The 55,694-nt window shown below is 72.7% G+C and carries 59 protein-coding genes, 1 other RNA gene and 1 pseudogene (2 of these 61 cut by a window edge); 42 read left to right on the forward strand and 19 right to left on the reverse strand.

The genetic code is table 11. The features are described from left to right. The 11 genes from RM425_RS09845 to RM425_RS09895 form a co-directional block, all read left to right on the forward strand. A protein-coding gene (locus tag RM425_RS09845) for a substrate-binding domain-containing protein (protein ID WP_311345014.1) crosses the window boundary here: on the forward strand, positions 1-293 show its end. The gene continues 901 nt to the left of window position 1, outside the view; 293 of the gene's 1,194 nt are visible here — the last part of the coding sequence; the start codon falls outside the window, past its left edge; it ends in the stop codon at positions 291-293. Continuing rightward, positions 290-1,081, forward strand: a complete 792-nt coding sequence (locus RM425_RS09850) for an ABC transporter ATP-binding protein (RefSeq protein ID WP_311345015.1) — start codon at positions 290-292, stop codon at positions 1,079-1,081. The genes RM425_RS09845 and RM425_RS09850 overlap by 4 nt, the downstream gene beginning before the upstream one ends. Further along, on the forward strand, positions 1,078-1,824 hold the full coding sequence (locus tag RM425_RS09855; protein ID WP_311345016.1) for an ABC transporter ATP-binding protein: 747 nt from the start codon (positions 1,078-1,080) through the stop codon (positions 1,822-1,824). The genes RM425_RS09850 and RM425_RS09855 overlap by 4 nt, the downstream gene beginning before the upstream one ends. Beyond that, entirely contained in the window at positions 1,821-2,708 is an 888-nt protein-coding gene (locus RM425_RS09860; protein ID WP_311345017.1) for a branched-chain amino acid ABC transporter permease, read from the forward strand. The genes RM425_RS09855 and RM425_RS09860 overlap by 4 nt, the downstream gene beginning before the upstream one ends. Continuing rightward, positions 2,705-3,868 (forward strand): branched-chain amino acid ABC transporter permease, encoded by a 1,164-nt coding sequence (locus RM425_RS09865; protein ID WP_311345018.1) that lies wholly within the window; start codon positions 2,705-2,707, stop codon positions 3,866-3,868. Before RM425_RS09860 ends, RM425_RS09865 begins: the two co-directional genes overlap by 4 nt. After that, positions 3,837-4,739 carry a 3-hydroxybutyrate dehydrogenase gene (locus RM425_RS09870; protein WP_311345019.1) on the forward strand — a complete coding sequence of 301 codons (903 nt, stop codon included), beginning with the start codon at positions 3,837-3,839 and terminating at the stop codon, positions 4,737-4,739. Before RM425_RS09865 ends, RM425_RS09870 begins: the two co-directional genes overlap by 32 nt. A 99-nt stretch (positions 4,740-4,838) precedes the next feature. Further along, positions 4,839-5,555, forward strand: coding sequence for a PIG-L deacetylase family protein (locus RM425_RS09875; protein WP_311345020.1), 717 nt, complete (start codon positions 4,839-4,841; stop codon positions 5,553-5,555). A 325-nt stretch (positions 5,556-5,880) separates the two neighbouring features. After that, positions 5,881-6,654 (forward strand): hypothetical protein, encoded by a 774-nt coding sequence (locus RM425_RS09880; RefSeq protein ID WP_311345021.1) that lies wholly within the window; start codon positions 5,881-5,883, stop codon positions 6,652-6,654. A gap of 781 nt (positions 6,655-7,435) precedes the next feature. Then, positions 7,436-7,839, forward strand: an RNA gene (rnpB, locus tag RM425_RS09885) — RNase P RNA component class A. Positions 7,840-8,015: 176 nt separating this feature from the next. Then, positions 8,016-8,933, forward strand: a complete 918-nt coding sequence (locus tag RM425_RS09890) for a hypothetical protein (protein WP_311345022.1) — start codon at positions 8,016-8,018, stop codon at positions 8,931-8,933. After that, on the forward strand, positions 8,920-9,684 hold the full coding sequence (locus tag RM425_RS09895; RefSeq protein WP_311345023.1) for a hypothetical protein: 765 nt from the start codon (positions 8,920-8,922) through the stop codon (positions 9,682-9,684). Before RM425_RS09890 ends, RM425_RS09895 begins: the two co-directional genes overlap by 14 nt. On the opposite strand, the gene RM425_RS09900 is transcribed toward RM425_RS09895, so the two are convergent. The 8 genes and pseudogenes from RM425_RS09900 to RM425_RS09935 form a co-directional block, all read right to left on the reverse strand. Next, positions 9,670-10,797, reverse strand: coding sequence for a tyrosine-type recombinase/integrase (locus tag RM425_RS09900; protein WP_311345024.1), 1,128 nt, complete (start codon positions 10,795-10,797; stop codon positions 9,670-9,672). The genes RM425_RS09895 and RM425_RS09900 overlap by 15 nt on opposite strands. Positions 10,798-10,815: 18 nt before the next feature. Continuing rightward, positions 10,816-11,139 (reverse strand): hypothetical protein, encoded by a 324-nt coding sequence (locus RM425_RS09905; protein ID WP_311345025.1) that lies wholly within the window; start codon positions 11,137-11,139, stop codon positions 10,816-10,818. Between the two features lie 5 nt (positions 11,140-11,144). Continuing rightward, entirely contained in the window at positions 11,145-11,405 is a 261-nt protein-coding gene (locus RM425_RS09910) for a hypothetical protein (protein WP_311345026.1), read from the reverse strand. A gap of 11 nt (positions 11,406-11,416) precedes the next feature. Next, complete coding sequence (locus RM425_RS09915) at positions 11,417-11,632, reverse strand: helix-turn-helix transcriptional regulator (RefSeq protein WP_311345027.1); 216 nt, start codon at positions 11,630-11,632, stop codon at positions 11,417-11,419. A 270-nt stretch (positions 11,633-11,902) separates the two neighbouring features. Then, positions 11,903-14,584 (reverse strand): annotated as a pseudogene (gene mobF, locus RM425_RS09920) (MobF family relaxase); the annotation flags it as partial. 443 nt (positions 14,585-15,027) lie between these two features. Beyond that, complete coding sequence (locus tag RM425_RS09925) at positions 15,028-15,339, reverse strand: ANTAR domain-containing protein (protein ID WP_311345028.1); 312 nt, start codon at positions 15,337-15,339, stop codon at positions 15,028-15,030. A gap of 273 nt (positions 15,340-15,612) precedes the next feature. Then, positions 15,613-16,644 carry a cation diffusion facilitator family transporter gene (locus RM425_RS09930; RefSeq protein ID WP_311345029.1) on the reverse strand — a complete coding sequence of 344 codons (1,032 nt, stop codon included), beginning with the start codon at positions 16,642-16,644 and terminating at the stop codon, positions 15,613-15,615. 1 nt (position 16,645) lies between these two features. Continuing rightward, positions 16,646-16,960 (reverse strand): ArsR/SmtB family transcription factor, encoded by a 315-nt coding sequence (locus RM425_RS09935; protein ID WP_311345030.1) that lies wholly within the window; start codon positions 16,958-16,960, stop codon positions 16,646-16,648. Here RM425_RS09935 and RM425_RS09940 point away from each other — a divergent pair. Continuing rightward, a complete protein-coding gene (locus RM425_RS09940) occupies positions 16,847-17,806 on the forward strand; it encodes a DUF1775 domain-containing protein (protein WP_311345031.1) in 960 nt (319 codons plus the stop codon). The genes RM425_RS09935 and RM425_RS09940 overlap by 114 nt on opposite strands. 603 nt (positions 17,807-18,409) lie before the next feature. Here the strand turns inward: RM425_RS09940 and RM425_RS09945 are convergent. Together RM425_RS09945 and RM425_RS09950 are read right to left on the reverse strand one after the other, a co-directional pair. After that, positions 18,410-19,027 (reverse strand): GyrI-like domain-containing protein, encoded by a 618-nt coding sequence (locus RM425_RS09945; RefSeq protein WP_311345032.1) that lies wholly within the window; start codon positions 19,025-19,027, stop codon positions 18,410-18,412. A gap of 49 nt (positions 19,028-19,076) precedes the next feature. Continuing rightward, positions 19,077-20,321, reverse strand: a complete 1,245-nt coding sequence (locus tag RM425_RS09950) for an APC family permease (RefSeq protein WP_311345033.1) — start codon at positions 20,319-20,321, stop codon at positions 19,077-19,079. Positions 20,322-20,562: 241 nt separating this feature from the next. Between RM425_RS09950 and RM425_RS09955 the strand changes: the two genes are divergently transcribed. The 9 genes from RM425_RS09955 (at position 20,563) to RM425_RS09995 (ending at position 28,356) form a co-directional block, all read left to right on the forward strand. Then, on the forward strand, positions 20,563-21,237 hold the full coding sequence (locus RM425_RS09955; RefSeq protein WP_311345034.1) for an A24 family peptidase: 675 nt from the start codon (positions 20,563-20,565) through the stop codon (positions 21,235-21,237). A gap of 188 nt (positions 21,238-21,425) precedes the next feature. Further along, positions 21,426-21,653, forward strand: a complete 228-nt coding sequence (locus tag RM425_RS09960; protein WP_311345035.1) for a Flp family type IVb pilin — start codon at positions 21,426-21,428, stop codon at positions 21,651-21,653. A gap of 90 nt (positions 21,654-21,743) precedes the next feature. After that, positions 21,744-22,154 carry a TadE/TadG family type IV pilus assembly protein gene (locus RM425_RS09965; RefSeq protein WP_311345036.1) on the forward strand — a complete coding sequence of 137 codons (411 nt, stop codon included), beginning with the start codon at positions 21,744-21,746 and terminating at the stop codon, positions 22,152-22,154. Beyond that, positions 22,142-23,113: a TadE/TadG family type IV pilus assembly protein gene (locus RM425_RS09970; RefSeq protein ID WP_311345037.1), complete on the forward strand. Its 972-nt coding sequence runs from the start codon at positions 22,142-22,144 to the stop codon at positions 23,111-23,113. The genes RM425_RS09965 and RM425_RS09970 overlap by 13 nt, the downstream gene beginning before the upstream one ends. Before the next feature lie 12 nt (positions 23,114-23,125). Then, a complete protein-coding gene (cpaB, locus tag RM425_RS09975) occupies positions 23,126-23,866 on the forward strand; it encodes a Flp pilus assembly protein CpaB (protein WP_311345038.1) in 741 nt (246 codons plus the stop codon). Then, positions 23,863-25,056, forward strand: a complete 1,194-nt coding sequence (locus tag RM425_RS09980; RefSeq protein WP_311345039.1) for an AAA family ATPase — start codon at positions 23,863-23,865, stop codon at positions 25,054-25,056. The genes cpaB and RM425_RS09980 overlap by 4 nt, the downstream gene beginning before the upstream one ends. Beyond that, positions 25,053-26,513, forward strand: coding sequence for a CpaF family protein (locus RM425_RS09985; RefSeq protein ID WP_311345040.1), 1,461 nt, complete (start codon positions 25,053-25,055; stop codon positions 26,511-26,513). Before RM425_RS09980 ends, RM425_RS09985 begins: the two co-directional genes overlap by 4 nt. Before the next feature lie 2 nt (positions 26,514-26,515). Next, positions 26,516-27,457 carry a type II secretion system F family protein gene (locus RM425_RS09990; RefSeq protein ID WP_311345041.1) on the forward strand — a complete coding sequence of 314 codons (942 nt, stop codon included), beginning with the start codon at positions 26,516-26,518 and terminating at the stop codon, positions 27,455-27,457. Then, a complete protein-coding gene (locus RM425_RS09995; RefSeq protein ID WP_311345042.1) occupies positions 27,457-28,356 on the forward strand; it encodes a type II secretion system F family protein in 900 nt (299 codons plus the stop codon). The genes RM425_RS09990 and RM425_RS09995 overlap by 1 nt, the downstream gene beginning before the upstream one ends. 139 nt (positions 28,357-28,495) lie before the next feature. On the opposite strand, the gene RM425_RS10000 is transcribed toward RM425_RS09995, so the two are convergent. Continuing rightward, positions 28,496-28,840 (reverse strand): hypothetical protein, encoded by a 345-nt coding sequence (locus RM425_RS10000; RefSeq protein ID WP_311345043.1) that lies wholly within the window; start codon positions 28,838-28,840, stop codon positions 28,496-28,498. A gap of 141 nt (positions 28,841-28,981) precedes the next feature. Between RM425_RS10000 and RM425_RS10005 the strand changes: the two genes are divergently transcribed. The 5 genes from RM425_RS10005 to RM425_RS10025 all read left to right on the forward strand — a co-directional run bounded on the left by RM425_RS10005 (position 28,982) and on the right by RM425_RS10025 (position 32,052). Further along, positions 28,982-30,109, forward strand: coding sequence for a baeRF2 domain-containing protein (locus tag RM425_RS10005; protein WP_311345044.1), 1,128 nt, complete (start codon positions 28,982-28,984; stop codon positions 30,107-30,109). Between the two features lie 31 nt (positions 30,110-30,140). Next, a complete protein-coding gene (locus RM425_RS10010; protein ID WP_311345045.1) occupies positions 30,141-30,398 on the forward strand; it encodes a DUF2795 domain-containing protein in 258 nt (85 codons plus the stop codon). 1 nt (position 30,399) lies between these two features. Further along, a complete protein-coding gene (locus tag RM425_RS10015; RefSeq protein WP_311345046.1) occupies positions 30,400-30,630 on the forward strand; it encodes a hypothetical protein in 231 nt (76 codons plus the stop codon). A 107-nt stretch (positions 30,631-30,737) separates the two neighbouring features. Then, positions 30,738-31,532 (forward strand): alpha/beta fold hydrolase, encoded by a 795-nt coding sequence (locus tag RM425_RS10020; protein ID WP_311345047.1) that lies wholly within the window; start codon positions 30,738-30,740, stop codon positions 31,530-31,532. 79 nt (positions 31,533-31,611) lie between these two features. Further along, positions 31,612-32,052 (forward strand): ChaB family protein, encoded by a 441-nt coding sequence (locus RM425_RS10025; protein ID WP_311345048.1) that lies wholly within the window; start codon positions 31,612-31,614, stop codon positions 32,050-32,052. Between the two features lie 30 nt (positions 32,053-32,082). On the opposite strand, the gene RM425_RS10030 is transcribed toward RM425_RS10025, so the two are convergent. Then, positions 32,083-33,378, reverse strand: a complete 1,296-nt coding sequence (locus RM425_RS10030) for a M24 family metallopeptidase (protein WP_311345049.1) — start codon at positions 33,376-33,378, stop codon at positions 32,083-32,085. Positions 33,379-33,390: 12 nt separating this feature from the next. Continuing rightward, entirely contained in the window at positions 33,391-34,587 is a 1,197-nt protein-coding gene (locus RM425_RS10035) for a GGDEF domain-containing protein (RefSeq protein ID WP_311345050.1), read from the reverse strand. Positions 34,588-34,704: 117 nt separating this feature from the next. Between RM425_RS10035 and RM425_RS10040 the strand changes: the two genes are divergently transcribed. The 3 genes from RM425_RS10040 (at position 34,705) to RM425_RS10050 (ending at position 35,936) form a co-directional block, all read left to right on the forward strand. Beyond that, the gene (locus RM425_RS10040) at positions 34,705-34,887 is read left to right on the forward strand and encodes a hypothetical protein (protein WP_311345051.1); all 183 of its coding nucleotides are present in this window, start codon (positions 34,705-34,707) and stop codon (positions 34,885-34,887) included. Between the two features lie 70 nt (positions 34,888-34,957). Then, positions 34,958-35,653 (forward strand): NADPH-dependent F420 reductase, encoded by a 696-nt coding sequence (gene npdG, locus RM425_RS10045; protein WP_311345052.1) that lies wholly within the window; start codon positions 34,958-34,960, stop codon positions 35,651-35,653. After that, on the forward strand, positions 35,646-35,936 hold the full coding sequence (locus RM425_RS10050; RefSeq protein ID WP_311345053.1) for a DivIVA domain-containing protein: 291 nt from the start codon (positions 35,646-35,648) through the stop codon (positions 35,934-35,936). Before npdG ends, RM425_RS10050 begins: the two co-directional genes overlap by 8 nt. A 36-nt stretch (positions 35,937-35,972) precedes the next feature. Here RM425_RS10050 and RM425_RS10055 read toward each other — a convergent pair whose 3' ends face one another. After that, entirely contained in the window at positions 35,973-36,614 is a 642-nt protein-coding gene (locus tag RM425_RS10055; protein WP_311345054.1) for a hypothetical protein, read from the reverse strand. Positions 36,615-36,760: 146 nt separating this feature from the next. Here RM425_RS10055 and RM425_RS10060 point away from each other — a divergent pair, with 146 nt between their 5' ends. Further along, a complete protein-coding gene (locus RM425_RS10060) occupies positions 36,761-37,219 on the forward strand; it encodes a DUF2784 domain-containing protein (protein ID WP_311345055.1) in 459 nt (152 codons plus the stop codon). Here the strand turns inward: RM425_RS10060 and RM425_RS10065 are convergent. Genes RM425_RS10065 through RM425_RS10075 form a run of 3 tightly spaced genes read right to left on the reverse strand, consistent with a single transcriptional unit; the run spans position 37,144 to position 40,325 of the window. Continuing rightward, positions 37,144-37,623: an SRPBCC family protein gene (locus RM425_RS10065; protein ID WP_311345056.1), complete on the reverse strand. Its 480-nt coding sequence runs from the start codon at positions 37,621-37,623 to the stop codon at positions 37,144-37,146. The two genes, RM425_RS10060 and RM425_RS10065, sit on opposite strands and share 76 nt — an antisense overlap. A gap of 7 nt (positions 37,624-37,630) precedes the next feature. Beyond that, a complete protein-coding gene (panB, locus tag RM425_RS10070) occupies positions 37,631-38,461 on the reverse strand; it encodes a 3-methyl-2-oxobutanoate hydroxymethyltransferase (protein WP_311345057.1) in 831 nt (276 codons plus the stop codon). 31 nt (positions 38,462-38,492) lie between these two features. Next, on the reverse strand, positions 38,493-40,325 hold the full coding sequence (locus RM425_RS10075; protein WP_311345058.1) for an NAD+ synthase: 1,833 nt from the start codon (positions 40,323-40,325) through the stop codon (positions 38,493-38,495). 214 nt (positions 40,326-40,539) lie between these two features. Here RM425_RS10075 and RM425_RS10080 point away from each other — a divergent pair, with 214 nt between their 5' ends. Further along, the gene (locus RM425_RS10080; protein ID WP_311345059.1) at positions 40,540-41,880 is read left to right on the forward strand and encodes a glutamine synthetase family protein; all 1,341 of its coding nucleotides are present in this window, start codon (positions 40,540-40,542) and stop codon (positions 41,878-41,880) included. Positions 41,881-41,898: 18 nt separating this feature from the next. Here RM425_RS10080 and RM425_RS10085 read toward each other — a convergent pair whose 3' ends face one another. Further along, positions 41,899-43,752 carry a hypothetical protein gene (locus tag RM425_RS10085; protein ID WP_311345060.1) on the reverse strand — a complete coding sequence of 618 codons (1,854 nt, stop codon included), beginning with the start codon at positions 43,750-43,752 and terminating at the stop codon, positions 41,899-41,901. 127 nt (positions 43,753-43,879) lie between these two features. Between RM425_RS10085 and RM425_RS10090 the strand changes: the two genes are divergently transcribed. From RM425_RS10090 to RM425_RS10105, 4 genes are all read left to right on the forward strand, one after another. After that, the gene (locus tag RM425_RS10090; RefSeq protein WP_311345061.1) at positions 43,880-44,611 is read left to right on the forward strand and encodes a type 1 glutamine amidotransferase; all 732 of its coding nucleotides are present in this window, start codon (positions 43,880-43,882) and stop codon (positions 44,609-44,611) included. Between the two features lie 3 nt (positions 44,612-44,614). Then, entirely contained in the window at positions 44,615-47,707 is a 3,093-nt protein-coding gene (locus RM425_RS10095; RefSeq protein ID WP_311345062.1) for a bifunctional [glutamine synthetase] adenylyltransferase/[glutamine synthetase]-adenylyl-L-tyrosine phosphorylase, read from the forward strand. 147 nt (positions 47,708-47,854) lie between these two features. After that, the gene (locus RM425_RS10100; RefSeq protein WP_311345063.1) at positions 47,855-48,967 is read left to right on the forward strand and encodes an AMIN-like domain-containing (lipo)protein; all 1,113 of its coding nucleotides are present in this window, start codon (positions 47,855-47,857) and stop codon (positions 48,965-48,967) included. Positions 48,968-49,051: 84 nt separating this feature from the next. Further along, entirely contained in the window at positions 49,052-49,342 is a 291-nt protein-coding gene (locus tag RM425_RS10105; RefSeq protein WP_311345064.1) for a CDGSH iron-sulfur domain-containing protein, read from the forward strand. 43 nt (positions 49,343-49,385) lie between these two features. Here the strand turns inward: RM425_RS10105 and RM425_RS10110 are convergent, their stop codons facing one another. Beyond that, complete coding sequence (locus RM425_RS10110; protein ID WP_311345065.1) at positions 49,386-50,399, reverse strand: iron-containing redox enzyme family protein; 1,014 nt, start codon at positions 50,397-50,399, stop codon at positions 49,386-49,388. A gap of 74 nt (positions 50,400-50,473) precedes the next feature. Between RM425_RS10110 and RM425_RS10115 the strand changes: the two genes are divergently transcribed. From RM425_RS10115 to RM425_RS10145, 7 genes are all read left to right on the forward strand, one after another. Continuing rightward, positions 50,474-51,319: an SDR family oxidoreductase gene (locus RM425_RS10115; RefSeq protein ID WP_311345066.1), complete on the forward strand. Its 846-nt coding sequence runs from the start codon at positions 50,474-50,476 to the stop codon at positions 51,317-51,319. A gap of 115 nt (positions 51,320-51,434) precedes the next feature. Next, the gene (locus RM425_RS10120) at positions 51,435-52,007 is read left to right on the forward strand and encodes a hypothetical protein (RefSeq protein ID WP_311345067.1); all 573 of its coding nucleotides are present in this window, start codon (positions 51,435-51,437) and stop codon (positions 52,005-52,007) included. 32 nt (positions 52,008-52,039) lie between these two features. Then, a complete protein-coding gene (locus RM425_RS10125; RefSeq protein ID WP_311345068.1) occupies positions 52,040-52,768 on the forward strand; it encodes a glutamine amidotransferase in 729 nt (242 codons plus the stop codon). A 153-nt stretch (positions 52,769-52,921) separates the two neighbouring features. Beyond that, positions 52,922-53,857: a phosphate/phosphite/phosphonate ABC transporter substrate-binding protein gene (gene phnD, locus RM425_RS10130; protein ID WP_311345069.1), complete on the forward strand. Its 936-nt coding sequence runs from the start codon at positions 52,922-52,924 to the stop codon at positions 53,855-53,857. Further along, the gene (phnC, locus tag RM425_RS10135; RefSeq protein WP_311345070.1) at positions 53,854-54,714 is read left to right on the forward strand and encodes a phosphonate ABC transporter ATP-binding protein; all 861 of its coding nucleotides are present in this window, start codon (positions 53,854-53,856) and stop codon (positions 54,712-54,714) included. The genes phnD and phnC overlap by 4 nt, the downstream gene beginning before the upstream one ends. After that, positions 54,714-55,589, forward strand: coding sequence for a phosphonate ABC transporter, permease protein PhnE (phnE, locus tag RM425_RS10140; protein ID WP_311345071.1), 876 nt, complete (start codon positions 54,714-54,716; stop codon positions 55,587-55,589). Before phnC ends, phnE begins: the two co-directional genes overlap by 1 nt. Then, positions 55,586-55,694, forward strand: the 5' portion of a protein-coding gene (locus tag RM425_RS10145; protein WP_311345072.1) for a tyrosine-protein phosphatase. The gene runs 665 nt beyond the window's last position; 109 of the gene's 774 nt are visible here — the first part of the coding sequence; the start codon lies at positions 55,586-55,588; its stop codon lies off the right edge, out of view. Before phnE ends, RM425_RS10145 begins: the two co-directional genes overlap by 4 nt.

A 55,694-nucleotide genomic window follows, 5' to 3' on the forward strand; every position in this document is an offset into this window, starting at 1 on the left:
TGGAGGAGGCGATCGCCGAGCCCGACCTGTTCACACCGGACGGTTTCGTGACCGCACAGATGGTCGTGCGTGCCGTCTGCGAGGGTGATCCCGCCGACACCGCCTCGATGATCGAGGCGCTGGAGGGCTGGGAATTCCAGGCGCCCAAGGGCATGCAGACCATCCGGGCCAGTGACCACGCGATGATCCAGCCGATGTTCACCGCCCAGCTGACCGGTCCGGTCGGCGAGCGCGTGGGCGAGGTCCTGAGCACCGTGCCGGCCGACGAGGTGGCCCCGCCGGAGGGGTCGTGACCCCAGGGGCGCCCGATCGGGCACCGACCGGTGGTGCGCGGGACGTCGTCCTGCGCACCACCGGCCTGACCTGGCGGGTGGGCGGCTTCACGATCGTCGAGGACATCGACCTCGAGGTCCGGGAGGGCGAGTTCCTGTCCGTCATCGGCCCCAACGGTGCCGGCAAGAGCACCCTGATCAATCTGCTCAGCGGGGTCGCGGTGCCGGTCGCTGGACGTATCGAGCTGCTGGGGAAGGACGTGACCCGCGCCGCGCCGTCGACCCGGGTACGCCGGGGGCTGGGCCGCACCTTCCAGACCTCCAGCCTGTTCCCGGGACTTACGGTGCTGGAGAACGCGAGGCTCGCGGCGGCGGGTGCGCGCGGGAGCCTGGCGCTGTGGCGCCGCCCCTCGCCCACGGACGCCGCCACCCGCAAGGCCCGAAACATCCTCGAAGAGGTCGGCCTCGGGCACCGGGCGCACGATCGGGCGGCCGACCTCGGGCACGGCGACAAACGCAAGCTCGAGATCGGCGTCGTCCTGTGCGGGGATCCGCGTGTCCTGCTGCTCGACGAACCGACCGCCGGCGTCAGCGCGGAGGAAGTCGAGCCCCTGGTCGACGTCGTTCGCGCCGTCCACGCCCGCGGGCGGACGGTGGTCATGGTCGAGCACCACATGGAACTGGTCACCGGCGTGTCCGACCGCATCGCCGTGATGCACCAGGGGCGGCTGCTGATGGTCGACGTCCCGAGCGTGGTCATGGCCGACGCGACCGTGGGCGAGGCCTACCTGGGAGGAGGGTTCGAATGAGCGCACCACTGCTCGAGGTCAAGGACCTGCACGTGTACCGCGGCGAGGCGCACGTGCTGCAGGGGGTCGACCTGGCCGTGCGACCGAACCGCGTCACCGCGCTGCTCGGCCGCAACGGCGCCGGCAAGACCACCACCCTGCTGGCCGTGCTCGGGTTGCTGCCCGGACGCGGCACGGTGCGGTTCGACGGCGAGGATCTGCTGGCCGAGCGGACTCCGGCGCGGGTGCGCCGCGGCATCGGCTACGTCCCGGAGGACCGTGAGGTGTTCACCGCGCTCACGGTGGAGGAGAACCTGCGCCTGGCCGCCCGAACCCCCGAGGCGGCCGACCGGCTGGACATGGTGCACGAGCTGTTCCCCGACCTCGCGGCTCGCCGCAAGCAGCGCGCCGGCAGTCTGTCCGGCGGCCAGCAGCAGATGGTGGCCATCGCACGCGCGCTGCTCAACCCCAACCGGCTCCTGCTGGTCGACGAGCCGACCAAGGGCCTCGCCCCGGTCGTCGTCCGCGACGTCGTGGCAGCGCTGGAGAAGGTGGCCGAGCAGACGACCGTGCTGCTCGTCGAGCAGAACCTGCGGGTCGCCGAGCGGCTGGCGACCGACGTCGTCGTCCTGGACCACGGGACCGTCGTCCACCGCGGCGACATGGCCGAGCTGTTCGCCGATACCGACCGCGCCTCGGCGCTGCTGGGCGTGTCCGCCGCGACGGGACCGGCCCGGGGCCCATCGGCGGGTGGCCGGTCGTGAGCACCTTCGTCCTCATCGTGGTGACCTCGCTCGGGCTGGCCGGGCTCTACTTCCTGCTCGCTGCCGGCCTGTCGCTCATCTTCGGACTGATGAACGTCCTCAATCTCGCGCACGGCGCCTTCTTCGGCATCGGCGGTTACGCCGCGTGGCTGACGATGGACAGGCTCGAGGTGGTGTCCAGCCTCGGCCTGCGATTCCTCGTGGCCGTGCTCGTGGCCGCCGTGGTCGGGCTGGTCGTCGGGGCGTTGGTGGAGCGGCTGCTGATCGCCCGCTCCTACGACAACCACCTGGGACAGATCCTGCTGACGATCGGGCTGGGCTTCGCCCTCGTCGCGCTGCTGGGCGGGGTGTTCAGCTACGACGCCCAGCCGCTGGTCCAGCCGGCGTGGTTCGGGCAGACCACCGAGCTCCTGGGGGCGCGCATCCCCAACAGCCGGTTGCTCATCCTGGCCGTCGCGGTGGTCCTGCTCGCCGCCCTGCTGCTCTTCCTAGCCAAGACTCGCCACGGCCTGGTGATTCGCGCCGGTGTGGAGAACCGGAGCATGGTCGAGGCGCTGGGGATCGACGTGAGCCGCAGCTTCACCCTCGTGTTCGCCCTCGGTGGTCTGCTGGCCGCGGTCGGCGGGGCGTTGGGAGCCGTCTACTTCAACGGCATCAGCCCCGCGCTGGGCACCACTCAGCTGATCTTCGCCTTCATCGTCGTCGTGATCGGGGGACTGGGATCGGTGACCGGGACCGCGTTGTCGGCCGTCGTGGTCGCGCTCACCCAGCAATTGATCAACTTCTACGGCGCACCGGGCCTCGGCGACATCGCCGTCGTGGGACTGCTCGCCGCGGTCCTGCTGCTCCGACCGCAGGGACTGCTCGGGGCGGTGGCCCGATGACGGCCGGGCCCGGAACCGGATCGGGCACCTCGGCTCCGGCCACCCCGTCCGGGCACGGCACGGTCCCCACCGAGCCGCAGCACGCCGGCCGCGACATCCCGCTGCCCTCGCCCGAGCACCGTGCCCGCGGTCTCGGCACGGTGCTCGGGATCGCGGTGGCCGTGATATTCGCCCTGCTGCCGTTCGTTGATGTCGACGTCCCGGTCATCCTGCCGGGGCTGCTGTCCAGCCCCGGAGCGTTGCAGGTCCTCGCCATCGGACTGGTCTTCGCCGGGGTTGCGATGTCCTACGACGTCGTCTTCGGCTACACCGGTCTGCTGTCGTTCGGACACGCGCTGTTCTTCGGCGTCGCGGTCTATGGCACCAACCTGCTGATGGTGCACGCCGGATGGGGCTTCGGCGTCTCGGCGCTGGCAGCGGTGCTGCTCAGCGCGACCACGGCCGCCCTCGTCGGCGCAGTGGCGCTGCGCGCCCGCGGCATCGCGTTCGCCATGGTCACCCTCGCCTTCGTCGAGGCCTTCGCGATCTTCCTGATCACCGACCCGCTCGGCATCACCGGTGGAGAGGACGGGCTGGCGCTGGCCCGCGACGGTGTGCCTGATCTGTTCCGGGGCGTGCTCAACACCCGGAACCTGTACTGGCTCGCCCTCGCCTTCGCCGTGGTGACCTACCTCGTCGTGCGTCAGTGCACGGCCTCCTCCGGCGGGCGGGTGTGGCAGGCGGTCCGCGAGAACGAGGACCGCGTGGAACTGCTCGGCATCCGGCCCTACCCGGTCAAGCTGCTCGCCTTCGTCGTCGGCGGCACGCTCGCCGGAGTGGGGGGCTGCGTGTACCTGCTCGTGGTGCGTGGCGCGAACCCCGACGTCGCCGGTGCGGACTTCGCTCTGGCACTGCTCATCATGGTCGTGCTCGGCGGGTCCGGACGGCTGTGGGGCGCCGCGCTCGGTGGCCTAATCTACGGCCTGCTCACCCTGCGGCTACCTGCGCTGTCCACGTCGGGAGTGCTCGACGGGCTGCCCGAGTGGCTGGAGAACGTGGTCGCCGAACCGCTGTTCGTCCTCGGCACGCTGTTCGTGCTGCTCGTGCTCTTCGTCCCTCAGGGCATCGCCGGATCCGTCGAGCGGGTGCGTGCCGCGCTCGTTCGGCGGTCGTCCCCATGACTCAGCCGGCGAGGTCGCCCAGGAGCACAGCATCGTCGGTGACGACGCCGACGACCGCCGCCGGGGAGAGTCAGTGACCTCGCTGCTGCCGGGCCCGGCGACGACACCGCTGGATCTCTCCGGACGGCGGGTCGTCGTCACCGGTGGGGGCAGCGGGATCGGCGCCGCGTGCGCCACCCGGCTGTCCTCCGCCGGCGCCAAGGTCGTCGTGCTCGATGTGTCGGCGGACGCCGCCGAACGAGTGGCGGCGGAAATCGGCGGCGCCCCGCTGGTGGCCGACCTGACCGACCACGACGCGGTCGAAGGGCTGTGCGCCCCGGACGGCGCCGTGGCGCAGGCGGACGTGGTGGTGAACAACGCCGGTCTGCAGCATGTCGCGCCGCTCGAGACGTTCCCGCCGGACCGCTTCGCGCTCATCCTGCGGCTCATGGTGGAGACGCCGTTCCGGCTGGTGCGGGCGTCGCTGCCGCACATGTATGCGCAGGGATGGGGGCGGATCGTGAACATCTCCTCGGTGCATGGTCTGCGCGCATCCCCGCACAAGTCTGCGTACGTCGCGGCCAAGCACGGACTCGAGGGCCTGTCCAAGGTCATCGCGCTGGAGGGCGGAGCCCGTGGGGTGACGTCGAACACCATCTGTCCGGGATACGTGCACACCCCGCTCGTCGAGGGGCAGATCGCCGCGCAGGCGCGGATGCACGGGATCGGCGAGGACGAGGTGGTGAGCACGGTGCTGCTGAGGCAGTCAGCCATCAAGCGGCTCATCGAGCCGGCCGAGGTCGCCGAACTCGCCGCTTACCTGTGCTCGCCCGCCGGGTCCTTCGCCAACGGGTCGTCGTTCGTCCTGGACGGCGGCTGGACGGCGCGCTGAAGCGAGAGGTATCCGCACTCGCGGCAGTAGTCCGCGCCGCCGACGGCGCACCCGGTCGCGCACCTGGCCGTTCGCACCAGTGCGGGCCACACTGCCTGCATGCCGACCCCGATGCCCGACGACTGGCAGCGCGCGCTGGTGGTCGCCGCCCACCCCGACGACATCGAGTACGGCCTGGCCGCGGCCGTGGCGGTGTGGACGGCGGCCGGCAAGGAGGTGCACTACCTGCTGGCGACCCGGGGCGAGGCTGGGATGGAGGGGGTGCAGCCCGCAGAGGCGGGACCGCTGCGCGAGGAGGAGGAGCGTCGCTCGGCGGCGGTCGTGGGGGTCGGCGAGGTGGAGTTCCTCGACCACCGGGACGGGACCCTCGTGGCCGGCCCCGAACTGCGCCGGGATCTCGCCGCCGCGATCCGGCGGCACCGCCCGGAGCTCGTCCTCACCGGCTACTTCGGGCCGACGTGGACCCCGCCGGGTGTCTCGCCGGCGTACGTCAACTCCGCCGACCACCGGGCGCTGGGCCAGTCGGTGATCGACGCGGTCGCCGACGCCGCGAACGAGTGGATCTTCCCGGACCTGCCGGAGGAGCGCTGGAGCGGCGTGCAGTACATCGCGGTCGGTGAGCTGACCGACCCACCGCACGAGGTGGACGTCAGCGGGACGGTGGAGCTGGCGGTCGCGTCGCTCACCGAGCACCGGCGCTACCTGGAACTGCTCTCCGACGAGCCCGTGGAGCAGCAGGCGCGGCAGGTCGTCGACATGTCGACGCTCCGGGAGGACGGCGGGCGCCGGGTCGGATTCCGGCTCTTCTGGGGCTGAGCGCCGTCTGTTCGAGGGCTGGCCCCGTGCCGCGAACCTCCCGGTACGGAGGGTTGCGTCACGGAAACGTCATGTACCTGATCGGGTTGTGCACGTTCATTCTGGATCACTGCGGGCATGAGAAGCGCAGGCCTTCCGGGAGGGCCTGCCACCAGCAGGGCGCGCGGCCAGCCAGGCCGTGTCGCGGTTCCTCCGGATTCTTCCCCGTTCCAGGCCCAATGACGGCGCACCGACGCGTCGTCCGTTCGACCGGGAGCAGGTTTCGAACCGCCCCGTGCGCCTTCTGGAACCACCGGAGGCGCGCCCTCAGACCTAAGGAGTCTTCATGCGCAAGGCATTCGCAGTCCCGGCCGTCACCCTCGCCGCCGCGGCGTTCCCCCTGCTCACGATGGGCACTGCCCTCGCAGACCACGACGGGAGCTACCAGACGTCCCTCGGCGCGCTCAATGACTCCGGTGTCTCCGGTAGCGGCATGGTGACGCTCAACGGCGACCAGGCGACCGTCACCGTCAAGGCGAACGGCGTCGTCGCCGGTGCCCCGCACGCCCAGCACTTCCACATCGGCGCCCAGGGCGTCTGCCCGCCCCCGAGCGCGGACAGCAACGGTGACGGAATCATCACCACGGCCGACGGCATCCCCTTCTACGGGATGATCGGCGCCTCGTTGACCACCGAGGGCGACACCGGCGCGGACAGCGGCCTGGCCGTCGACCGCTTCCCGACCCCCGACGGGAACAGCTACACCTACGAGCGCACCTTCACGATCGACGAGGCCACGCAGAAGGCCTTCGCCGCGGGTAACGCGGTGCTCGTCGTCCACGGCATCGACGTGAACAACAACGGTGAGTATGACGCCGAGGCGGGTCAGAGCTCGCTCGACCCGTCGCTGCCGCTGGAGGCCACCGCGCCCGCCGCCTGTGGCGTGCTGAACGCCTCGCAGATGGGCCAGATGCCCATGGGCGGTGCCGAGACCGGTGCCGGCGCGACCAGCGGCATCGAGAACCAGGCCGCGATCGGTGTCGGCGCTCTCGCCGCCGTCGGTGCGGCCACGGCCGGTGCCGTCGCGTACCGCCGTCGTCAGGTCGCCGACCAGGCCTGATCCCAGCAGGACACGCCGCGCCGGGCAGGCATCCGTCTGCCCGGCGCGGCACTGCTCTGCCCGGCCCGGCCCGTGACCCCGGCCGCCGCGGACGCAGCAGGAACCCCGTGACCGAGCGATCGAGCCACGGCCCCGGTGCATGGGGCTCGGCCTCCAGCCCGGCGGGACCGTGGAGGTCCCGCCGCCGGCCGCCGTCGACCGGGCCGGCTGGTACCGCCGGTCACCGGCGCCCGGGGCGATCGGCCCGGCGGTCGTGCTGGGTCACGTCGACTCCGCCGAGCACGGCCCCGGCGTCTTCTTCGAGCTCGGCGCCCTGACCCTGACGGTCTACGGCAACACCCCGGACCCGCACCTGTGGCGGCGAGTTCGATCCGGCAGCCCGCAGCTACGCGGACGACGTCCCCGCCTACGCGACCCTCGTGGCCACCCGCCCGGCCTGACCGGCGACCCGGGCCGCGGCTCCCCGTGCACGCGAAGCGGGTGGCAGACCATGCGGTCTGCCACCCGTTTCGCGCGCGGTGCCTTGCTGGATCAGCGGCGGCGGCTGAAGCGGTTGAACAGCCGCTTGAGCAGGTTGGCCTTGACAAGTCCGGACAGGAGTCCCATGACTGATCTCCTCGATCTCTCGGCGGCAGATGCCGTCGGCTCCTACCCCGTCCGGCCCGTGATCATGTGCGGTTTCCGGCACCGTCCGGTCGACGGCGGGTGCCCGCCGGGCCGGACGGGCAGGTCGGATCCGCGGCGCCGCGCCTTCCCGTCCTAGACTGGCCGGCACGACGGACGAGTCGGCTGGGCGGTCGCGTCGGCGGGGGAGACCCCGTCGCCGAGGAACGTCCGGGCTCCACAGGGCAGGGTGGTCGTTAACAGCGACCCGGGGTGACCCGCGGGACAGTGCCACAGAGAACAGACCGCCAGCGGTTCGCCGCTGGTAAGGGTGAAACGGCGGTGTAAGAGACCACCGCACACCGGGTGACCGGTGTGGCTCGGTAAACCCCACCCGGAGCAAGGTCAAGAAGGGACGTCGGTTCGCCATCGTCCTGCGCAGGCGTTCGAGGGCGGCCCGCCCGATGCCTGCGGGTAGACCGCTGGAGCCTGCCGGCAACGGCAGGCCTAGATGGATGACCGCCCATCGGGAGGCCGTGAGGCGCCCGTGGACAGAACCCGGCGTACAGGCCGACTCGTCCGTCGCCCGCCTCTGAGCAGCGCTTATGCCGTCAGAGGCTGGCGTCAGTCCGCACAGAGTCCGCAACTCGTCGGAGGACTGTCGCGCGCAGGGGTCTCGCTGGCCGCGCTTTCCCCCGCACGTGACCTTGGGTCGCCGCCTGAGCGGAAGCGTCATCACTGGTCGCTACGGTGCGGGGGTGTCCGCGGGGGAGAGCCTTGATGTCACCGCCTGGACTGTCGAGCAACCGGAGGCTGGCGGTGGAGGCCAGAACAGATGGTTGCGTGACCCTGAGGATCGACGCTGGCTGTATAAGGCGACACGGATCAACCGTCACAACGGGCAGCCTCAGGGGGAGGACTGGGCTGAGAAGGCAGTCGAGGGGCTGGCTTCACTGATTGGCGTGCCGACGGCGCATGTCGAGGTAGCTCACGTGGTCCGGAGCGATGGCGTTGAGCTGGGCGTTATCTCCCGTGACCTCGCTGTGGACATGGATCTTCAAGGCGGGTTCATGCTGCTCGCCGATGTCCCTGGCTACCGATTCCGAGACGAGCGGGGCCGGCCGCCCAGGGACCACGTCGGTCACACTGTGGCCAACGTTCGCCGCGCACTCCAGGAGCAACGCGTGCGACCGCCGGTCGGCTTCGCGCCGGGCTCCTTCACGGCGTTCGACGTCTTCGCAGGCTTCCTCTTGCTAGACGCCTGGGTGGGGAACCAGGACCGCCACGAGGAGAACTGGGCAGTTCTCCGCTCGCCCGACGCGGAGCTGAGCCTTGCCCCGTCGTTCGACCATGGAGCCAGCTTGGGCTTCCTCCTGTCGGAGGAGCAGAGAGCCCTGAAGACATCTGACGGAGATGCGATGCGCACCTTCGCTCAAGGTGGGAAGGCAACCAAGTTTGAAGGACGTCGCCTTGAGCTCGTAGAGGTGGCCGCCGATGCTCTGAGGCAAGCTGGTCCCGAGGCTCAGAGCTACTGGTACGGCCAGCTGGAGCGCGTCGACACCGAGACCTGTGCCACAGTCCTCGCCTCGGTCCCAAGACTGTCGGAGGGTTCTCGTAACTTCTGTCTACAGCTGCTTGACATCAACCGGAGGAGGCTGCTCGATGTCTGTCGGTGAGGCGCACGTCGGTCCTCTTCCGCAGTGGGATGGCCAGGTCACCAGGCTGTTGGTGACGGAGAAAGATGAGTTGGGTCTTTATCGACCTGTCGGTTTCTTGGACGCCGTCGATTGTGGCGAAGAAGTTGCGTACCGATTTGCGTATCTGGAGGCTGCTACTCGCCGCCCCTCGTTCCGCCCACTCCTGGGATTTCGTGACGCGACCCGTCCCTACGAGTCCGCGGGGCTGTTCCCGTTGTTCGCTGAGCGCATCATGGATCCTCGCCGGCCCGACCGGCCGATGTATCTCGCAGCGCTTGATCTCGAGGATGAGGCCACGCCGCTGGAGGTCCTCGCTCGCTCCGGTGGTCAGCGGGCGGGTGACGGCATCCTCCTGACGCCAGTGCCGCATGTGGACGGCAACGGGCGAACCTCCTGCGTCTTTCTGGTTCATGGCATCCGGCATCTCCTGGGGGCAACTGAGCGAGTCGATTCGCTGCGCCCGGGTGACAGGCTGCGAATTACCCCCGAGCCCGCCAACCCCGTAAACCCACGTGCACTTCTCGTGACTGAAGACGGCAATCGACCACTGGGGTGGGTGCCCGACGCCCTTCTCGACTACGTGCACGAGGTGCAGGACGGAACTCTCACCGTGGTCCGGGTGAACCCTCGTGAGGTAGGCACTCGGCTTCGGCTACTCGTGCGTTTGGAGGGGGTTGCGTCCCCCGACTGGCAGCCCTTCACCGGCCCAAACTGGTCAACCGTCGGCTGACCTCCCGCTAGGTCGATTGGTGGCGTGACGAGCGACGCTCGGTTCTGCTCTAAGCGATCCCAATGCGCCGTCAACCGCCTCGCGGGTCCGGTCGTCAGAGTCGGGCCAGAGATGGCTGTAGGTGTCGAGCGTCTCGGCGGCGCTGGCGTGCCCGAGCCGGGCCTGGACGGTCTTCACCGACTCCCCGTGCCGGATGAGCAGGCTGGCGTAGAAGTGCCGTAGCGAGTGCATGGTGACGCCGCTGAGGCCGGCCCGCTTCAGCGCCGGGCGCCAGATCCGCTCGGAGAACGCCGTGCGGCGGATCGGGTCGCCGAGCTCGGTGGTGAAGAGGAACTCGTCGGCCGGCCAGGTGCCGAGGTGGAGCGCAAGGGCGTCGACGACGACTTGGGGGAGGGGGACCACCCGGACAGACGCCTGGGTCTTGGGCGGCGCGAGAAAGGGCGCACGGTCCGGCATGGTGATCAGCTGTCGGTCGACGGTGAGCTGCCGGCGGAGGAAGTCGATGCGGTCGACGGTCAGACCGAGCATCTCGCCCTGCCGGAGCCCTGTGCCCGCCGCGAGAGTGACCAACGCCCGGTACCTCTCCGGCATCGCCTCGGTCAGGGCCTCGACCGCTTCCAGCGTCATCGGTTCGATGCGTTGCCGGTGCACCTTCGGCAGCTTGGTGCCCTCGCATGGCGAGGCGACGATCCGGCGGTCTCGGACGGCTGCCTTGAAGATGCCCGCGAGGATCCGGTGGACCACCCCCACGGTCGCTGGTGCGAGGTCCAGGGACAGCTGCTTGACGAGGGACTGGACGTCGCTGGGCAGCACCGAGCCGAGCCGCTTGTCCCCGAGCCCGGGGTAGACGTGGCGGCGCAGCATCGTTTCGACGTGGGCTGCGGTGGTCGGCCGGTGCACCTGCGTGGCGCGCCAACGTTCGGCGTACTCGCGGAAGGTCACCCGACCGGCCGCGGGGTCGACGTACTGGCCGGTGACCATCGCGGCGGTCATCTCGTCGAGCCACCTCTGGGCGTCGACCTTCCGCTTGAAGTGCCGGGCGTGCTCCTTGCCGGACGCGTCGCGGAAGCGCGGCCGGTACGTGCCGTCGGGCCGTCTGGCAATCGACGCCATCGCTCTACCGCCTCGCTCTCATGCTCGTCGTCCTCCCGCCGCGACCCGCTCCTCAAGTGCCTCGCGCGCGAGCTGGGAGACGGTCTTGCCCTCACGGGCAGCGATCTCGGCGGCCCGGTCGCGGGTGCTGGGAGCGATCCGAAAGGTGATACGGGGTGAGGCGGCAGCCTCGCCGGTCAGCGACGGTCGGCCGGCGCGACGGCGGACCTCCTCAACGATCTCTGCTGCGCGGTTCTCGGTCAGTCGGCTTCCGTCGGCCAGCTGGACGTCCTCGGCGTCGAGGTCGACGTCGGGACCGATGGGCGTGGTGGAAGTGACGGAGGGCGGGATGCGGTCGGCCATGGGGCTCATCCTCGGAGCTGAGTGGGCATGACGTGGATGACAAGCAAATACGGCTGCCCGGCGTCGGCCACCTCGAGCGCAACGATCTCCAGCTCTCGCCCTCGTTCATCGGGTCCGACGTAGAGCCAGGCGTCGGCGCCGCTGCTGGTGGTGACGGGCGTGGGGTCGGTCGTTGCGAGCACGTGCCGGGCAGAGGCCCGGCCGATGCGGTGCCTCCTCGCCGACTGGGTGAACCGGATCTCCCAGCCGCTAGTATTGTCGGACACAATGTCTCCGGTCAAGGGCGGACGATGCCGGCCTGCCGGCGCTGGGCGTCAATCCAACTGTGCAGATCATCGGAGCGGTAGAAGACGCGGCGGCCGAGGCGGAAGCTGCGCGGGCCGGTGCCCAGGTGGCGCCAGTACCGGAGGGTGGCCACCGGCGCGCGGAGCAGCTCGGCGGCCTCGGTGATGGTGAGCAGTTCCGGTTCGCGGCGGGCGGAATCCTCGGGCATGGCTGGCTCCGGTGGGCTCGGGTGGGCGGTGCTCCGTCACGGGAGAAGGCGCCATTCGGGTGCGATTGGTGACAGCCGACCACCGATGGCTTCCGAAATCCTCCGGTTCTCCTCCTGTTGCTGGCGTCCGGGCCCGCGGCCGGGCGGTGGAGGCGGCCCTGCTCATCGGCCGATGCCCGGCGCGGCGCCTCTACGGGGAAGGGATAGTCCCCGCCGCTCCGCCTCGGGCCGGGGGACGCTCGGTACCGGTGCCACCGGCCGCGGGGGAGCGGCTGCCGTCCCATCGCGCGGCCGGTCCTGGCGGTCGCGGTCGGCCTCTCGGGCGGCCAGCTCTGCCGCGTGGCCGGGGCCGAGGTCGGCCCGGTCGCGGCCGAAGACGGCGATCCACTGCGCGCGGGCCTCGGCCATGTCGGCCGCGACGAGGTGCGCCGTGTTGGACACCCGGCCGCGGGTCATGCCGACGTAGGCCGAGGCGGCGCCGGTCTGGTGACCGATCACCACGTGCGCAGCGGCAACGGTGTCACCCTGCACGCCGTACGCGGTGCTGGCGTAGGCCAGTTCCACGTGCTCGGTGACGTAGTCGGCGGGCAGCACCCGGACCTGTGCGCCGGCCGGGGTGACATCGGCCCGGGAGACGTCACTGGTGGCCGTGCCGGCGGTGACCAGCAGCCCACCGCGTCGGCCCACCGCGGTGACCGTCCAGGTGTCCCGGTTGGCCACCTCCAGGTCCCGGTCGTTGCGCCGCGTGGCGATCCTGTCTCCCGCGCTGATCCGCTGACCCGCCCGCGTGGTCACGACCCGGACGTCGTCGACGCGGCCGTCGGCGACGAGCCGATTGCGGATGGCGGCGTTGAGCTCGTTGACCTGCTCGCGGGTGTCCGCCACCACCGCGACGTCGGCGGCTCGGGGGTTGTGGGCGGCCGACGCGGCCAGCGCGTCCTGCAGCGCTGCGTGGTCGGGGTGCAGGCGGATCCGGCCGCCGGCGAGGAGGGCGTCGAACACCACACCCGGGGTGTCACCCCGCCGCATCGCCAACGTCAGCTTGGCGTACTCACCGTCGGGCTCCGAGTGGCCGGTGCTGTCGCTGCGGGTGAAGCGGTGCACCGACTCCAAGGTCAGGCAGGCGGTCGCGTCGACCTGAGCGGCGGCCAGGTCCAGGACACCGCCGCGGCCGACCGCGGCGAGCTGGTGGCGGTCCCCCAGCAGCGCCAGCCTCGCCCCGGCCTCGTCGGCGACGGTGAGCAGAGCGCGGGCGGTGTCCTGGTCGACCATGCCGGCCTCGTCGACGATGAGCAGATCGTCGGGCCGCAGCCGCGTTCCCTCCGCCGGCCCGGTGTGGATGCGGCCGGTGGCCGGGTCGACCTCGCCGACGACGAGTCGGGTCCACTCGCCGTGCTCGCTCCAGCGCCAGCCGTGGGCGAAGACGAGGGACGCGGCCGATCCGGTGGTCGCTCCCACCTCCGCGCGGGCGACCTGGGCGGCCTTCAGCGTCGGGGTCACTACGACCAGCCGCCGCCCCTGCCGTTCGAGCACGTCACGGGCAGCGGCCAGCGTGGTGGTCTTGCCCGTCCCGGCCGCGCCCTCCACGACCATCAACCGCCGGTCGCCGGCCAGCGCGGCGACCGCCGCGGTCTGGCCCGCGTCCAGGCCCCGGACAACCCTGGCCAGCAGCGGTGCCAGCCGCGGTGCTCCTACCCGTGGCTGACCGGCGCGGGCGGCGAACCGGATGCGCAGGTCGGCTTCCACCTCGAGCACCGCCGGGGAGGACCAGGCCCGGACGTGCTCGGGTACCCCGTCGCGGTCCAACAGTGGAAGGCAGCGGGCCAGGGCGCGGGCGGTGAGGTCCTCGGCCAGCTCGGTACGGACCGCGGTCTCGGTGACGACGCCTGAGCCGGCGAGCAACCGTTCGGCTTCGCCGCGCAGATCGGCGGCGTTCCAGGCCGAGCGGCCGGCGGCCAGCCGGGTGAGCATCTGGTCGGCGGCGCGGTCGCGGTCCAGGACGCCGATCGGGGTGGGCCGCAGCTGGACCGGTCGGTCGGGGGCGAAGTAGCCGAGGGCGGCCAGTTCGGCCCGCCACTGCACGGTCAGGTCGGCCCCCGAACGCGGGGTGACCTTGTCCGGGCGGCCGTCGGCCCAGGCGCGGGCGTCCCAGGCCAGCCGCAGCGCCGGCCCCGGAGATTCGCCGGGGTGCGCGGCGGTCCAGTCGCGTTCATAGCGATCGAGATTGCGCCCGATCTGCGCCGCCCGGGCGCTGAACGGGCCGACGTACTCGGCGAGCGCCAGTATTTCTCCAGTCGCATCCAGGCTGTAGCCGTGCGCGGTGAGTGCGGCCCGGAACTGCGGATCGCAGGCGACCGCGGCGTGCCCGATTCCATTGATGGCGGCGAGGAAGTCGCGGACGCCGACGGTGTGCAGCCCGCGCCATTGTCCGGCGGCGAACACCCGGGCGCCGATCTGCAGGTGCAGATGCCGGTGCGGGTCTCCGGCGCGGGAGGTGTAGTGCCGCACCGTCACCACCTCCAGGATCTCCACCGGCACCTGCATCTGGCCGCCGCGCGGGCCGACCCGGGTGGTCGCGTGGTCGGCGAGCCAGCCGATGATCTGGGCGGCGGCGCGGTCCTGGGCGGCGTCGTAGGCGTCCGCGACGTCGTCGTGCATCGCGGCGGCCAGCGACCAGGACTTCGGGCCGTTGACCACCACCTCGACGAAGCGCACCGCATGCTCGTCGGTCCGCAGTCGCCCCCGCGGGGCACCGATGTCCGGGTCGCGGCCGGCCACCCAGCTCTCGTAGCCCTCGCCCGCCAGCGGCGCCCGCTCGGCCACCCGCCCGTCGCGGGCCACGAAGCGGCGGGCCAGGCCGGTGCCCTCGGTCAGGTAGTAGTCGTCGGCCCGGCCGCGGTCGGCCTCCAGATACGCCCGGGCAGCCGCTGCCGACCCGGCGTACACCTTCATTCCACCGCGCATTCCTAACGCCACCCAACAATGACCAACGGGTCACCCCTAGAAACGGCAACGGGCCCCGCGAAGCGGGGCCCGAACGTCTACCAACGGTAGCATTCGTGCCGGTTCAGAGCGGAGGTTAAAGAACGGCACGGCAAAGGCTGGAATAGCGGGCGTCAGGTTCGGCGGGCGTCATGGCGTTGCCCGTGTACGGCGATTGTCGACTGGAGCGGGTCGAGTTCTTCTCGGTTGTAGGTGCTCATAATGATCAGCATCCGCACTGCACCGGCTCGCGTTACGCGGTCCCTGCGACACGGCGGCGTGAATGTCGAGCGGCTGCCGGACGACGAGGCTCCGACCGACCGGCAAGGTGTCCCAGTTGTCCTCCCCGTGGGGGAAGATCCCGGGCTGGAGAGCCGACGTCCCTTGGCTTGCTGAGTTGGGGGCGCTCGCTGCTACCCGCGCGGCCGGGGAACGACCTCGTCGTCAGCGCCCAGCCGACCAGCGTCTTCTCCACTGGGCAGTTCGCCCGTCCGTACCAACTGGTCCGCGATGTCACGGAGCTTGACGTTGCCCGCCTGGCTGTGCCGCTGCAGGACCGCGAACGCGGCGTCGGGTTCGATGCCGTAACGCTCCATGACGATGCCCATCGCCATTCCGATTCGTCGGCTGGTCTCCAGCGCGTGCTCAAGCTCTGCGGCTCTGCGCCGCTCTGCGGCCAAAGAGCCGGGCAGGGTGTCGTCGCTCGGCTGTCCCGACGTGGTCACAGGCAAGATGATGGCACGGCACGTACATGGAAAGTGTGTGCGCTCAACCGGTACAAAGGCGGCCCCACCGGCTCCTCGTTCAACCGATGGAGCCTGACCTTGGGAGCACATGGTCTCGACTCCCGCTGGCTGCCGATGACGGTACGGACTCCCGCCGAGGCGTGCGCGTACCCTATGACCGGCTGACACGCTGCCTAGGCGCCAGGAGAAGCCCCGTTCAGCGGTGACTCAGCATGCTGTATCGAACGGTCCGCTGGAGGCAGCAGTGTGACGTCAGGGGGACGTCACCTTCTCGTGATGCTCGGGGTAGGCATGGACGGCCGCGCTGCGGAGCTTCGGCAGCGAGTGGGTGAGCCGGTGTTCGGCCTCGTGTGCCAGGGCGTGTGCATTCCTCGTGCTGACCGATCCATCGATTTCCAGGTCCGCCTCCGCGTGCAGGGCGTGCCCGATCCAGCGCATCCGGACCGTACGGACAGCCGTCACGCCTGGCACGGCCCGCAGAGTCTCCTCGGCCTGGTCGACGAGCTCGGGATCCACGGCGTCCATGAGCCGCCGGTAGACGTCGCGGGCGGCGGTGCGGAGCACGGTCAGGATGACGACGGTGATGACCAAGCCGACCAGCGGGTCGGCCAACGGGAAGCCAGCTGCGACACCGCCGGCGCCGGCGAGCACGGCCAGCGAGGTGAGCCCGTCGGTGCGGGCGTGCAAACCGTCGGCGACCAGTGCGGCCGAGCCGATCGCGCGACCCACTCGGATCCGGTAGAGGGCGACGAGCTCGTTTCCGAGGAAGCCGACGAAGCCGGCCAGCGCCACCCAGCCCAGGTGCTGGACGGGCGCCGGGTCGAGCAGGCGACGGATGCTCTCGAAGGCGGCCAGGGCAGCGGAGCCGGCGATCATCGCGACGATGAAGAGTCCCGCCAGGTCCTCCGCCCGCCCGTATCCGTAGGTGTAGCGGCGGGTGGCCGCACGACGGCCGACGACGAAGGCGATCCACAGGGGCACCGCGGTGAGAGCGTCCGCGACGTTGTGGATGGTGTCGGCCAGCAGTGCCACCGAGCCGCTGATCATCACGATCAGCAGCTGCAGGACGGCAGTGACGCTGAGCGCGACGAGGCTGATCTTCACCGCGCGGATCCCCTGCGCTGAGGACTCCAGCGCCGAGTCGATCGAGTCCGCGGCATCGTGGCTGTGCGGGTGGAACAGTCCGCTCACCCAGCTGCGCACTCCACCCCGGTGCTCGTGGTCGTGGTGCCCGTCATGGTCGTGGTGCGTGTCGTCGGCGTGGTGGTGCCCGTGGTCGCTCACGTCACGCCTCCCGGACATCGTCGTGCAACCGGACCAGGTCCGCGTCGGCGAGGTGGTGGCCCGGGACGCCGGGTGAGGCGTGCTCCGCGTTGTGGATGGCGTTGGTGACCAGCTCGCCGACGTGCTCGTTCTCCAGCCGGTAGAACACCTGGGTTCCCTCTCGCCGGGTGGCGACGATCCGGCTCATGCGGAGCTTGGCCAGGTGTTGGGAGACAGCGGCAGGCAGCTTGCCTACCTCGGCAGCGAGCTCGTTCACGGACAGCTCACGCCCGATCAGCGCCCAGAGGATCCGCACGCGGGTGCCGTCGGCGAGCATCCGGAACGCCTCGACAGCCAGATCCACCTGGTCATCCAGGAGAGATCGGCGACAAGCCTCGTTATCTGCACGCATACGCAGATAGTACTTCAGGTCACACCGTGGAACTACGGGCGGCCTGCCGACGACCAATGCCTCGTGCCCACCCATGCCAGCGGCCGACGCCGCACCGCCCTCGCGCTCCCGGCCGCCCTCGGCATCCTGCTTGCAACCGCTGCACCCGCGGCCGCTCACATCGACGTGACTGCGGACGGCGCTCAGGCAGGCGCGGGACCGGTCACTCTGTCCTTCTCCGCTGCGGCCGAGTCCGACTCCGTCGGAATCGCAGGCGTCAAGACCCAGCTCCCCGCCGGGATCTCGCCGGCTGACGTCGCCCTGGCCGGCGCCCCCGCCGGCTGGGTGCTCACGCCGACGACGGACGGATTCGAGATCGCTGGCCCCCCGATCGAGCCCGGCGTCGCTGCGGAGTACAGCGTCACTGTGGCTCAGCTGCCCGTCGGCGCCACCGAGCTCGTTTTCCCCACGATCCAGCGTTACGCCGACGGCCGTGAGGACGCGTGGATCGAGCCGGCAGTAGAAGGGGCGCCCGAGCCGCAGCAGCCCGCCCCCACACTGACCGTGGCACCGGCCGCGGCTCCGGTCTCAGGGGAGCCCGCTACGCCGACTTCGAGCAGCGCGGCATCGTCCACCCAGGCACAGCCGAGCGCGACCACTGAGACCGACACGGCCAGCGAGGCGGACGAGCAGTCGTCGAACGCCGGCACCATCGCCCTGGTCGTCGCCGTTCTGGCCATCGCGGCGGTTGGTGGTGGCGCCTGGTGGTGGCGCTCCCGCCGCAGTAGCTGAGCCTTCTTCGTCGGCGCGCCCGCTTCCAGCTGTACTGCTCGGAAACGTGCTGCAGCGCGTTGTCGGCGGGACGTTGCCGAGCGCCATGTGCGGCCGATGGGACTGCCCCATGGGCATCCGCTTCGGGTGGTCACCGGACTCGCGTACCCGGCGCCATGCTCGACTCGGAGGTCTCCGAGCCATCCACACAGTTCTGGTCGCTCCCACAACCGGCCCAATCCGGCTGGGGCGGTTCGGGTGAAGGGTGGGCCGGAGGCCCATCCCGCAGGGACGCGAAGCGCCCTTCGGCCGACCCGTCCTGGCCGGCATCCTCGACCGGCTGTGGAGCGGCATCGTCGCACCCAGCACGATCGAGAGGGGGTGCGAATCCTCCGCCATCAGTCCGCAGCCAGTCCGCAGCCAGTCCGCAGATAGTCCGCAACTCAGCCGAATCTGACCGTTACCTGCCAGTAGCGTCCAACGGAGAACCCCCAGGTCAGAGGGCATATCCGACGGGTTCCATGACCAGCCCGACACCGGCGAACCATTCCCGGCGTACAGGCCGACTCGTCCGTCGCCCCCATCCCGCGGTCCCGTCGCCCCGGAGCGGTCGGGGCCGGGACCTCAGGGCTCCGCGTCGGTGACCGGCTGCCGCAGGAGGGTCCGGAGCCTGGCAGGGTCCGTGCGCCGGGCGTCGCTGAGGTAGATCTCGTGGTGCCGGCCGGTCATCCGCAGCCCGAGTGCCGGGATGGCGTCGTGGTGCATGGCGCGCAGGGCCGGTCCCTCGTCGTCGTAGGGCCCGACGTGCAGGGTCTGCACGCACCGGCCTTCGTCCAGGCGTTCCAGCCGGATGCGGTCCAGCGCCGGCGCCCGGCTCCGCGCGACGGCCGAGCGGGCGCGCTCGACGTCGTCGGAGCCGAGCCAGTCGGGAACGAGGAGCAGCAGTGTCCAGTTCCAGCTGCTCTTGTCCCGTGCGGTGGTGAAGGCGGACATGTCCTCGGCCCACCACAGCGCCTCGAGGGGCGTCACGGTGTAGTCGCGATCCAGCTCCCGCTTGCTGGCGGACTTCAGCGTGTAGGCCACCGGGTAGATCGACGTGACGGCCTCGCGGTAGGCGGGGGAGGTGTTGGGGTCACCATGTCCGTCGACCATCAGGTACTGCAGCGGCGGCACGTCGACGACGGCGAACTCGCCCCGGGGAGCGCTGTACGCGGTGATCTGCTTCTTCAGGTCGACCTTCATGCAGCGCGCTCCTCCCGTGGTCCGCTCGTCCGTCGTCGTCAGACCGTCGTCATCGGGCCAGGCGCAGTCGTAGCGTGCGGTACCCCACCCCGGCGAGGACGACGGCACAGCCGGCGACGATGACCGTGGCGGGCAGGGTGACGACGAGGATCACGCAGCCGAGCGCGCCGGCGACCTGCAGGGGCCGGGGCCAGCGGCGTCGCTCCGCCGACTGGGTGAAGGCGGCGACGTTGGCGACCAGGTAGTAGAGCAGCACGCCGAACGACGAGAAACCGATCGCCTCGCGGAGGTCGACGGTGAGCACCAGCGCACTGACCACGAGCGCGAGGACGGCCTCCGCCCGGTGCGGCACCCGGTAGCGGGGGTGGACCGCCGCCAGCGCCGACGGCAGGTCGGCTTCGCGGGCCATGGCCAGGCCGGTGCGGCCGATCCCGGCGATCAGCGCCAGCAGGGCACCCAGCGCGGCCGCGGCGGCACCGACGCGGATCACCGGTCCGGCCCAGGAGGTGGCGTCGACGGCGGCCGCCAGCGGGGACGCCGTCGCGGCGATGCCCGCCGGTCCGAGGGTGGTCAGCAGCGTTCCCGCGACGACGGCGTAGACGACGACCGCGAGGCCCAGGGCCAACGGGATCGCCCGGGGGATGGTCCGCTCGGGGTCGCGTACCTCCTCGCCCATCGTGGCGATCCGCGCGTAGCCGGCGAAGGCGAAGAACAGCAGCCCGGCCGACTGGAGCACCCCGTACCAGCCCGGTCCGCCGTCCGCGGAGGTGAGCCGGCCCGCATCGGGATCCCCGCCGAGGAGCGCCACCAGCACGCCGATCCCCAGCGCCAGCAGCACCACGGCGAGCAGGATCCGGGTCAGCCCCGCCGTCCGTGTGATGCCGTGGTAGTTCACCGCAGCCAGCACGAGCACGGCGGCGACGGCAACGGGTCGCTGCCAGGCGGTGGGCACGGTGTACGCGGCGAAGGTCAGTGCCATGGCCGCGCAGCTCGCCGTCTTGCCGATGACGAAGCACCAGCCGGCGAGGAAGCCCCACCACTCGCCCAGCCGCTCGCGGCCGTAGACGTAGGTGCCGCCGGACGCGGGGTACTGGGCGGCCAGCTGGGCCGACGAGGTCGCGTTGCAGTACGCGACCAGGGCCGCCAGCGCCAACCCCAGGAGCAGCCAGGGTCCGGCGGCCTCGGCGGCCGGCGTGAAGGCGGCGAAGACACCGGCGCCGAGCATCGACCCGAGACCGATGACGACGGCGTCGGCCGTCCCCAGCCGTCGGTTCAGGCCCGGTTGCGTGTCCATGGTCTCCCGTCCGAGCCCGCTTCCCGGCGTGCCCCCGCGCCGCACCGTACGAGATCCGCTGTCCGTGGAGGTGACCTGCGGGTGAACGGGCGGGGGTGCGGCCCCTGGGGTGCTCGGGGAACCCGCGGTGGTCGGGAACTCCGGCGGGAGGGGAGGCGCCGGCGGGGTGGGCGGCGTCGGCCGGCGATGTCCTGCCGGACCGGCCATCGTCTCCGTGCGAGGGTGACGAGGTGATCGGCACGTGTCCGGCTGGCGCCCGGTGACCGGAGTCGTGGTGGCACTGGCCGCGGTGGCCGGGCTGGTCATCGGCGCCGTGGTCGATCGGGCCGCGGCGACCTTCCCGTGGGACGGCGTCGGAACGCGCGCCGCGACCGCCGTGCGGCGACCGGCCCTCGAGCTCGTGACGGCGACGGTGTTCGCGCTCGTCGCCCTCCGCTTCGGCGCGTCCTGGGAGCTGCCCGCGTTCCTCGCCGGTGCCGGCGCGGGCGTGCTGCTCGCGGTGATCGACGTGCAGCACCGGCTGCTGCCCGACCGGGTGGTGGTGCCCGCGCTCTTGACCGGCGGGCTGCTGCTCACCGGAGCGGCGGTCGCGGACGGGCGCTGGGACGACCTGCTGCGGGCCGGTCTCGGCGCCGGCGTGCTCTTCGTGCTGTTCCTCGTCCTGGCGCTGATCTCCCCGAGCGCTCTGGGCATGGGCGACGTCAAGCTCGCGGCCCTGCTCGGGCTGTACCTGGGCTGGCTCGGCTGGGACGCGGTACTGCTGGGCGCGGCAGCGGGGTTCGTCGTCCAGGCGGTGCTGGCCCTCCTGCTGCTGGCCACGCGCCGCATCGGCCTGCGCGGGGAACTACCCTTCGGCCCCGCGATGCTCCTCGGCGCGGGGGTCGCGGTCGGTTGGAGCAGCACGATCCTGGGCTGAACCGGCCGATTCCGCTCACTCAGCGTCACGTCGGACCGAGCGGGGTCACCCGTCGGACGGGACGGTGTCCCTCGATCGGGGGAAAGAGACTCAAGTCACGCCCCGGGGCGTTCGACAACCCTCCCAGCAGCCGCAGGCCGGATCACCCGATCCGTGCCGGACGGCCGACACACCCCCCGGGAGCACCAATGCAGAAGCTCTACGCCACGATCGCCAGCTTCGTCGCCGTCGCCCAGCACCGGGTGCGCGAGGAGAAGGGCGCCACCGCTGTCGAGTACGGCCTCATGGTGGGCCTCATCGCCGTCGTGATCATCGTCGCCGTCACCGCGCTCGGCGGGAAGCTCAACGGGCTGTTCACCTCCATCAGCGGCAGCCTGCCCGGCGGCGGCACCACGACGACCCCGACGACCCCGTAAGCACCCTCCGCTCAGTTGCGGCTGTGACGGCGCAGCGGCCCGCTCACCGGGCCGCTGCGCCGCGGCACGAGGAGAGGCGGTGAGCACGGGATGGACGGACGTCTGCGCGACGAGCGCGGTGCCAGCGCGGTGGAGTTCGCCTTCATCGTGCCGCTGCTGCTGGTGCTGATCATCGGCATCGTCGAGTTCGGCCACGCCTTCCAGGTGCAGGGCACGCTCTCGGCGGCCGCCCGTGAGGGCGTGCGGGCCATGGCTCTGCGCAACGACCCGGTGGACGCGCGAGCCGTCGCCCGCAACGCCGCCGCTTCGCTGGACCCGGGCATCACCGACGCGCAGATTGCGATCGAGATCGTCGACGGCACCGGCACCACGTGCCCCGCCACCGGCGCCGGGAACACCGCCGTCCGCCTCACCATCACCTACCCCAAGCCGTACCTCACCGGCTTCTTCGGCTCGGAGATCGAGCTCACCGGAACGGGGGTCATGCGATGCAACGGCTGATCGCCCGCTTCTCCCGCCGGCTCGACGGCGAGCGCGGCGCCACCGCGGTCGTCTTCGCGCTCCTGCTCGTGCCGATGCTCGGCTTCGCCGCCATCGCCGTCGACGTCGGGGCCCTGTACGCCGAACGGGCCCGTCTCCAGGTGGCCGCCGACGCGGCCGCCATCGCCGTCGCCCAGGACTGCTCCCGCGGCAACTGTGGCGACATGCTCGCGACCGCACAGGAGCTCATCACCCTCAACGACCCCGAGGGCACGGCCGGCATGCCGGTCCTCAGCAGCGACCCGCTCAGCGTCACCGTCACCGGCGGCGCCCCCAAGGAGCACTGGTTCGCGCCGGTCATCGGTCACGACTCCAGCCAGGTCTCGGCCACCGCGACCGTGGGCTGGGGCGGCCCCAGCGGAGGGACGGCGGTGCTGCCGCTGACCTTCTCGTGGTGCTCGTTCAAGGCGCAGACCGGCGGTGGACTGCCGTCGACCGAGACGCTCCAGACGATCATGTTCAGCAAGTCCGACGACGTCGGCGGGTGCACCGGCCCGTCCGGGAACTTCGTGCCCGGAGGTTTCGGCTGGGTGGTGCCCGATGCGGGACGGTGTCACGCCACCTCCGCGATCGGCCAGCGGCTCATCTCCGACACGGGCGTCTCCCTGCCCGCCGGCTGCAGCGAGGCCGACCTCACCGGGTGGCTGGGCCGGACGGTCCTGCTGCCGCTGTTCGACGAGTACGGGGCCGGCGGGAGCAACGGCTGGTACCGGGTCTACGGCTACGCCGCCTTCACGCTGACCGGCTACGCCGTCAACGGCTCCATCAAGAGCGGCAACAAGGTGTGCGGTCCCGGCACCAACTCCAGCGACCGCTGCGTGACCGGCTACTACACCCGCTTCGTCGAGCTGTCCGACGCCTGGGACTACAGCCCGGACGCGCCCCAGCTCGGCGCTTCGATCCTCCGACTGATCCGATAGGGGCGCCCACTCGTGAGACGTCGATTCCTGGCCGCCGTGGCGGCCCTCCTCCTCGTCGTCGTCGGCACCGTGGTCCTCGTGGGCTACGTGCGCGGCGCCGAGAACCGTGCGTTCGCCGGTGTGCGCACCGTCGAGGTGCTGGTGGCCGACGCCCCCATCCCCGCCGGGACCCCGGGCACGGCGCTGTCCGAGCTGGTGCGCCGTGAGGTGCTCCCGGCCAAGGCGGCGCTGCCCGGCCGCGTCACCGATCTCGCCGCGCTGGCCGACGGCGTGGCCAGCGTCGACCTGCAGCCGGGCGAGCAGCTGCTGGCCAGCCGCTTCCCGCGCCCCGACGAGCTGCAGGCACCCGGCACGGTGCCGGTGCCCCGCGGCATGCAGGAGGTCAGCATCCTGCTGGAGCCCCAGCGCGCCGCCGGTGGTCGGCTGGCCGCCGGGGACGAGGTCGGCGTGCTGATCTCCCGGTCGGACTCGAAGACGACGCACGCGGTCCTGCACTTCGTCCTGGTCACCCAGATCCAGGGCGCCCCGGCAGCCGCCGTCGAGGCGGGGACGGAGACGGCATCGGCCGCCAGCGCCCCCGCACCGGCCGGCAGCCTCATGATCACCCTCGCCGTCACCGCGGCCCAGGCCGAGGCCGTCGTCTGGGGGGCCGAGCACGGCTCCGTGTGGCTCTCGCTCGAACCCGAGGACGCCGGCACCGGCGGCACCGAGGTGCTGACCCCGGAGAACATCTACGGAAAGGCCTACTCATGAGCCGCGTCGTCCTGGCCGGAGCGGGCGAGGAGCTGATCCTGCGGGTGAAGCTCGCCACCGACGGCGACGTGCACGTCCTGCCGCCGGGGCGGCTGCCCAGCGATCCCGCCCGCCTGTTCGAGCAGTTGGTCGACGACGAGCTGCCCGATGTGCTCCTGGTCGGCCCGCACGTCCCGGCGCAGGAGGTCCTCGGCCTGGCGAGCCGGCTCGACGTCCAGTCGCCGGGGATCACCGTCGTCCTGATGGCCGATCCGTCGCCGGACATGTGGCAGGCAGCCATGCGCGCCGGCATCCGTGACCTGCTGCCGCCGGAGGCCGGCGTCGAGGAGATCTCGGCGGCCGTGGAGCGGGCGGGACGCGCGGCCGCCGGGCGCCGGCGGGTGCTGCGGCCGGCCAGCGAGACCGACCGCTACGCCGGCCGGGTCATCACCATCGCCTCGCCCAAGGGCGGGGTCGGCAAGACGACGGTCTCGACCAACCTGGCGATCGGCCTGACCGCTGCGGCTCCGCAGTCGACGGTGCTGGTCGACCTCGACGTGCAGTTCGGCGACGTGGCCTCGGCGCTGGGCCTGGTGCCCGAGTACACGCTCCCCGACGCCGTCCACGGCCCGGCGAGCGAGGACACCATGGTCCTCAAGACCTTCCTCACCCAACACCCCAGCGGGCTGTACGCCGTCTGCGGCGCGGAGTCCCCGGCCGCCGGTGACACGGTCAGCGGGGACGACGTCACCCGGCTCCTGGCCTCCCTCGCCCGCGAGTTCCGGTACGTCGTCGTCGACACCGCCCCCGGTCTGTCGGACCAGACGCTGGCCGCGCTGGACCGCGCCTCCGACGTCGTCATGCTCACGAGCATGGACGTCCCCGGCGTCCGCGGGCTCCGCAAGGAGCTCGACGTGCTGCGGGAGCTGGCCATGATCCCGGCGGGGCGGCACGTCGTCATGAACTTCGCCGACCCCAAGGGCGGGCTGACGGTGCGCGACGTCGAGACCACGATCGGCACCGGTGTGGACGTCGTCCTGCCACGGTCGAAGACCGTGCCGGCCTCGACCAACCAGGGCGTCCCCATCCTGGCCAGCGGTGGCCGCCGCGACCCGATGGTCCGGGAGCTGCGCCGGCTGGTGTCCCGGTTCGCGGCGACCCCGCTGATGAAGTCGGGCCGCTACCGCGCCAAGCACCGGGCCTCGGCGTGAACCTCGCCCAGCGGCTGGAGGCCGCGCGGGGCGGGTCCGGGGCGGCGTCCGCCGCGGACCACCCGGTCGCGGCCGCATCCCCGGTGGCCGCGACGCCTGCGGTTCCCCCCGGCCGCGCCGTGCCCAAGCCCCGCGCCGTCGTCGTACCCGCGCCCGCGCCGCCGACCGATGCCCTGGCCCGGCTCAAGGACCGGGTCGGCAAGGCGCTGTTCGAGCGCATGGGCAGCCGGATGAACGACCCCTCGATGGCCGAGGACGCCCTGCGCGCGGTGGTCCTCAGCGAGCTCGACGAGGTGGTCGAGGAGGAGAACGTCCCGCTCAGCAGCGAGGAGCGTCAGCGGCTGACCGCCGAACTGGCCGACGACGTGCTCGGGTACGGACCCCTGCAGCGGCTGCTGGACGACGACGCGGTCAGCGAGATCATGGTCAACGGGCCGGATGCCATCTACGTGGAGCGCAGCGGCCGGCTGGAGCGCACGGCCACGCGGTTCAGCTCCGAGGAGCACCTCCGACGGGTCATCGACCGCATCGTCTCCCGGGTGGGACGCCGGATCGACGAGTCCTCCCCGCTGGTCGACGCCCGGCTCGCGGACGGCTCCCGCGTGAACGCGATCATCCCGCCCCTGGCCTTCAGCGGGTCCACGCTCACCATCCGCAAGTTCTCCAAGGACCCGTTCACCGTCCAGGACCTGATCAACTTCGGGACCCTCTCGCCCGAGATGGCCGAGCTCCTGAACGCCTGCGTGGAGGCGCGGCTGAACGTGATCGTCTCCGGCGGTACCGGTACCGGGAAGACGACGCTGCTCAACGTGCTCTCCTCGTTCATCCCGGAGGGCGAGCGGATCGTCACCATCGAGGACGCGGTGGAGCTGCAGCTCCAGCAGGAGCACGTCGTCCGGCTCGAGTCCCGGCCCCCCAACATCGAGGGCAAGGGCGCGATCAGCATCCGCGACCTCGTCCGCAACTCCCTGCGCATGCGGCCCGACCGCATCGTGGTGGGGGAGTGCCGTGGCGGGGAGTCCCTGGACATGCTCCAGGCGATGAACACCGGCCACGACGGCTCGCTGTCCACCGTCCACGCCAACACCCCCCGCGACGCGATCGCCCGGCTGGAGACCCTGGTGCTCATGGCGGGCATGGATCTGCCGCTGCGCGCCATCCGGGAGCAGATCGCCTCCGCCGTCGACGTCGTCGTCCAGATCACCCGGCTGCGCGACGGCACCCGCCGCGTGACCCACGTGACCGAGGTCCAGGGCATGGAGGGCGAGACGGTCACCCTCCAGGACGCCTTCCTCTTCGACTACTCCGCCGGCGTCGACGCGCACGGCAGGTTCCTCGGCAAGCCCGTGCCCACCGGGGTCCGCCCACGGTTCACCGACAAGTTCGACGACCTCGGCATCCGGCTCTCGCCGCGTGTCTTCGGTGCCGTCGAGCCGGTCGCGGCCACGAGGTGGTGACCGTGTCCGCGGTCCTCCTCGTCCTCGGCACGGGCGCGTTCGCAGCGGCCGCGCTGATCGCCACCCTCGTCGTCCTCCCGGCCGGCCCGTCGCGGGTGCCGCTGAGCCGGCTCGACCCGTCGCTGGCGCCCTCCACGTCGGCGCTGGCCGGTGCCGGTGCCGCGGCCGGAGCCGCCGTGGAGAAGGTCCTGCTCAAGCGCGGCCGGCTGGCCGCCGGGGCCGCGGCGCTGGACCGCGCCGGCATGTCCACCACGCTGCCGAACTTCGTCCTCGGCGTGGGGCTCACCACGGTCCTCGGCATGGTGATCGGCGCTCTGCTCGGTGGCCTGCTGCTGGCCGTGGTCGTCCTGGCGCTCGTCCCGTTCGGCGCCAAGCTGATGCTCGGATTCCGCGCCGGGAGGCGGCAGGCGGCCTTCGCCGACCAGCTCGACGACTCGCTCCAGCTGATGGCGAGCAGCCTGCGTGCCGGGCACAGCCTGCTGCGGGCGGTCGACTCGGTGTCGCACGAGGCCGAGTCGCCGACCTCGGACGAGTTCTCCCGGATCGTCAACGAGACCCGCGTGGGCCGTGACCTCAACGACGCCCTGGACGAGGTCGCCGCGCGGATGGGCAGCGAGGACTTCACCTGGGTGGCGCAGGCGATCGCCATCCACCGCGAGGTCGGCGGCAACCTCGCCGAGGTCCTCGACGCGGTCGGCAACACCATCCGCGAGCGCAACGCCATCCGCCGTCAGGTCAAGGCGCTGTCGGCCGAGGGCAAGCTCTCGGCGATCGTCCTGATGGCGCTGCCCTTCGGCGTGACCGGATTCCTCGCGGTCACCAACCCGGAGTACCTGGCGAAGTTCACCGAGAGCATCGTCGGCTACGGGATGCTGGCGGGGGCGGCCGTGATGCTCCTCGTCGGCGGCCTGTGGCTCAAGAAGACCGTGGCGATCACGTTCTGATGACCACCGTCCCCGTCCCCGTGCTCCTGGCCGCGGTCGCCGTCTGCGCTGCCCTGCCGGTCCTGGGCTGGTCGCTGTTCTCCGGCGCGGGTGCCGCGAGCGTCCAGGCCCGCGAGAACCTGGTGCGCGGCATCGTGGCGCCCGGTCCGACCGGTCCGGTCGCCCGGACCGGTCCCGGTCTGCTGTCCCGGCTCGTCCGGGGGCTGACCCCGCGCGGCACGGTCACCCGGCTGGACCGCCTGGCCGGCCGGGCCGGCCGGCCGGCGGCGTGGCCGGTGCCCAGGCTGGTGGCGGCCAAGCTCGTCCTGGGCCTGGTGGCGGCCGCTGTCGGGCTGTTCCTCGCGACGTCCTCACCGGGTCCGCTGACCGGCGGAGTGGCGATCCTCGCAACCGTCGTCTGCTACTTCCTCCCCGAGCTGCTGCTGCACAGCCGCGGGCAGGAGCGACAGGAGGCGATCGCGCTCGAACTGGCAGACACCCTCGACCAGATGACGATCGCCGTGGAGGCAGGACTCGGCTTCGAGTCGGCCATGGCGCGGGCCGGCGACAACGGCAAGGGTCCCCTCGCCGAGGAGCTGGTGCGCACGCTGCAGGACATCGCCGTCGGCCAGCCGCGGCGGGACGCCTACCTGGCGCTCGCGGAGCGGACGGGGGTGGTCGATCTGCGCCGGTTCATCCGGGCCGTCGTGCAGGCCGACCAGTACGGCGTCTCCATCGCCGACGTGCTGCGCACCCAGGCGGCCGAGATGCGGCTCAAGCGGCGTCAGCGCGCCGAGGAGAAGGCCATGCAGATCCCCGTGAAGGTGATCTTCCCGCTCATCCTGTGCATCCTGCCGACGCTGTTCATCGTGCTGCTCGGCCCAGCGGTCATGGACATCGCCGAGGCCTTCGGCGGCTGACAGTGCACATCGCGGCCCTCCGGGTCGCACCGCGTCCAGAAGCCGTCCCCGATCTGAGTTGAGCCGCTTCGTCGTCCCTGCGCGGACCCCTCCGGGGCCCACTCGGGCCGACCCTGCGCGCCGGGCCGGCCCGGTCCCGTCAGCCGGTGGAGCGGGGCTGCGCGGGGTTGGTGGGGTCTCCCTGCGACGGGGGATTGATGACGGGCCCGGTGGTCGCCTCGGAGACCTTGGACCCCCCGGCGGCGTGCTGCGGGTCGTCGGCGGCGGCTGCGGCCGGGTCGCCACCGGAGGGTTGCGCGCCCTCCTTCAGGGACGCCAGCCGGTGCCGCATCATCTGCACCACCTGGATGCGGTTCGCGTGCCCCTGTTCGTAGTCGAGCAGCGTCTGGAGCCCCTCGGCGTCCAGGGTCCGGATCCGCGAGGTCAGCCCTCCCACCGGAAGCTGGTCGTAGTCGGGAATCGGCAACTGATCGTGCTCGGTCATCCGACCGGCCTACCCCCGCCCTCCCGATCCGACACCGGGTGTGAGCCCGGGGTCGGTGGGTAGGCGGCGAGGACGACGACGTCGCGGCCCACCAGCGGCCGCCGCGTCTCCCGAGATCGACCGAGGAGTTGCCTTTCCACCATGAACGTGTCCTTCCTGGAGCCCGTCTTCGCCGCCCCCGGTCCGTACGCGACCGTCTGCGCCGACGTCACCCACACCACCGAGAACGCCGACGCCGAGCTCGAGCTCCGCGTCCGGGCCCTCGCCGGGCAACTCAGCGAGCGGGGCGCCCCCGAGGCCGTCGTCGACGCCGTGCGGGGCCGGCTGCTCGAGGGCAACGAAGGCGGCGAGGCGGGCACGCTCCGCGGCCGGGCGGTCGTCGTCGCCGGCGACGGCTCGGTCGTCCTCGACGAGGTCCTGGCCGGGGCGCCCGCGCAGGAGTTCGCCTCGTGGGCGCCGCACCCGGACGTCCTGCCGATGCTGCGCCAGCTGGCCTCCCGCATCCCGCACGTCGTCGTGATCGCCGACCGCGTCGGGGCGGACATCGTCGCCGTCGGCGACTCCGGCCAGCAGGCAGAGACCACGCAGGTGGAGGGCGACGACTTCCACATGCGCAAGGTCAAGGTCGGCGGCTGGGCGCACAACACCTACATGCACACCGCGGAGAACCAGTGGGAGGAGAACCTCGGGCGGGTCGCCGACGAGGTCGACGGCATGGTCCGCCGGATGCCCGTGCGGTTCGTGCTCGCCGCCGGTGACGTGCGGGCGCGCCAGATCCTCTCGGACAAGGCGGCCGCCTCCTGGGCCGACCTGGTCGTCTCCATCGAGGAGGGCGGCCGGGCGGCAGGCGCCGACCGCGAACCCGTGGACCGGCGGGCCGCGGAGCTCGTGGCGGAGCACGAGGCCCGGGACATCGCCCGGGCGGCCGAGCAGATCCAGGCGGCCGGAGCCCACGGGCTCGCGGTCACCGGGACGGCGGACGTCGTGGCGGCGCTGCGCAAGGGGCAGGTCGAGACCCTGCTACTCACCGACCCCTTCGACGCCGACGCCACCCTGCTCGTCGGCAACGACCCCCTGGCGCTGGGCGTGAACCAGCACGACATGGACGCCCTCGGCGTGCACGGCGAGGTGGTCCCGGCCGGCAGTGCCCTGGTCGCCGCCGCCGTGGCCAGCGCGGCGGGGCTCATCGTCGTGCCGCAGGCCGCGCTGCCGGACCACTCGGTCGCCGCCGTCCTCCGCTACACCGACGACTCGACGCAGGGCGCATGACCCCCATCCCGCACCACCCGAAGGAGAACCCGTGACCGACCCGCACCAGCCCGCCACCTCGCCCGGCACCGATGAGGGCGACATCGAGCGCCGCGCGGCGCTCGCCGAGTCCCTGGGCAAGGAGGTGTGGCCGGCCGACCGCGACCAGCTCATCGCCAAGGCCCAGGAGGGCACCCCGTCCGATCGCGTGCTCGCCGACCTGCGCCGGCTCCCCGCGGGTGAGCAGTTCGAGAACATCCAGGACGTCGCCCGCGCCCTGGGCATCGGCACCGAGCAGCAGCGGTTCTGACATGACCACGCAGAAGGAGCCGACCCCGGAGGCCCTGGCGAACGTCACCGAGGACAACGTCGCCAGCCGGGCCGAGCTCCTGCCCGAGGAGGAGGGGATGAAGGGCAGCGGCATGGAGCAGGTCGCCGCCGAGATCATCCTCGCCGAGTCGGAGGAGCGGACGGTCAACACCGACCCCGACGACGCCCAGGGCGGCCACCGGCAGTCGGCCGAGACCGCCGACCAGCCCTGACGGCCCGGGAGCCGGCCCGGCCCTTCTTCGCCGGATTCCAGGAGTCGCGGGTCGACGTCGGCGACGGCGTCGACCTGCGGGTCCGGGTGGGCGGGGCCGGGTTCCCGGTGGTACTGCTGCACGGCCATCCCCGCACGCACACGACCTGGCACCGGGTGGCGCCCCTGCTGGTCGCGGCCGGGCACACCGTCGTCTGCCCCGACCTGCGCGGCTACGGCCGGAGCGCCACACCGCCGACCACACCGGACCACGCCCCGTACTCGAAGCGGGCCCTGGCCGGCGACGTCGTGGCGCTGATGCGCACGCTCGGGCACGAGCGGTTCGCCGTCGTCGGCCACGACCGGGGCAGCTACGTCGCCCTGCGGACGGCGCTGGACCACCCGGAGGCCGTCACGCACCTGGCCGTGCTCGACTGCATCCCGATCGTCGAGCACCTGGAACGCGCCGACGCCCGCTTCGCCACCGCCTGGTGGCACTGGTTCTTCTTCGCCCAGCAGGAGTTGCCCGAACGGGCCATCTCCGCCGACCCCGAGGCCTGGTACGGCACGTCGGCCCCGGGGCGGGCGGAGGCCATGGGGGAGGAGAACCACGCCGACCACCTCGCCGCGATCCGCGATCCGGCGACCGTGCACGCCATGGTCGAGGACTACCGCGCCGGACTCGGCGTCGACCGGGCGGCGGACGAGGCCGACCGTGCGGCCGGTCGCCGGGTCGGCTGCCCGACGCTGGTGCTGTGGTCGGCCCGCGACGACCTGGAGGAGCTGGTCGGCGACCCGCTGCGGATCTGGGCGGACTGGACGACCGACCTGCGCGGCGGCGGGCCCGTCGACAGCGGGCACCACATGGCCGAGGAGGCCCCCCAGGAGCTGGCGGGCGCGCTGATCCCGTTCCTCGCCGGCTGAGCACGATCGGGTGAGCGCCCGATGTGATCTTGGCGCGCCGTCCGGGTAGGGCGAGGGCGATACCCGAGGAGGAGAGGTCATGCCGAAGACCACGAAGAAGGGCGACGCCAAGAAGTCGGAGCTGCCCAGCACGCTGCAGCGGTCGCCGAAGAAGGCCCAGCGCACCTTCGCCAAGGCGCACGACTCCGCCGCCGAGGAGTACGGCGACGAGCGGCGCGCCAACCAGGTCGCGTGGGCGGCGGTGAAGCACTCGTTCGAGAAGGTGGGCGACCGCTGGGAGCGCAAGGAGAAGGGCAAGAAGGGCCCCTCGGACGCGCAGGCCAAGGGCGGCCGGGACACCGACCGGGAGACCAAGGGCGGGGTGGACGCCAACGCGTCGAAGTCCCACCTCTACGACCTGGCCAAGAAGCTGGACATCTCTGGCCGGTCGACGATGAAGAAGAAGCAACTGGTCGACGCCATCCAGAAGGCCAGCAACAAGAAGACCGCGGACGCCCGCTCGAAGAAGTCGAAGAAGTAGCCGACCCCGGCCGGCCGGGTGCCGCGGCGGTCAGCCGGCCGGGATGAGGGCGAGCTCGGTCTGCCGGCGGTCGAGGTACTCGACACCATCCGCGGTCAGCGCGATGCCCTGTTCCAGGCCCATGCGGACGCACTGCCCGCCCCATTCGGGCACCGAGCGGCGGACGGCCAGCTCCAGGGCGAAGACGGTGTCGGTGTGCACCGCGTACTCCCCGGCCCCGGGAAGGTCGCCCTGCTCGTCCCAGCGGCCGATGGCCGGCCCCGCGCCGTGGCCGTGCACCCCGACCGGGTGGGAGTAGACGTCGGCGTCGATACGCTCGGCGGCCGCGGCGGACCGCGCGGCCGCCAGCACCTCGTTGCCCGTGCGTCCGGGCAGCAGCTCCGTGGTGGTGAGGTCCTGCATCCGGTTGCCCGCGTCGAGCAGTTCGCCGAGGCCGTCGGGGGCTGTGCGCTCACCCGGTCGCAGCACGTAGGCGTTGCGCTGGCTGTCGGTGTGCAGGCCGAGGCTGGTCAGCCCGATGTCGCAGTGCACCAGGTCGCCCGGCAGGACGACGGCGTCGTAGGCGACCGCGGGAAGCAGCGCCCCGCTCTGCTCGACCAGCGGGACGCCGGCCCGTTGAAGGGTCACCGACGGCTGGAACCAGGGCTCGACACCGAGGTCGTGCAATCGCTGGCGCAGCCACCAGGCGAGGTCGATCGCCGTCGTGCTCCCGGGTACGACAGCGGTCGCGAAGCCTTCCGCGATCACGTCGTGCGCCAGCCGGTTGAGCACGTGCAGCGCGGCGATCTCCTCCGGCAGCCGGGTCTCCAGCCAGCCCACCACCAACCGTTCGGCCGGCACCAGGCGGTCGGCGTGGTGGCCCAGAGCCTCGACCAGCTGTCCGTGCTCGCTGTGCGACAGGCCGTCGGCGAGCGCGAAGTCAGCGGAGACGTCCACGCCGATGCGAGCCGGCCGGGCCTGGTCGACGAAGCGCCGCACGACGTCCCACTCGGTCGTGGCACCCGCCGACTCCTCGGTCGCCGCAGGCACGAACTGGCCGACGGGGTAGCGCGAGACCGCGACCGGCGTGACGCCGTCGTCGCTGCGGTGCAGCAGCAGCACGGTGCGCCGCCGGGCCGACAGCCAGGCGGCCGGCAGCAGGGTGGCCAGCACCGGGTCCTCGTTGTACTCCCGCCCGGCCACGATCCACAGGTCGATGCCGGCGCCGTCCATGAGGCCGGGGAGCAGGTCCAGCAGCCGCTGGGTCAGCCACCGGTCGCGGACGGCGGCCTGCTCGCGCAGCGGCAGGGGCACCGTCCGCGTCGGGTCACGCTGGACGGGGGGCACGCCCCCAGCGAATCAGAGATCGGCCGAACCCACCGCTCGGGAGGTCTCCGGCCGTGCGACCGACCCGGCCGGGTGCCCGCGCTGCCAGGTCGCCGGCTCCGCGTGGGTCGCGCGGGACCTCGGCCGGTCGGCGAGGGCGACGCGGTCGCGGCCGCTGCGCTTCGCGACGTACATGGCGGCATCGGCGCGGTCGATCAGCCGCCAGAGCGCCGCCACCGGGTCCTCGCCCTCCACCGGCCGCGCGACGGCGATCCCGACGGAGGCGGTCACCGCGTGGCCGTCCTCGCTGCGGGCACCGGCGACCGCCAGGCGGAGCCGTTCGGCGAGCCGTCGTCCCTCCGCGACGACGGCCACCGAACCGACCACCACGAGCTCCTCTCCGCCGGTGCGGGCCAGCAGGTCAGCCGGGCGGACGGCGCCGGACAGCGACCGGGCCACCGCGCGCAGGACCGCGTCGCCGACCGCGTGCCCGAACTCGTCGTTGAGCCGCTTGAAGTGGTCCAGGTCCAGCACCATGGCGCTGAGCTGGGTGCCGTCGCGTCTGGCCTGACCCCACAGCCGAGGCGCCTGCTCGACCAGGTACCGGCGGTTGTACAGCCCGGTCAGCGCATCCTGGTGGCTGATGGTCTCGGTGGCCACGAGCAACCGCTGCACCCGGCGCCGGAGCACGAACACCCCCATCGCGGCGGCGTTCAGGGTGCAGGCGCTGACCCCGGCCTGGACGACCAGACCCACGGCGCTGTCGTAGCTGGGCCACAGGGCGGCCAGGCAGATCCCGGTCGTGGCCACCATGTGCACGCACAGCGGCCGCAGCGGGAGGAACCAGGCACCGGCGAGCGCGGGGAACAGCAGCATGAGCGGTGTCGCGTAGCGCAGCGGGTCCTGGATGCAGAGCACGACGACCAGGTAGATGACGTCACCCAGGAGCACGAGCCCGAAGGTGTGGGCCTGCCCGACCCGGCCGCGGCAGGCCAGGTGCCCGGAGAGTGCGAACAGCAGCAGCATGGTCGACGCGTAGGCCCACCGGCCGGCACCGTCGCGCAGGACGCCGTCGACGAGGAGGTTCAGCGACCCCATCAGCGCGCCGATCAGCAGGAGCGCCGCCAGGCAGAGCGCCGCCACCCGGGAGTCCAGCCCGGCCGGTCGACGCTGCTCGCTCTCCTCCCCACCGGCACGGACGCGGGCAGCGGGCAGGAGCGGGCCGATCACTGCAGCAGGATGCCGTACCGCTCCGCGTTTTGGGGATCTCGCTGCGTCACTGTCCCTCCCCCGGGTCCAGCGCTTCGGTGGAAGAGTGGGGGTCCGATCGGCATCGAGGAGGCACATATGGCCACGGGGCCCTGGTTCTACTGCCTGAAGCACCGCGCCGTCGAGGACCGGGACGGCTGCGCCGAGCGGCACCGGCTCGGCCCGTACGCCACGCGCGAGGAGGCCGAGCACGCCCTGGCCTCGGTCGCCGAGCGGGAGGAGCGGATCGAGGAGGAGAACCGGCAGTGGGAGGGCGACTGACGGTCGCGCCCCGGTCCCCTGGATGATCGGTGCAGGTGCCGGGCCGTCCGGCGCCGCGGAAGGGGCTGACGTGACCGAAGGGCGTGCGGTGGAGGAACTGGTCGTCGGGATTCTCGGGGGCACCGGGCCGCAGGGGCGGGGGCTCGGCGTCCGCCTGGCCGCCGCAGGTCAGCGGATCCTGCTGGGTTCGCGCGACGCCGACCGCGCCGCCGAGGTGGCCGCGGAGGTCGCCACCCGCGCCGCGACCGCGGCGGCCGGCGTCGAGGTCTCGGTGCAGGGCGGCTCCAACGCCGACGTGGCCGGGGCCGCCGACCTGGTGATCATCGCCGTTCCGTTCGCCGGCCACGCCGCGACCGTGGCCGAGCTCGCCGCGCCGCTGGCCGGCAAGATCGTCGTCGACTGCGTCGTCCCCATGGGCTTCGACGAGCTCGGCGCCTACGTGCTCGACGTCGAGGAGGGCAGCGTGGCGCAGCAGGCGGCCGCGCTGCTGCCCGACTCGCACGTGGTCGGGGCGTTCCACCACCTCTCGGCCCGGCTGCTCGAGGACCTGTCCAAGCCCACGATCGACGGCGACGTGATGGTCGTCGGGGACGACCGCGCCTCCATGGACACCGTGCAGGCGCTGGCCGGCCGGTTGCCGGGGATGCGCGGCATCTACGCCGGGCGGCTGCGCAACGCCCGCCAGGTCGAGGCGCTGACGGTGAACCTGGTGTCGGTCAACCGCCGCTACAAGGTGCACGCCGGGGTCCGCGTCACCGATGTCTGATCCGGCCGCGATGAAGGCCGACGAGCTCCGTGCGGTTCAGCTCGGCCGCCCGGGATGGGGCAGGAAGGGCTACTCCATCGTGGAGGTGGACGCCTTCCTGGCGCGTGCGCTCGATGCCCTGACCGCGCTCGCCCTGCGACGTGCTCCGCAGCTGACCGCGGACGAGGTGCAGAAGGTCCGGTTCCGCAAGGAGCCGTTCGGCCGCGGCCGGGGCCACGACGAGGACCAGGTCGACGCCCTGCTCGACCGGCTCGAGCTCACCCTGCGCACGGCGACGGCCTGACGCGCTCGTCGTCCGGCTCGCGCGGGACCGCAGCCGTCAGCAGCCGTCCGGCCGGCACCAGCCCAGGGACGCGGCGACGATGGCCGCCCCCACGATGGCCACGGAGGCGACGCCGGTGACCCAGTACAGGGCGACGGTGTGCCGCTCGGCCCAGTTGATGGCGTACGGGTGGCTCGCCCGGAGCCGGGCCCGCGTCACGATGCCGTCGAGCTCGGTGACCGGGGCGCCGGTCGCGTAGGCGAGGGAGCGCAGCTGCGCGGAGTCCCAGTGCAGGCCGTCCAGCCGCATCAGCGCCCGCCCGTCCGCGTCCAGGAAGGACAGCAGTGTCGTGTCCGGAGCGCGCAGGCGCCGGTAGCAGGGGACGAGCAGCACCGAGGCGATCGCGTCGTGCCGCACCCGGCGCACCACGCCGACGAGGTTGCGCTTGAGGAGCGCGCCGTGCTCCGTGCGCACGTGGGCGAGCCGGAAGAAGAGCAGCAGCAGGACGCCGGCGACGGCCAGCGTGCCGCCGATGCTGACGACGCGGACCACCCAGGAGGTCCGGCCCTCGGACACGTTGCGCGCGGTGATCCCGATGGAGAAGGGCGCGTTGAGCAACACCGCCCACAGGTAGGCCCGCCCCGACGGCCGCAGCAGCGGGATGTCCGCCTCGCGGCCGGCCACGTCTTCGACGGTCACGTCCGCGACGCCAGGAGAGGGAGCGGCGAGCCCGCGTACGCCCGCCGCCAGGACTACTCGAAGGAGTGGACGGACTCGCCGCTCGGTGCGGGGACGAGTGGTGCGCGGTACTCGACCTCTGGGCCCCGGCGCTGTGAGGATGAGCTGTGCTCTTCGCGCACGCGGTGGCGTTCCTGCACGCGGCCGCCGTCCTGTTCATGCTCACCGGCGCGCTGCTCGCGGTCCGGTGGCCCCGGCTGGTCCTGCTGCACGCGCCGGTGGCGCTGGCCATCCTCGCCGTCAACCTGGCCGGCGCCGACTGCCCGCTGACCGACCTGGAACTGCTGCTCCGGGAACGTGCCGGGGCGGAGCCGTACGAGGGCGGCTTCCTCGGCCACTACGTCTTCGGCCCGCTCGGGCTGGACATCCGTGCGGCCGGCGTCCAGCTCGGCATCTACGCCACGGCGTTCGGGTTGAACGCCATCGGCTACGCAGTCCTATTCCGGCAGGCGGCGCGCACCCCCGACACGGCCGCCCCCCGCTGCCCAGCTCAGCCGGTAGCCAGGACGGCGAGCTCCAGCCGGCGCAGCGACTCCGGCATCGTGCGGGCCATCCGTCGCGGGTAGCCGGGGAGCCGGACGGTCACGGTAGGGAGCCGGGCCCGCCCCCACTCGTAGGAGTGGCGCACGAGGGTTCCTCCGTCCTGCGGCGTCAACTCGTACCGCCACCACTGCCCGCCGACGACGGTGTGCCCCCGCCACCGCCCGGTGGTCCGCCAGGCGAGAGCTCGACCCTCCTCGAACACGGTGACCTCGTTGACGCTCCGGTACCGGAGCCGGCCCTGTCGCATGCCCATCGTGACGCGGGCGCCGAGGTGCAGGCGTCCGGGCCCGCTCGGCGCACCCTGGACCATCCCGGCCCCGTCGAGGGCGCTGTGCCGCTCCGGCGAAACGAGGATCGCGAAGACGGCCTCCGCCGGGGCCGGGACGAATCGCTCGACGGTGACGGTGCGGGGCTCGGGGCCGGGCACGGCGCGGCTACTCGAAGGAGTGCTCGGGGCCGGGGAAGGCACCACCGCGGACGTCGTCGGCGAACTCCTGCGCCGCGCGCAGCAGCTCGCCGCGCAGGTCGGCGTACTTCTTGACGAACCTCGGCACCCGGCCACCGTTGAGCCCGGCCATGTCCGGCCACACCAGCACCTGGGCGTCGCAGTCGACACCGGCGCCGATGCCGATGATGGGGATGGACAGCTCCTTGGTCACCTCGGCGGCGATCGCGGCGGGCACCATCTCCAGGACGACGGCGAACGCGCCGGCCTCCTGCACCGCCCGGGCGTCGGCCAGGAGCTGCTCGGCGCCGGCGCCCCGGCCCTGGACGCGGAACCCGCCGAGGGCGTGCTCGCTCTGCGGCGTGAAGCCGATGTGCGCCATGACCGGCATGCCCGCGTCGTGCAGCATGCGGATCTGCGGGGCCACGCGGACGCCGCCCTCGAGCTTGACCGCCTGCGCGCCGCCCTCCTTCATCATCCGGACGGCGGTGCCGAACGCCTGCTGCGGGCCCGACTCGTAGGAGCCGAAGGGCAGGTCGGCCACGATCAGCGCCCGCTTCGTCGAGCGGGTGACGGCCTTGGTCATGAGCAGGAGGTCCTCGACCGTCACCGGCACGGTGCTGCTGTGCCCGAGGACGACGTTGCCCGAGGAGTCACCGACGAGCATGACCGGGATGCCGGCCTCCTCGAAGATGGCCGCGCTGTAGGTGTCGTAGGCGGTCAGCATCGCCCACTTCTCCCCGCGCTCCTTGGCCGACTGCAGGTGGTGGATGCGCACCCGCGCGCTGGACTGCCCGCCGTACAGCACCGACTCGGTCATGCTCTGCTCCCTGCTGGACTCGCGAGCTCGTTCACGATGCTCCTTCGCGCACGGTCGGCAGGGTCTCCCGCCACCGGTTGGTCACGGGCAGCCGCCGGTCGCGGCCGAACGCCTTGAGGCTGATCTTGGTACCGGGAGCCGACTGGCGGCGCTTGAACTCGGCCGTGTCGATCAACCGCAGCACCCGCGCCACGACCGCGGGGTCGTGGCCGCGCTCCAGCAGTTCCGCCATGCCGAGGTCGCGGTCGACGTAGTCGGCGATGACGGCGTCGAGCACCTCGTAGGGCGGCAGCGAGTCGGTGTCGACCTGCCCGGGCGCCAGCTCGGCCGACGGTGGCTTGTCGATGCAGTTCTGCGGGATGGGCTCGGTCTCCCCGCGGTCGCGGGCATGGGCGTTGCGCCAGCGGGCGAGGTCCCAGACCAGGGTCTTGGGCACGTCCTTGATGGGAGCGAACCCGCCGGCGGAATCGCCGTAGAGCGTGGAGTAGCCGACGGCGATCTCGCTCTTGTTGCCCGCGGTCAGCGGCAAGTGCCCGTGCTGGTTGGACAACCCCATCCAGATGACGCCGCGCACCCGCGCCTGCAGGTTCTCAGCCGCCACCCCGGACAACTCGACGGCGCCGTGGAACGCCTCGACGACCGGTCCGATCGGAACGACGTCGTAGTGCAGCCCCTGCCTCGTCGCGAGGTCTTCCGCGTCGCTGAGGGAGTGGTCGGAGGACCACTTCGAGGGCAGTCCGACGCAGTACACGCGGTCGGCGCCGAGAGCGTCCACGGCGAGCGTGGCGACCAGGGCCGAGTCGATGCCGCCGGACAGACCCATGACGACGGAGGGAAAGCCGTTCTTGTCGATGAAGTCCCGCAGGCCGAGGACCAGCGCCCGCCACACCTCCTCGCACTCGCTGAGCGGATCGACGACCGTCGAGGGGCGCCGGTCGAACGCAGCCACCGGCTCCTCGGACACGACGTGCCGGGTGACGGTCATCGGCCCGATGCGGCCTTCGGTGCGCTCCGGGACCGACGACGGGTCCAGGTCCAGATCGACGGTCGCCAGGTGCTCGACGAACTGGGGGGAGCGGGCCAGCAGCGTGCCGTCGGGGGCGACGGCCATCGAGTCGCCGTCGAAGACCAGCTCGTCCTGACCACCGACCTGGTTGCAGTAGAGGATCGTGGCGCGCGCCTCGGCGGCGCGGCGGCGCACCAGCGGCAGCCGCAGGTCGTCCTTGGCGCGCTCGTAGGGGGAGGCGTTGGGCGAGACGACGAGATCGACACCGGCCTGGCCGGCGACCCCGCACGGGCCGCCCTCCACCCAGAGGTCCTCGCAGATCGTCAGCGCGACGTCGACCCCGTGCAGCCGCACGACCGGCAGCTCGGTGCCCGGCACGAAGTAGCGCGCCTCGTCGAAGACGCCGTAGTTGGGCAGGTGCCGCTTGTAATAGCGGACGACGACCTCGCCGCCGAAGAGCAGCGCGGCGGCGTTGCGCGGCGCCCCCCGGCGTGGGTTGGCGTCGCCCGGACGGTCGTCGTCGGCCGGGATCTGGTCGACCGGGGCCGGGCCTGCGCCTTGCGTGTGCGCGAGGTACCCGACGACGACGGCGATCCCGCCCAGCCCCTGGTCGGCGAGGGCGGCCGCCAGCTCGACCAGCGTGCGCTCGCTGGCGCGCGCGAAGGACTCCCGCAGCACGAGATCCTCCGGCGGGTAGCCGGTCAGCGTCATCTCGGGGAAGACCACGAGGTGCGCGTTCTGCGCGGCCGCCTCGGCGGTCCACCGCACCACGAGGTCGCTGTTGCCCTCGAGGTCCCCGACCCGGGTGTCCACCTGGGCCATCGCCACCCGCAACTGCACCGGCCGTTGATCGTTCACGCCGCACAGTCTGGTCTCGGAGCCGGGCGGACGGCCAGGCGGGCACCTGTCCGGATGATCACGTCGCCATCCGGCGGCCGGGCTATGACCGGCGCACGACACGTGGGCCCGCCGCGGGGATTGGCCGTGTACGGCTCCCTCCGAGGGGGCAGGCTGGGGGCGGCCCGGCAGCGACGTCACATCCCGGAAACGAGCGGACGCGATCATGGCGAACATGGATCGACAGCAGGAGTTCGTCCTGCGCACCCTGGAAGAGCGCGACATCCGGTTCGTGCGGCTCTGGTTCACCGACGTCTCGGGCTACCTCAAGGCGGTGGCGGTGGCGCCGGCGGAGATCGAGGCGGCCTTCGCCGAGGGCATCGGCTTCGACGGCTCGGCCATCGAGGGCTTCGCCCGCGTCTATGAGTCCGACATGCTCGCCAAGCCCGACCCCGGCACCTTCCAGGTGATGCCCGGCCGCGAGGGCCGGCCCAGCGACACCGCGCGGATGTTCTGCGACATCACGCTGCCCGACGGGTCGCCGTCGTGGGCCGATCCGCGGCACGTGCTGCGGCGCGCCCTGGCGAAGGCCTCGGACATGGGGTTCACCTTCTACACGCACCCGGAGATCGAGTTCTTCCTGCTCAAGGACCTGCCCTCGGACGGCACGCCGCCGCAGCCGGCCGACACCGGCGGCTACTTCGACCTGTCCACGCACAACGTGGCGCACGACTTCCGCCGCGAGGCGGTCTTCGCGCTCGAGGCCATGGGCATCTCGGTGGAGTTCAGCCACCACGAGGTCGCTCCCGGCCAGCAGGAGATCGACCTGCGCTACGCCGACGCCCTGTCGATGGCCGACAACATCATGACGCTGCGGCACGTCGTCCGTGAGGTGGCGCTCGCGCAGGGCGTGCACGCCACGTTCATGCCCAAGCCGTTCACCGAGCTCGCCGGCTCGGCCATGCACACCCACCTCTCGCTGTTCGAGGGCGACCGCAACGCCTTCCACGACCCGGCCGACCCGATGCGGTTGTCGGCCACCGGCAAGCAGTTCATCGCCGGGCTGCTCACCCACGCGCGGGAGATGACCGCGGTCACCAACCAGACGGTGAACTCCTACCGGCGGCTGCTGGCCGGGACGGAGGCCCCGACCGCGGCCACCTGGGGCCGGGCCAACCGCTCGGCGCTCGTGCGGCTGCCCGAGTACAAGCCCAGCAAGGCGCAGTCGGCCCGCGTGGAGGTCCGCTCGCCGGACTCCGCCTGCAACCCCTACCTCACCTTCGCCATGCTGCTCGCCGCCGGGCTGAAGGGCATCGAGAAGGGGTACGAGCTGCCGCCGGAGGCCGAGGACGACGTGTGGTCGCTCACCGACACCGAGCGCCGCGCCGCCGGCTACGAGGACCTGCCGGTCTCCCTCGGCGAGGCGCTGACCTCCATGCAGAGCAGCGAGCTGGTGGCCGAGACCCTGGGCGAGCACGTGTTCGAGTTCTTCCTCCGCAACAAGTGGGAGGAGTTCAACTCCTACCGGCGCAACGTGACGCCCTTCGAGCTCCAGCGCTACCTGCCGGGCCTCTGAGCCGCCCGGCGGGGCCGGTCAGCGGACGGCGACGGCGCCGACCAGGCCACCCTCGACGCACAGCCCCAGCTCCGGGGTCTGCGGCGTCACGAGGAGCGCGGACCCCTCGCCGCTGAGGCGGATCCAGACCGTGTTGCGGCCGGCACTGACCGGGGCGCGCACCGCCTCGCCGGTGCCCAGGACGACCTCGATGGTGCCGTCGCGATCGGCGACGTAGTCAAGCTGCGCCGTCCACTCGCCCTCCGGCAGGGGGCCCTGCAGGTCGACGGACGTACCACCCTCGGCGGCGACGGCCCACCCGCAGCCGGGGACGGGTCCGTCGACCACGAGCGGTCCGGGCACCACCTGGGCCGGCCGCAGCTGGCCGGCCTCGTCGAGCACGAGCAGCTCGGAGGTCGAGGTGGCGAACTCGGGCCGGTCGGCCACCGGCCCGAACACGCGGGAGGCCTGGTTGACCGGTGCCGCCGACGCCCAGAGCACGAACGAGGGCACGGGCTGGTCCAGCAGGGGCGTCGGTCCGGCGGCGGCGAGGGAGGCCCGCGCGGCATCGAGGTACGCCGCGGCGGGGTCGTCCTCCCACGCGCGGCTGTGGCTGATCGTCGACAGCACCGCGGTCACGACGAAGCCGGCGGTCAGCACCGCGACGAGCGGGACGAGCACGCGCGGGCGCACCCGCCCGGGTCGGGCCCTGTCGTCGCGGGACCGCAGCCACAGGGAGCGGGTGGGGAGGGTGAGCAGGAGCGCGCCGGCGGCGGGGAGCAGGACCGACTCGGCGGGGAAGTAGCGGTAGGCCAGCGGGAGGATGTCCCCCCATCCCGCGCCCGACCGGCCCAGCGCGGCCATGAGCAGGCCCGCCCCGGCGGCGCCGACCACCAGCGCCCAGACGGTCGGCGCCCCCCGGAGACGGACCGAGGTCCACAGGCAGGCGAGCGACAGCACCACACCTCCGGCGATCACCGACCAGGTCGGCAGCTGCGCCAGGGGAGCGCCCCCCATGCGGATCGACCACTCGAACGGGCCGCCCAGCACCGACGGCGCCAGCGCCTTGTAGCCGGTGGTGATGGTCAGGATCACGTCGCTCGTGCTCCCGTCGTTCACGGGGTCGGACTCGCGCGTGGAGACGTAGGTGAGCGCCCAGATCCCGAGGACGACGACCATGCCGAACCACAGCGTCCAGGCCCGGCGCAGGGCCGCGAGGATCGGGGAACGCACGCCGTCCCGGAGCAGGACGACGACCACGAAGACGAACGCGATCGGGGGCAGCAGGACGGCCTTGATGTAGAAGGCGAGCCCGAAGGCGAGGGCCGCGGTGCCGCTGAGCGCGTGCCGGCGACGGCCGGTCCGCGCCAGCTGCACGGCGTCGGCGACGCACCACGCCAGTGCGATCTGCAGCGGCAACGAGTTCAGCGCGGCCGCCCACCAGGTCAACGAGCCGAGCGCCAGCGGGGTGAACAGGCCGAAGGCCAGCGGCACGAGGAGGACCGGCCGGGAGCCGAGCAGCACCCGCAGCAGCCGCAGCAGGGCCAGCGACGCCAGTGCCTGCAGGACGATCAGCGAGACAGCGGCCGGCCACCACTCCAGCGGCGCCGCCCGCTGCACCAGCCCGGCCACCAGGAATCCTCCTGGCATGAGGTGACCGTCGAAGTCGTAGAGCAGGTAATCCGGCGAGAACAGCGGGTACTGCTCGGCGAGCTGGAGCAGGCGCAGGTCGTCGGCGTAGTAGTTCCGCCGCAGGACCACCCAGCCGCGCAGGCCCAGCTGCAGCGCGATCAGCGAGAAGGCGGCGAGCAGCACCCAGCGGCCCCGCGTTCTCGATGCGGGCACCGGGGACGGCGCCACGGCATGCGTGTCCCGGACGCTGATGGTCTCCACGTGCACCCCTCTGCCGACGGCTGGGGGAGTCTAGGCGTGCGCCCGTGCCGGCGTCGCGCGACGGCGCGGTCGTCGGGGTGCCACGCCGGGGCGGGCCCGGGCCGCCGGCGCGGCTAACCTGCATCGCGTGGCCCGTCTCCTCGTCGTCGTCCCGAGCGAGACCGACCCGCCCGCCCGCCTCGGCGGCTGGCTGGCCGATGCGGGGCTGACCCTCGACGAGCGGCGCCTCGGGCTGGGGCACGTCCTGCCCGGGACCCTCGACGGCCACGACGGGCTGCTCGTGCTCGGCGGCCCGCAGTCGGCGACCGACGACGAGGCGACCAGCCCCGAGCTGGCCGGCGTGCGCGCGCTGCTGCGCCAGGCGATCGCGACCGACCACCCCACGCTCGCCGTCTGCCTGGGCGCCCAGCTGCTGGCGGAGGCCGGGGGCGGCGCGGTCCGGGTGGGTGTCGAGGGCCCGGAGGTGGGCGCCACCCTGGTCGCCAAGCGCGATGCCGCCTACGCCGACCCGGTGTTCGGGCCGCTGCCGCTCACCCCCGACGTCCTCGCGTGGCACCACGACGAGATCGCGGCGCTGCCGCCCGGCGCGACGCTGCTGGCGAGCAACGCGCACTACGAGAACCAGGCGTTCAAGGTGGGCGGGGCCGTCTACGGCATCCAGTTCCACATCGAGACGACGCCGGAGATGGTGCGCGCCTGGGCGGCCGGCGACCCGGTGGGCGTCGCGGCCGCGCCCGTCGACGTCGAGACGCTGTGCGGACGTGCCGATGCCGTGCACGACGACCTCGCCGAGACCTGGGCGCCGTTCGCCGCGCGCTTCGCCGACGTGGTGCGGGCGCACGCCCGGCCGGAGGCCTGAGCCGTGGGTCCCGACGTGGAGATCCCGCGCCGCGCCGTCGTCCGCCTGGTGCGGTTCGGCTTCGAGGACGGGGAGCGCGCCGCACGGCTGCTGTCCCATCCCGACCTGGGCCTGTGGGACCTGGAGCGCAACGAGCCGGCCGACCCCGAGGCCGGGCCGGTCGTCGCCGCGCTGGCCCGCGCCGGCGACCCGGATCTCGCCGTCCGCTCGCTGCACCGCCTGGTCGAGGCGCTCGACGAGGCCGATGACACCGGTGACTCCGCGGCCTCGCTGCTGGCGCGCCTGCGGGGCTCGGCGCCGCTGCGCAGCCGGCTGCTCGCGGTGCTGGGCGCCAGTTCCGGGCTGGCCGACCACCTGGCCGCCCATCCGGACGACTGGACCGTCCTCGACGACGGCGACGCCGGCCCGACGCGGCCGACCCCCCAGGCGCTGCAGCGGCAGATGCTGGCTGCCGTCGGCGCCGATCCGGACGACCCGCCGTGGGGCGTGCGCCTGGGCAAGGGCGCTCCCGACGCCTCGCCACTCCGGGTGGCCGCGCTCCGGCTGGCCAACCGGCGGGCCATCCTGTCCCTCGCCGGACGCGACCTCGGCGACAACCTGCCCGTCGAGGAGGCCGCGGCGGAGCTGGCGGACATCGCCGCCGCGGTGCTCACCGCCGGGCTGGCACTGGCCGTGGCCGAGCAGCCGGCCGACGCCGCCGCCTGCCGCCTGGGCGTCATCGCGCTCGGCAAGACCGGTGGCCGGGAGCTGAACTACGTCAGCGACGTCGACGTGGTGTTCGTGGGCGAGCCGGTGGATCCCTCGGACTCCGAGAGCGCCGCCCTCGGCAGCGCGACCCGGGTGGCCGCGGCGCTCATGCGGATCTGCCGCGAGGCGGCCTGGGAGGTCGATGCGGCGCTGCGCCCCGAGGGGAAGGCCGGCGTGCTGGTGCGCACCGTCGCCGGCCACTCGGCCTACTACGAGCAGTGGGCCAGCACCTGGGAGTTCCAGGCGCTGCTGAAGATGCGCCCGGTGGCCGGCGACCCCGATCTGGGCCGGTCCTACGTCGACGCGCTGTGGCCGCTGGTGTGGAAGGCCGGTGACCGGCCCGGCTTCGTCGGCGAGGTACAGGCCATGCGCCGGCGGGTGGAGGAGAACATCCCGCCCGCCCAGGCCGAGCGGGAGCTCAAGCTCGGCCGCGGCGGGCTGCGCGACGTCGAGTTCGCCGTCCAGCTGCTGCAGCTGGTGCACGGCCGGGCGGACGCCACCCTCCGCGACGGCGGCACGCTCCCGGCCCTGCTGTCGCTCTCCTCCGGCGGGTACGTCGGCCGCGACGACGCCGCCACGCTCATCGCCTCCTACCGCTTCCTGCGCACCGTCGAGCACCGCCTGCAGCTGCTCCGGCTGCGGCGCACCCACCTGCTGCCCACCGACGAGCAGCAGCTGCGCTGGCTGGCCCGGTCGCTGGGCTACAAGCCCGACGCCCGCGGTGGAGCGGTGGACGTGCTCCGGGCGGAGCTGGCCCTGCACACCCGCGAGGTGCGCCGGCTGCACGAGAAGCTCTTCTACCGGCCGCTGCTCTCGGCGGTGGCCCGGGTGCCGGGGGAGCGGCTGCACCTGGGCTCGAAGGCGGCCGGCGACTGGCTGCGGGCGCTGGGCTTCGGTGACCCGGAAGCGGCGCTGCGGCACCTCGGCGCGCTGACCGGCGGGGTGTCGCGCTCGGCGTCCATCCAGAAGTACCTGCTGCCGGTGCTGCTGCAGACCTTCGCCTCCTGCCCGAACCCCGATGCCGGCCTGCTGGCCTATCGGCAGGTCAGCGAGGCGCTCGGGGGCAACCAGTGGTACCTCCGGCTGCTGCGCGACGAGGGGCAGGTGGCCGAGCGGCTCGCGCAGCTGCTGGGCTCCAGCCAGTACGTCGCCGGCCTGCTGACCCGCACCCCGGAGGCGTTGCGCCTGCTGGCCGACGACGCCGAGCTGGAGCCGCGCGCGGTCGCGACGCTGACCAAGGCGTGGGGGCAGGCGGCCGGGCGGGCCGGGGACCCCCAGGCGGGCATCCGGGTGCTGCGCGGCCTCCGCCGGCAGGAGCTGCTGCGCATCGCCTGCGCCGATCTGCTGGGCCGGCTCGACGTGCTGCGCGTGGGGCAGGCGCTGACCGACGTCGCCGTCGCCACGCTGCGCACCGGTCTGGACGTCGCCCTGCGGGCCCACGCGCTGGACACCGGCACCGAGGTCACCGACCTGCCGATGGACATGGCGGTCATCGGCATGGGCCGGCTCGGCGGCGGGGAGCTGGGGTACGGCTCCGACGCCGACGTCCTGTTCGTCCACCGGCCCCGGGCGGGGGCCGAGGAGGGCGCGGCGACGGCGGCGGCCAACGCCGTCGCGCACACGCTGCGCCGCCTCCTCTCCGAGCCTGCGCCCGACCCCGCGTTCGAGATCGACGCCGACCTCCGCCCCGAGGGGCGCCAGGGCGCGATGGCGCGGAGCCTGTCGGCCTTCCAGGCGTACTACGAGCGCTGGGTGTCGGTCTGGGAGGTCCAGGCCCTGCTGCGGGCGGCGCCGGTCGCCGGCGACGAGCAGCTCGGCGCCGACTTCGTCGAGATGATCAATCCGATCCGGTATCCCGCCGGCGGGCTGGCTGCCGAGCAGGTCGCGGAGATCCGGCGGATCAAGGCGCGGGTGGAACGGGAGCGGCTGCCGCGCGGCGCCGATCCGGCGACGCACACCAAGCTGGGCAGGGGCGGGCTGGCCGACGTCGAGTGGACCGTCCAGCTGCTGCAGCTCCAGCACGGCGCCGGCGCCGACGGGCTGCGGGTGCGGCCCACCGTCCAGGCCCTCGCGGCGGCCGGTGACGCCGGGCTGCTCGGGGCCGAGGACGCCGACGCGCTGCGCTCGGCCTGGGAGCTCGCCACCCGGGCGCGGAACGCGATCTTCCTGGTGCGCGGCCGGCCCAGCGACCAGCTGCCCAGGCCCGGACTGGAACTGGAGGGCGTGGCGCGCGCCTGCGGATACGGCCCGGACACCGAGCCGGGGCAGTTCCTGGACGACTACCACCGCACCACCCGCCGGGCGCGCAGCGTCGTCGAGCACGTCTTCTACGGCCAGCCGGCCGGCTGAGGCCGCCCGGCTGAGGCCGCCCGGCTGAGGCCGCCCGGCCGGTCGACATGTCAATCGGGTGACGTGTTGCCGGCGCGGATTCGACCGGGCTCCGGGTGGAAAGGGCTGGTGGGGGAAGGGTCTGGAGAGGAAATGGGTGGTTCGGCGATGCGACTGCTCGCGGCGGGCGTCTGCACGGCGCTCGCGCTGACCGCCTGCGGCTCCTCCGACGACCCGTCGGGGCAGCCGGACGGGACCGCGGCGGCTCCGTCGACCTCCGCCGAACCGACCTCTGCTGAGCCGACCTCCGCCGAACCGACCGACGCCGAGCCGTCCGGCCCGAGGGAGGACCAGCCGGTGGAGCCGATCGCCGTCGGCGACGTCGACGAGTCGGCGGCCGAGGGCAGTGGGCCGCCGGTGACCCTCACGGACGTACGGCTGGGGGCCCACGACGGGTTCGACCGGATCGTGTTCGAGCTGGCGGGCGAAGGACAGGCGGGCTGGCAGGTCGGCTTCACCGGCGCGCCCCGCTCCCAGGGATCGGGCCTGCCGGTGGACGTCCCCGGGCACGCCGTCCTCGGCATCACCCTGACGAACATCGCGCTGCCGGGCGACGCAGTGCCCGGTGCGCAGCCGTGGGAGGTGGGCAACCTCCGAGTCCACGCGAGCGCCGTCCTCGACACCGTCGTCACCGACACGCTCTTCGAGGGGCGCTACGCCTTCTTCGCCGGGCTGGACGAGCAGCGGCCGTTCGCCGTGGGGCAGCTGACCTCCCCGCAGCGGATCGTGGTCGACCTGCTCGACGAGGAGCCGACGTCGACCACGGAGCTGTCGCAGCGGTGCGAGAGCCCGGCCGGCTTCGCGATCTCCTATCCCGAGGGGTGGTCGGTCAACTCGGGGGAGACGGTGCCGTCGTGCACCCGGTTCGCGCCCGAGTCGTTCAGCATCCCGCCGGCCACCGACGCGCGGGTGGGTTCGGTCACCGCGTCGGTCGAGACGATTCCGTTCGACCGCGTCGCGTCCGCCGGCACGGCTGAGCCGGACAGCCGGCAGGAGACCATGGTCGACGGGCACCGGGCGGTGCGCATCCAGCGCGTGACCGTCGGTGAGGGTCTGTACCCCGCCGGCATCCGGATGACCAGCTACGTCGTCGAGCTGGAACCGGGAGGCGACGGGCCGCGGACCCTCGTGGTCGACACCGTGGGGCTGCCGCAGTTCGACTACGCACGCAACGTGCGGATGCTCGACCGGATGATCGAGACCATCGACATCACCGGCTGACGACGTCACCGGCTGACGTCGCCCCTCAGGGTGAGCGATCCGGTGACGGGTGTGCCCGGCCCGTCATCCGGGCAGTGGAGTCGGGTGCCGCAGCCTTCGACCGCCTCACCCGAACCGTCCGACGACGCCGCTCCGGAGGGGGGCGCCACGATCACCCCCTACCGCGACGGGCCGCTGATCGTCCGCGGGGACTTCCGCCTGGTCGACCAGGACGGCGCCGAGATCGACCCGGGCCGCGGGACGATCGCGCTGTGCCGGTGCGGGAAGTCCGGCATCAAGCCCTTCTGCGACGGCTCGCACAAGCGGGCCGGTTTCTCCGCGCCCAGCGCGCCCAGCCGCCCCCGACCCGCCGCGCAGCTGCGTCAGGAGGACTGACCCGCCCGCCGCGCGGCTGCGTCGGCAGGACCGACCCGTCGCGTCAAGCGGCCAGGGAGGGTTCGCGCCGCAGAGCGCTCCGGCCGGCGTCCCAGGCGGCCAGCAGGTGCCGTGCGGCGAGGCCGTCCATCGCCAGGGAGCTGCGGGCACCGAACAGGACGTCAGCGGTCAGCTCCGGGTTCTCCACGACGAAGGCGCCGCACATGTCGACCGAGGCGATCTGCTCGTGGACGGCGTCGGCCTCCACGTGCTCGTCGTAGAAGACCGTCGTCGACTCGTCGAAGCCCAGCCGTCGCAGCCCGGCCGAGTAGCGGCGGCTGGGCTCGGAGGATGTCATCTCCACCGTCGCGAGGTGCCCCAGTGCGGCGCCCCGCCACCGGCGGTGCAGCCCGAACAGCGACATCGTGTTGACCGAGGAGAACGCGACGGCGGGGGCGTCGTCCCACAGCGCGCCGTAGGCGGAATCCAGGTCGAGGTCGCGCATCAGGCCGCCGAACAGCTCGCTGTGCATGCGCACGGCCGAGCCGCCGCCGTACTCGTCCGCCTGGATCTCGACCATGGCCGCCTTCGTCCGCCCGCTGAGCCGGGGGATGGCGAAGGTGTGCGGATCGCCTTCCTTGAGGTGGTACACCGACCGCACGGCCAAGTACTCGCGCCACTGCGCGAGCGTGCCCTCCCGGGCCATGAACTTCGACAGCGACGGGCCGTCGTCCGCGGCGATGGCCGTCGTCAGCTGCACGTCGATCGGCTCGTCGGTCGTCGCCACCGGCCCGACGAGCTCCTGGAGCGCGGACAGGTGCAGCGTCTCCAGGACGCCGCGCAGCCGGAGGAGTTCCGGGTCCCACTCCCAGGCGTCGTCGACCTCGTCGAAGCCGCGGTAGTGCAGCTCGTAGCAGATGGCGAGCGACAGCTGGAGGTCCTCGTCGGTGAGTGCGTCGAGCGGGGCATCGGCCAGGCGGGCGGCGGCCTCCAGCGTCGCGGCCGACAGCGCCGGTCCGGTGGCCAGGTCACGGATGAGGGACTCGCTGAGCGGACCGCGGGCAGCAGGCAGGTGCATGACCTCGGCATGCCCAGCACCAGCGGATTCGATACCTCGCGGCTGGCGATCTCCCCCGTGGGTAGGACCACAGCATGTCCCGAACGAGCGATCGCGTCGTCGTCGTCTCCGGTGGCAGCGCCGGCATCGGCCGCGCCACCGTCGAGAAGCTGGTCACCGGGGGCGCGCGGGTGGTCACCTGCGCGCGCGACGGCGACCGCCTCGCCGAGGCGGTCGGGACGCTGCCCGGGGTGACCACGGTGACCGCGGACATGGCCGACGCCGCCGACCGCGTCCGCCTGGTCGAGGCGGCGCTGGCCGAGCACGGCCGGCTCGACGCCGTCGTCCTCAACGCGGGGCTGGGCTGGGCCGGCCTGGTGGAGGACATGCCGGACGACGTCGTGCCGGGCATGGTCGCGCTGAACCTGACCGGCGCCGTCGAGCTGACCCGGCTGGCGTTGCCGCACCTGCTCACCGCCGCCCGGGAGCGGGGGAGGGGGGACGTCGTCGCGGTCTCCTCGGTGGCGGCGTGGTCGCAGGTGCCGCCGTTGACGGTGTACTCGGCGACCAAGGCCGGCCTGGCCGGTTTCGTGAAGGGCCTGCGCCGCGAGGTGACCGCCCGAGGGGTGCGGGTGCACACGGTGAACCCCTTCTTCGTGCGGACCGAGTGGCTGGCCCGCGGGCACGGGCACGCGCCGACGTCCGACGCGGACGCCCGTGGCCGGCTCTCCCGCGGCATCGCCCCGGAGCGGGTGGCGGACCGGATCGCGGACTGCCTGGGGTCGCCGTGGTCGAGGACGGTCACGGTGCCGCGCTGGGCCGGGGCGGCGCGGCTGGGCGAGGTGACGCCGGTGAACCGGCTGCTGGACCTCGGGCTCTCCCGGCAGACCGGCCGGATCCGGCGGGCGGCCCGGCAGTCCGTGGAGGCCCGGGTCGACTGACCTCAGCGGGCGCCCCCGACATGACGATCCGATGGAGATACGGCTCGCCGCGTTCCGCTCGGTGGCCCGCGGGCTAGGAGCCGGTTCCGGCACCCGACGGAAGCAGGTTTCCCGCATGCGCACGATGCTCGCCGGGGTGTGCGCACTGCTGGTGCTGACCGGCTGCGGCGGTGCGGACGCCCAGCCCGCCGCCGCGCCACCGGTGGTGTCCGGCACGGCGACTCCCGGGCCCGGGACTGCCGACGGTACGTCCGACTGCACCCACCCCGCCGGGTTCCGCGTGAGCCACCCCGCGGACTGGCAGGTCAATCCGGGGCGCGTGCTGCCGGTCTGCAGCTGGTTCGCCGAGGAGACGTTCACCGTCCCGGAGGCCAGCGGCATCCGCACCGCCGACATCACGTTCGCCATCCGGCCCGTCGCGGAACTGCCCATGCGGTGGCCGGACGAGACCGCTCGCTCCCGCGTCGAGGTCGACGGGCGTGCGGCGCTGCGCGTGGAACAGGTGGCGACCCTGGGCTTCTACCCGGCGGGTACCCCGATCACCGCGTACGTCCTGGACCTCGAGACCGACGGGACGGCCCTGGTCGCGAGCACCGTCGGACTGCCGGGGACCGACTACGACCGGAACGTCGCGGTGCTCGACGCCATGATGGCCTCCCTCGTCCTCGACCCCACCTCCGACGCCTGACCGCCCGGCACTCCGCCGCCTAGGCTGCGCCCGTGCGGCCGTTCCTCCTGCTCTCCACCCGCGCCGAGGACGACGCCGCCGACGACGAGTACACGGGCTTCCTGCGGGCCACCGGACTGGCGGAGCGCGACCTCCACCGCGTCCGCCTCGAGGCGGGGCCGCTGCCGGAGATCGAGCTGGACGACTATGCCGGCGTCCTCCTGGGCGGCAGCCCGTTCACCACCAGCGACCCGGTGGAGCAGAAGTCCGACGTGCAGCTCCGGGTGGAGCACGAGCTGGACCGGTTGCTGGACGTCGTCGTCGCCCGGGACCTCCCGTTCCTCGGTGCCTGCTACGGCATCGGCACCCTGGGCACCCACCAGGGCGGGGTCGTCGACCGCACCTACGGGGAGCCGATCTCGGCGGTGCGGGTCGCGCTCACCCCGGCCGGCCGGGCCGATCCGCTGCTGGCGGGCATGCCCGCGGCGTTCGACGCCTTCGTCGGGCACAAGGAGGCCTGCCGGGTCCTCCCGCCGTCGGCGACCCTGCTGGCCGGCTCGGCGGGCTGCCCCGTGCAGATGTTCCGGGTCGGGCGCAACGTCTACGCCACCCAGTTCCACCCGGAGCTCGACGTGCCGGGGCTGGTGACGCGGATGCACGTCTACCAGCACGCCGGCTACTTCCCGCCGGCCGAGCTCGACGAGCTCGTCGCCCGCGTCACCCCGGCCGTCGTCACCGAGCCGGGCCGGCTGCTGGCGGCCTTCGTGGCCCGCTTCGGCTGACCCGGGCGCGCACGCCCGGTCACCGCATGTTCACCGTCCCGGCCGTTACCGTATTGCCGGTCTGCTAATTCCCGGACATGTCCGCGGGCTGCACTGAGGACACCCACCGGCACGACCCGGTGGCGCTCCCTCCGCACCCGATAAGGACGTCCCATGCGCGTGCACGCTGCCCTGGCTCTCGCCGCCGGCTCCGCACTCCTGTTCACCGCCTGCTCCAGCAGCTCGGCCGCCGACACCGCCGACGGAGCGGGGTCCGGCGACGGGGGCGGGACCGAGGTCATCCGCTTCGCGACCCTGCCCCTCGGCGACGACCCCAACGCGGTGACGCCGGTGGACGCCCTCAAGGACATGATCGAGGCCGAGACCGGCATGGAGGTGGAGCTCACGGACGTGCCGAGCTACTCGGCCGTCATCGAGGCCATCCGCAACGGGCACGAGGACATCGGCATCATGAGCGGCTTCCCGTCGGCGCTCGCGGTGAGCACGGGGGAGGTCGACTCGCTGGTCGCGTGGCCGGGCGAGGACGAGCCCGTCTCGACGTGCCTGGTGCTCGACGACTCGCCCCTGAAGTCCTTCGAGGACGTCAGCTCCGACACCGTCATCGCCTTCGCCGACCCGGCGTCCAGCTCCGGCTACTTCATGCCCACCCACATGCTGCACGAGGCCGGGCTCGAGGCCGACGAGGACTACAGCTCGCTCATGTCCGGTGGCCACGACCGCAGCTTCCTGGCGCTGCAGAACGGCCAGGCGGACGTCGCCTGCACCTCCACGATCTTCCCCGCCATGGCCGGCCAGGGCTCCCCGCTCTTCCCGTTCGAACCGGGCGACACCCGTTCCATCGGGGAGAGCATCTCCATGCCGATCGCCATCACGGTGCTCGGCAGCACCAGCATGAGCCAGGAGAAGCGGGCGGCCCTGCTCGAGGCGATCCCCAAGGTCTTCTCGGCCGAGAACGCCGACCAGCTGGGTGTGTACGCCGAGGCCATCCCCGTCGGCGTCGAGCCGATCATCGAGCCGGGCGACGAGCTGTTCCAGCCGTTCGTGGACATCGCCGCGATCGCCGACGTCGACATCTCGGACCTCGAGTGAGCGGGCCGCGCCTGGCGCGGCGGGCCGAGCAGCGGCCGCCGGCCACCGAGCAGGCCGCGCCTCTCCCGACGGGGTCCGGACGTCGGGCCGACGAGGACCGCCGCGTCAGCGTCCGGAACCTCACCGTGCGCTACACGGCCCAGGACCCGCTCGTGCTCGACGGGGTCGACCTCGACCTGTACGGGGGCGAGACGGTCGCGCTGCTGGGCGCGTCCGGATCCGGCAAGTCCACGCTGATGAAGAGCCTGACCGGGTTCGCGCCCATCACCTCGGGCACGGTGCGGGCAGGCGACCACGACCTGACCGACCTCCGTCCCGGTCAGTTGCGGGAGGTGCGCTCGCAGATCGGCCAGGTGTTCCAGCAGTTCAACCTCATCGGCCGGCTGTCGGTGCTCACGAACGTCCTCACCGGCGCCCTCTACGACGCCGGTCCGGTCAACCTGCTGGGCACGTTCTCGAGCGCCCACCGCGCGAGGGCGCTGGAGCTGCTCGACCGGGTCGGGATCGCCCACAAGGCGGAGGACCAGGCCCGCACGCTCTCCGGCGGGCAGCAGCAGCGCGTGGCGATCGCCCGCGCGCTGATGCAGAACCCGCGCATCATCCTCGCCGACGAACCGGTCGCCTCGCTCGATCCCCGGATGAGCCACACGGTGCTCGACCTGCTGCAGAGCATCGCCCGGCAGGAGGGCATCCCCGTGCTCGTGAGCCTGCACGTCGTGGCGCTCGCGGTCGAGCACTCCGATCGGATCGTCGGCCTTCGCTCCGGCCGGGTGGTGCTGGAAGGGGCCACCGGCGAACTCTCCGCCGAGGGACTCGCGTCGGTCTACGACGTCGACGACGAGGACGGGGACGACTGATGCCGCAGCTCACGACCGGCACCGAGCCGGAGCGCCCCACCATCCCGACGCCCCGGCGGCGGGCCCCCCAGCCGGCCACGCTCGACGACGCGGCGCGGGCACGGCTCGAGCGCGCGTTCACCGCTCCGCGCGCCCGGTTCACGACCGGCGTCGTCGTCGCGATCGCGCTGTTCACCTGGTCGTCCATCGGTGCCGAGTTCAACTTCATCAAGCTCGGCGAGGGCGCCTCCAACATGGCCGAGTTCGTGTCGCGCATGTTCCCGCCGTCCTGGGACAAGTTCGACACGATCGTCCGGCTGCTCGTCGAGACCCTGCAGATGGCGATCGTGGGCACGGTGCTGGGCACCGTGCTCGCGCTGGTCTTCGCGTTCGGGGCCGCGTCCAACATCGCGCCGACGTGGCTCTACTACCCGTCGCGCTGGGCGATGAATGTCATCCGCTCGCTGCCCGACCTCGTGATCGCCCTCATGTTCGTGTCGGCCGTGGGCCTGGGCCCGTTCGCGGGCATCCTCGCCATGACCGTCGGCTCGATCGGTTCGATCGGCAAGATCTTCGCGGAGGCCATGGAGTCGGTCGACCGGCGTCCCATCGTCGCGATGGAGGCGGTGGGTGCCTCGAGGCGCCAGATCATCCAGTACGGCATCCTCCCGGAGGCCGCGCCCATGCTCACGAGCTACACGCTGCTGCTCTTCGAGGGCAACGTGCGGGGCGCCACGATCCTCGGCCTGGTCGGCGCCGGCGGGATCGGTCTCGAGCTCACCACCGCCATGAACATGTACGACTACGGCCACCTCAGCGCCATGGTCATCTGCATCGTCGTGCTGGTCACGGCGATCGACCAGGCCAGTGCCATCATCCGGAGGAGGATCACATGAGCCTGATCGACGACGCGCCGCGGTTCCCGCTGTCGGCGCCGGTGAACCTGCGGCACCTCGGCGGGGTCGAGATCCCCGGCGGCACGATCCGGGACGACTTCGTCA

Source organism: Blastococcus goldschmidtiae, assembly GCF_031845325.1.
Lineage (GTDB): Bacteria > Actinomycetota > Actinomycetes > Mycobacteriales > Geodermatophilaceae > Blastococcus > Blastococcus goldschmidtiae.

Bases quoted from the DNA above. Each gene is read 5' to 3' on its own strand.
- RM425_RS09855 (WP_311345016.1), top strand. From the start codon at position 1,078: ATGAGCGCACCACTGCTCGAGGTCAAGGACCTGCACGTGTACCGCGGC.
- RM425_RS09865 (WP_311345018.1), top strand. From the start codon at position 2,705: ATGACGGCCGGGCCCGGAACCGGATCGGGCACCTCGGCTCCGGCCACC.
- RM425_RS09875 (WP_311345020.1), top strand. From the start codon at position 4,839: ATGCCGACCCCGATGCCCGACGACTGGCAGCGCGCGCTGGTGGTCGCC.
- RM425_RS09880 (WP_311345021.1), top strand. From the start codon at position 5,881: ATGCGCAAGGCATTCGCAGTCCCGGCCGTCACCCTCGCCGCCGCGGCG.
- RM425_RS09895 (WP_311345023.1), top strand. From the start codon at position 8,920: ATGTCTGTCGGTGAGGCGCACGTCGGTCCTCTTCCGCAGTGGGATGGC.
- RM425_RS09900 (WP_311345024.1), bottom strand. From the start codon at position 10,797: ATGGCGTCGATTGCCAGACGGCCCGACGGCACGTACCGGCCGCGCTTC.
- RM425_RS09905 (WP_311345025.1), bottom strand. From the start codon at position 11,139: ATGGCCGACCGCATCCCGCCCTCCGTCACTTCCACCACGCCCATCGGT.
- RM425_RS09915 (WP_311345027.1), bottom strand. From the start codon at position 11,632: ATGCCCGAGGATTCCGCCCGCCGCGAACCGGAACTGCTCACCATCACC.
- RM425_RS09935 (WP_311345030.1), bottom strand. From the start codon at position 16,960: ATGCTCGCCGACGGCACCCGCGTGCGGATCCTCTGGGCGCTGATCGGG.
- RM425_RS09945 (WP_311345032.1), bottom strand. From the start codon at position 19,027: ATGAAGGTCGACCTGAAGAAGCAGATCACCGCGTACAGCGCTCCCCGG.
- RM425_RS09950 (WP_311345033.1), bottom strand. From the start codon at position 20,321: ATGGACACGCAACCGGGCCTGAACCGACGGCTGGGGACGGCCGACGCC.
- RM425_RS09960 (WP_311345035.1), top strand. From the start codon at position 21,426: ATGCAGAAGCTCTACGCCACGATCGCCAGCTTCGTCGCCGTCGCCCAG.
- RM425_RS09965 (WP_311345036.1), top strand. From the start codon at position 21,744: ATGGACGGACGTCTGCGCGACGAGCGCGGTGCCAGCGCGGTGGAGTTC.
- RM425_RS09970 (WP_311345037.1), top strand. From the start codon at position 22,142: ATGCAACGGCTGATCGCCCGCTTCTCCCGCCGGCTCGACGGCGAGCGC.
- RM425_RS09980 (WP_311345039.1), top strand. From the start codon at position 23,863: ATGAGCCGCGTCGTCCTGGCCGGAGCGGGCGAGGAGCTGATCCTGCGG.
- RM425_RS09995 (WP_311345042.1), top strand. From the start codon at position 27,457: ATGACCACCGTCCCCGTCCCCGTGCTCCTGGCCGCGGTCGCCGTCTGC.
- RM425_RS10000 (WP_311345043.1), bottom strand. From the start codon at position 28,840: ATGACCGAGCACGATCAGTTGCCGATTCCCGACTACGACCAGCTTCCG.
- RM425_RS10005 (WP_311345044.1), top strand. From the start codon at position 28,982: ATGAACGTGTCCTTCCTGGAGCCCGTCTTCGCCGCCCCCGGTCCGTAC.
- RM425_RS10015 (WP_311345046.1), top strand. From the start codon at position 30,400: ATGACCACGCAGAAGGAGCCGACCCCGGAGGCCCTGGCGAACGTCACC.
- RM425_RS10025 (WP_311345048.1), top strand. From the start codon at position 31,612: ATGCCGAAGACCACGAAGAAGGGCGACGCCAAGAAGTCGGAGCTGCCC.
- RM425_RS10040 (WP_311345051.1), top strand. From the start codon at position 34,705: ATGGCCACGGGGCCCTGGTTCTACTGCCTGAAGCACCGCGCCGTCGAG.
- RM425_RS10050 (WP_311345053.1), top strand. From the start codon at position 35,646: ATGTCTGATCCGGCCGCGATGAAGGCCGACGAGCTCCGTGCGGTTCAG.
- panB (WP_311345057.1), bottom strand. From the start codon at position 38,461: ATGACCGAGTCGGTGCTGTACGGCGGGCAGTCCAGCGCGCGGGTGCGC.
- RM425_RS10080 (WP_311345059.1), top strand. From the start codon at position 40,540: ATGGATCGACAGCAGGAGTTCGTCCTGCGCACCCTGGAAGAGCGCGAC.
- RM425_RS10100 (WP_311345063.1), top strand. From the start codon at position 47,855: ATGCGACTGCTCGCGGCGGGCGTCTGCACGGCGCTCGCGCTGACCGCC.
- RM425_RS10110 (WP_311345065.1), bottom strand. From the start codon at position 50,399: ATGCACCTGCCTGCTGCCCGCGGTCCGCTCAGCGAGTCCCTCATCCGT.
- RM425_RS10115 (WP_311345066.1), top strand. From the start codon at position 50,474: ATGTCCCGAACGAGCGATCGCGTCGTCGTCGTCTCCGGTGGCAGCGCC.
- RM425_RS10120 (WP_311345067.1), top strand. From the start codon at position 51,435: ATGCGCACGATGCTCGCCGGGGTGTGCGCACTGCTGGTGCTGACCGGC.
- phnD (WP_311345069.1), top strand. From the start codon at position 52,922: ATGCGCGTGCACGCTGCCCTGGCTCTCGCCGCCGGCTCCGCACTCCTG.
- phnE (WP_311345071.1), top strand. From the start codon at position 54,714: ATGCCGCAGCTCACGACCGGCACCGAGCCGGAGCGCCCCACCATCCCG.